The organism is Hymenobacter saemangeumensis (genome assembly GCF_039541835.1).
GTDB lineage: Bacteria > Bacteroidota > Bacteroidia > Cytophagales > Hymenobacteraceae > Hymenobacter > Hymenobacter saemangeumensis.
The window spans coordinates 1-57,671 of record NZ_BAABGZ010000014.1; the positions used below are offsets into that span (position 1 = coordinate 1).

The 57,671-nt window shown below is 62.5% G+C and carries 41 protein-coding genes (1 of these 41 running past the window's edge); 15 read left to right on the forward strand and 26 right to left on the reverse strand.

The genetic code is table 11. The features are described 5' to 3' along the window. Window positions 1-69: 69 nt before the first annotated feature. From ABD919_RS07240 to ABD919_RS07255, 4 genes are read right to left on the reverse strand one after another with little or no spacing between them, the layout of a single operon-like run. Window positions 70-621 (reverse strand): hypothetical protein, encoded by a 552-nt coding sequence (locus ABD919_RS07240; protein ID WP_345235213.1) that lies wholly within the window; start codon window positions 619-621, stop codon window positions 70-72. Next, complete coding sequence (locus ABD919_RS07245; RefSeq protein ID WP_345235215.1) at window positions 618-980, reverse strand: DUF5615 family PIN-like protein; 363 nt, start codon at window positions 978-980, stop codon at window positions 618-620. Before ABD919_RS07245 ends, ABD919_RS07240 begins: the two co-directional genes overlap by 4 nt. Beyond that, a complete protein-coding gene (locus tag ABD919_RS07250; RefSeq protein ID WP_345235216.1) occupies window positions 980-1,213 on the reverse strand; it encodes a DUF433 domain-containing protein in 234 nt (77 codons plus the stop codon). Before ABD919_RS07250 ends, ABD919_RS07245 begins: the two co-directional genes overlap by 1 nt. A gap of 42 nt (window positions 1,214-1,255) precedes the next feature. After that, on the reverse strand, window positions 1,256-2,992 hold the full coding sequence (locus ABD919_RS07255) for a phospho-sugar mutase (RefSeq protein ID WP_345235218.1): 1,737 nt from the start codon (window positions 2,990-2,992) through the stop codon (window positions 1,256-1,258). Window positions 2,993-3,192: 200 nt separating this feature from the next. Between ABD919_RS07255 and ABD919_RS07260 the strand changes: the two genes are divergently transcribed. Beyond that, window positions 3,193-4,866: a Hint domain-containing protein gene (locus ABD919_RS07260; RefSeq protein WP_345235220.1), complete on the forward strand. Its 1,674-nt coding sequence runs from the start codon at window positions 3,193-3,195 to the stop codon at window positions 4,864-4,866. Between the two features lie 251 nt (window positions 4,867-5,117). Here ABD919_RS07260 and ABD919_RS07265 read toward each other — a convergent pair whose 3' ends face one another. Both ABD919_RS07265 and hppD read right to left on the reverse strand, forming a co-directional pair. Then, window positions 5,118-5,540, reverse strand: coding sequence for a DUF7832 domain-containing protein (locus ABD919_RS07265; RefSeq protein ID WP_345235222.1), 423 nt, complete (start codon window positions 5,538-5,540; stop codon window positions 5,118-5,120). Window positions 5,541-5,543: 3 nt separating this feature from the next. Next, on the reverse strand, window positions 5,544-6,677 hold the full coding sequence (hppD, locus tag ABD919_RS07270) for a 4-hydroxyphenylpyruvate dioxygenase (RefSeq protein WP_345235224.1): 1,134 nt from the start codon (window positions 6,675-6,677) through the stop codon (window positions 5,544-5,546). A gap of 211 nt (window positions 6,678-6,888) precedes the next feature. Here hppD and ABD919_RS07275 point away from each other — a divergent pair, with 211 nt between their 5' ends. The 4 genes from ABD919_RS07275 (at window position 6,889) to ABD919_RS07290 (ending at window position 9,514) form a co-directional block, all read left to right on the forward strand. Beyond that, a complete protein-coding gene (locus ABD919_RS07275) occupies window positions 6,889-7,275 on the forward strand; it encodes a hypothetical protein (RefSeq protein WP_345235226.1) in 387 nt (128 codons plus the stop codon). Window positions 7,276-7,370: 95 nt separating this feature from the next. After that, window positions 7,371-7,730 carry a DUF952 domain-containing protein gene (locus ABD919_RS07280; RefSeq protein WP_345235228.1) on the forward strand — a complete coding sequence of 120 codons (360 nt, stop codon included), beginning with the start codon at window positions 7,371-7,373 and terminating at the stop codon, window positions 7,728-7,730. A gap of 72 nt (window positions 7,731-7,802) precedes the next feature. Then, window positions 7,803-8,582 (forward strand): class I SAM-dependent methyltransferase, encoded by a 780-nt coding sequence (locus tag ABD919_RS07285; RefSeq protein ID WP_345235229.1) that lies wholly within the window; start codon window positions 7,803-7,805, stop codon window positions 8,580-8,582. Window positions 8,583-8,680: 98 nt separating this feature from the next. Next, window positions 8,681-9,514 carry a hypothetical protein gene (locus ABD919_RS07290; RefSeq protein ID WP_345235231.1) on the forward strand — a complete coding sequence of 278 codons (834 nt, stop codon included), beginning with the start codon at window positions 8,681-8,683 and terminating at the stop codon, window positions 9,512-9,514. A gap of 257 nt (window positions 9,515-9,771) precedes the next feature. On the opposite strand, the gene ABD919_RS07295 is transcribed toward ABD919_RS07290, so the two are convergent. The 3 genes from ABD919_RS07295 to ABD919_RS07305 all read right to left on the reverse strand — a co-directional run bounded on the left by ABD919_RS07295 (window position 9,772) and on the right by ABD919_RS07305 (window position 15,371). Then, window positions 9,772-11,691 (reverse strand): ABC-F family ATP-binding cassette domain-containing protein, encoded by a 1,920-nt coding sequence (locus ABD919_RS07295; protein ID WP_345235233.1) that lies wholly within the window; start codon window positions 11,689-11,691, stop codon window positions 9,772-9,774. Window positions 11,692-11,934: 243 nt separating this feature from the next. Continuing rightward, the gene (locus ABD919_RS07300) at window positions 11,935-14,463 is read right to left on the reverse strand and encodes an ABC transporter permease (protein ID WP_345235235.1); all 2,529 of its coding nucleotides are present in this window, start codon (window positions 14,461-14,463) and stop codon (window positions 11,935-11,937) included. A gap of 227 nt (window positions 14,464-14,690) precedes the next feature. Next, complete coding sequence (locus ABD919_RS07305) at window positions 14,691-15,371, reverse strand: ABC transporter ATP-binding protein (protein ID WP_345235237.1); 681 nt, start codon at window positions 15,369-15,371, stop codon at window positions 14,691-14,693. Window positions 15,372-15,565: 194 nt separating this feature from the next. Between ABD919_RS07305 and ABD919_RS07310 the strand changes: the two genes are divergently transcribed. Further along, entirely contained in the window at window positions 15,566-16,252 is a 687-nt protein-coding gene (locus tag ABD919_RS07310) for an arylesterase (protein WP_345235239.1), read from the forward strand. A 76-nt stretch (window positions 16,253-16,328) separates the two neighbouring features. Here ABD919_RS07310 and ABD919_RS07315 read toward each other — a convergent pair whose 3' ends face one another. Next, window positions 16,329-16,556 (reverse strand): hypothetical protein, encoded by a 228-nt coding sequence (locus ABD919_RS07315; RefSeq protein ID WP_345235241.1) that lies wholly within the window; start codon window positions 16,554-16,556, stop codon window positions 16,329-16,331. A 126-nt stretch (window positions 16,557-16,682) separates the two neighbouring features. Here ABD919_RS07315 and murI point away from each other — a divergent pair, with 126 nt between their 5' ends. Continuing rightward, on the forward strand, window positions 16,683-17,531 hold the full coding sequence (gene murI / locus ABD919_RS07320) for a glutamate racemase (RefSeq protein WP_345235243.1): 849 nt from the start codon (window positions 16,683-16,685) through the stop codon (window positions 17,529-17,531). Window positions 17,532-17,541: 10 nt separating this feature from the next. Here murI and ABD919_RS07325 read toward each other — a convergent pair whose 3' ends face one another. From ABD919_RS07325 to ABD919_RS07345, 5 genes are all read right to left on the reverse strand, one after another. Next, on the reverse strand, window positions 17,542-19,347 hold the full coding sequence (locus ABD919_RS07325) for a hypothetical protein (RefSeq protein ID WP_345235245.1): 1,806 nt from the start codon (window positions 19,345-19,347) through the stop codon (window positions 17,542-17,544). 1 nt (window position 19,348) lies between these two features. Further along, a complete protein-coding gene (locus tag ABD919_RS07330; protein WP_345235246.1) occupies window positions 19,349-21,595 on the reverse strand; it encodes a hypothetical protein in 2,247 nt (748 codons plus the stop codon). Then, window positions 21,592-23,232 carry a BatA domain-containing protein gene (locus tag ABD919_RS07335; RefSeq protein WP_345235248.1) on the reverse strand — a complete coding sequence of 547 codons (1,641 nt, stop codon included), beginning with the start codon at window positions 23,230-23,232 and terminating at the stop codon, window positions 21,592-21,594. The genes ABD919_RS07330 and ABD919_RS07335 overlap by 4 nt, the downstream gene beginning before the upstream one ends. 4 nt (window positions 23,233-23,236) lie before the next feature. Then, window positions 23,237-24,112, reverse strand: a complete 876-nt coding sequence (locus ABD919_RS07340) for a DUF58 domain-containing protein (RefSeq protein WP_345235250.1) — start codon at window positions 24,110-24,112, stop codon at window positions 23,237-23,239. Between the two features lie 234 nt (window positions 24,113-24,346). After that, a complete protein-coding gene (locus ABD919_RS07345; protein ID WP_345235252.1) occupies window positions 24,347-25,324 on the reverse strand; it encodes an AAA family ATPase in 978 nt (325 codons plus the stop codon). Between the two features lie 206 nt (window positions 25,325-25,530). On the opposite strand from ABD919_RS07345, the gene ABD919_RS07350 reads away from it, so the two are divergent. Then, complete coding sequence (locus ABD919_RS07350) at window positions 25,531-26,259, forward strand: hypothetical protein (RefSeq protein ID WP_345235254.1); 729 nt, start codon at window positions 25,531-25,533, stop codon at window positions 26,257-26,259. A gap of 16 nt (window positions 26,260-26,275) precedes the next feature. Here the strand turns inward: ABD919_RS07350 and ABD919_RS07355 are convergent, their stop codons facing one another. The 5 genes from ABD919_RS07355 to ABD919_RS07375 all read right to left on the reverse strand — a co-directional run bounded on the left by ABD919_RS07355 (window position 26,276) and on the right by ABD919_RS07375 (window position 33,348). Continuing rightward, entirely contained in the window at window positions 26,276-26,893 is a 618-nt protein-coding gene (locus ABD919_RS07355; protein WP_345235256.1) for a DUF4159 domain-containing protein, read from the reverse strand. A 140-nt stretch (window positions 26,894-27,033) separates the two neighbouring features. Continuing rightward, a complete protein-coding gene (locus tag ABD919_RS07360) occupies window positions 27,034-28,368 on the reverse strand; it encodes a TldD/PmbA family protein (protein WP_345235258.1) in 1,335 nt (444 codons plus the stop codon). Between the two features lie 114 nt (window positions 28,369-28,482). After that, complete coding sequence (locus tag ABD919_RS07365) at window positions 28,483-30,135, reverse strand: TldD/PmbA family protein (protein WP_345235260.1); 1,653 nt, start codon at window positions 30,133-30,135, stop codon at window positions 28,483-28,485. Window positions 30,136-30,262: 127 nt separating this feature from the next. Then, the gene (locus tag ABD919_RS07370; protein WP_345235262.1) at window positions 30,263-31,582 is read right to left on the reverse strand and encodes a TldD/PmbA family protein; all 1,320 of its coding nucleotides are present in this window, start codon (window positions 31,580-31,582) and stop codon (window positions 30,263-30,265) included. A 113-nt stretch (window positions 31,583-31,695) separates the two neighbouring features. Continuing rightward, window positions 31,696-33,348 (reverse strand): TldD/PmbA family protein, encoded by a 1,653-nt coding sequence (locus ABD919_RS07375; RefSeq protein WP_345235264.1) that lies wholly within the window; start codon window positions 33,346-33,348, stop codon window positions 31,696-31,698. Between the two features lie 327 nt (window positions 33,349-33,675). On the opposite strand from ABD919_RS07375, the gene ABD919_RS07380 reads away from it, so the two are divergent. Both ABD919_RS07380 and ABD919_RS07385 read left to right on the forward strand, forming a co-directional pair. Then, window positions 33,676-36,996, forward strand: a complete 3,321-nt coding sequence (locus ABD919_RS07380) for a beta strand repeat-containing protein (RefSeq protein WP_345235266.1) — start codon at window positions 33,676-33,678, stop codon at window positions 36,994-36,996. Window positions 36,997-37,942: 946 nt separating this feature from the next. After that, window positions 37,943-42,058, forward strand: a complete 4,116-nt coding sequence (locus ABD919_RS07385) for an IPT/TIG domain-containing protein (RefSeq protein ID WP_345235268.1) — start codon at window positions 37,943-37,945, stop codon at window positions 42,056-42,058. A gap of 355 nt (window positions 42,059-42,413) precedes the next feature. Here ABD919_RS07385 and ABD919_RS07390 read toward each other — a convergent pair whose 3' ends face one another. From ABD919_RS07390 to ABD919_RS07405, 4 genes are all read right to left on the reverse strand, one after another. Beyond that, complete coding sequence (locus ABD919_RS07390; protein ID WP_345235270.1) at window positions 42,414-42,740, reverse strand: HesB/IscA family protein; 327 nt, start codon at window positions 42,738-42,740, stop codon at window positions 42,414-42,416. A gap of 88 nt (window positions 42,741-42,828) precedes the next feature. Then, entirely contained in the window at window positions 42,829-43,230 is a 402-nt protein-coding gene (locus ABD919_RS07395; RefSeq protein WP_345235272.1) for a hypothetical protein, read from the reverse strand. 87 nt (window positions 43,231-43,317) lie between these two features. Further along, a complete protein-coding gene (gene iscU, locus ABD919_RS07400; protein WP_345235274.1) occupies window positions 43,318-43,728 on the reverse strand; it encodes a Fe-S cluster assembly scaffold IscU in 411 nt (136 codons plus the stop codon). Between the two features lie 104 nt (window positions 43,729-43,832). After that, window positions 43,833-45,047, reverse strand: a complete 1,215-nt coding sequence (locus ABD919_RS07405) for an IscS subfamily cysteine desulfurase (RefSeq protein ID WP_345235276.1) — start codon at window positions 45,045-45,047, stop codon at window positions 43,833-43,835. A gap of 301 nt (window positions 45,048-45,348) precedes the next feature. On the opposite strand from ABD919_RS07405, the gene mce reads away from it, so the two are divergent. The 3 genes from mce (at window position 45,349) to ABD919_RS07420 (ending at window position 48,072) form a co-directional block, all read left to right on the forward strand. Continuing rightward, window positions 45,349-45,756, forward strand: a complete 408-nt coding sequence (gene mce / locus ABD919_RS07410) for a methylmalonyl-CoA epimerase (RefSeq protein WP_345235278.1) — start codon at window positions 45,349-45,351, stop codon at window positions 45,754-45,756. A 182-nt stretch (window positions 45,757-45,938) separates the two neighbouring features. Next, a complete protein-coding gene (locus tag ABD919_RS07415) occupies window positions 45,939-46,511 on the forward strand; it encodes an L-threonylcarbamoyladenylate synthase (RefSeq protein WP_345235280.1) in 573 nt (190 codons plus the stop codon). Window positions 46,512-46,602: 91 nt separating this feature from the next. After that, window positions 46,603-48,072, forward strand: a complete 1,470-nt coding sequence (locus ABD919_RS07420) for a CCA tRNA nucleotidyltransferase (RefSeq protein WP_345235282.1) — start codon at window positions 46,603-46,605, stop codon at window positions 48,070-48,072. Between the two features lie 124 nt (window positions 48,073-48,196). On the opposite strand, the gene ABD919_RS07425 is transcribed toward ABD919_RS07420, so the two are convergent. Together ABD919_RS07425 and ABD919_RS07430 are read right to left on the reverse strand one after the other, a co-directional pair. After that, entirely contained in the window at window positions 48,197-50,845 is a 2,649-nt protein-coding gene (locus ABD919_RS07425) for a PspC domain-containing protein (protein ID WP_345235284.1), read from the reverse strand. 62 nt (window positions 50,846-50,907) lie between these two features. Beyond that, on the reverse strand, window positions 50,908-51,279 hold the full coding sequence (locus ABD919_RS07430; protein WP_345235286.1) for a PadR family transcriptional regulator: 372 nt from the start codon (window positions 51,277-51,279) through the stop codon (window positions 50,908-50,910). Window positions 51,280-51,742: 463 nt separating this feature from the next. Here ABD919_RS07430 and ABD919_RS07435 point away from each other — a divergent pair, with 463 nt between their 5' ends. Next, entirely contained in the window at window positions 51,743-52,864 is a 1,122-nt protein-coding gene (locus ABD919_RS07435) for a putative type IX sorting system protein PorV2 (protein ID WP_345235288.1), read from the forward strand. 63 nt (window positions 52,865-52,927) lie between these two features. Further along, window positions 52,928-57,671: the 5' portion of a putative type IX secretion system sortase PorU2 gene (gene porU2 / locus ABD919_RS07440; protein WP_345235290.1), read on the forward strand. 542 nt of this gene lie beyond the right edge of the window; 4,744 of the gene's 5,286 nt are visible here — the first part of the coding sequence; its start codon is at window positions 52,928-52,930; its stop codon lies beyond the right edge, outside the window.

A 57,671-nucleotide genomic window follows, 5' to 3' on the forward strand; every position in this document is an offset into this window, starting at 1 on the left:
CTGGCTGGCTTGGCACTGGCTCGCCTTTACCGTCCTGTTGCTGCGCAAAATCGCCCCAACCCCGACTTCCTAAACAGCTTCTACATGTAAATCGGTGCTGTCGCTCTCCGTAATTTTTTCGCAGTGTAGCAATGAGAAAAGTAACTCATTAATTACGGCGCCCGCAGTGCCTACCGTGTCGTTAAGCTGCAACGTATTAAAAGCTGTAGTAAGCTCCTTTTCGAAAGTCGTATTGGTTGGCTTTGTCGTTTGCTCTCTGTTATCGAACGGGAAATTCCAATAGTCGCGATGCCTATTGGATAGGAAAGGAATAGCGTACTGCTGTCCCTGAGAATTGATAAGCACAATGATTTGCTCTTTAACCTCGATGCTGTCAGGAGTTGCGCGCAACTGGATTTCAAATTCCTGACTAGAGAATCCACGACTACTAGTATTTCGACCACGCCGAACACTGCGAATAAGCTGGTAGTAATCCGACTGATTTCCTTTGCCTTTTGGCAGTTGAGGAAATTTATCAGTCAATTTGGTAATGGTTTCCTCCATTGCAGCCTCAGTAGTTGGAGGTGCACAACTGGTAATTACCAAGACAGAAAGTAGCCCAAGTGTGATGAACGGGTTCATACTGAATCCGGGATTTTAGTCAGCCGGAAAAGCCGGCCGGTCAGCACTCCAAATCCGGTATGTAACTCGGGCCCGTGCTGGGCCAGCATCTGCAGAATCAGCGTGGCCCGCTCTGCTATAGGTAGGTCGGCTATCCGGCACAGGAATACGCCGGCGTGCGGCAGGCGGTGCCGAAAAATCAGGTCGCCAAAATCCTTGTCGATAGTGAGCAGCAAGCGGTTTTCCTGATTGGCCAGTGCCAGCACGTCTTCGTCCATGATACCGGGTGAGATTTCGGCAACTGCGGCCACGTCGTGGCCACCCAGCCGCAGCTGCCGAATGATGGGCGCTTCCAGGTTCTCATCAGCTAAGAGACGCATTAGCCTACGGCATAAATAAGCTCATTGCGTACCGAGTTGGCCGCAAACGCTAGGCAGGCCAGCACGGCCTCCCGCGACAGATGCGGGTAGGATTCCAGCACCTGCTCCACGGTCTCACCGGCAGCCATTTTCTCCAGCACGATGTCGACCCCGATGCGGGTGCCTTTGATGGCGGCCTTGCCACCCAGCACGCCGGGGGTGAAGGCGATATACGTTTGCCAGTTGGGTATCATGAGGAAATAAGGTTAGGAGTGACACCAGTGAAAAAGCAAAGGCTATTTTAAGTTCATATCCGCGATAATGGCCTGAATCTTCTCCCCGGCCAGGCGCTGGGCCAAATCAAAATCCACCACCGATTTCAGGGGCTGCTTCACGCTGAAGTAGAACTTGATTTTGGGCTCGGTGCCGCTGGGGCGGGCCGAAATCTTGCTGCCGTCTTCGAGGATGAACTGCAGCACGTTGGAGCTTTCCAGGCCGGTTTCGGTTTCCAGGCCACTGCGCAGGTCGCGGATGCGGCCGGTTTTGTAGTCGCGGATTTCCACCACGCGCAGGCCGGCGATGGTGGCGGGCGGGTTGGCACGCAGGCTGGCCATCATCTCCTGGATTTCCTCGGCGCCGCGCATGCCTTTCTTGGTTAGCGAAATCAGGTCTTCGAGGTAGAAGCCGTAGCTGGCGTACATCTTGGTCATCTCCTCGTACAGGGTGCGGCCCTGGTCCTTGGCCACGGCGGCCATCTCGGCAATCAGGGCGCAGGCCGACACGGCGTCTTTGTCGCGCACGAAGTCGCCGAGCAGGAAGCCGTAGCTTTCTTCGCCGCCGCCCAGGTAAGTCTCGCGGCCTTCCAGCTCCCGAATCAGGCCGGCGATGTACTTGAAGCCGGTCAGGGTCTGGTAGCTTTTCACGCCGTGGTGGCGGGCAATATCGCCCAGGATTTCACTGGTCACGATGGTGTACACGATGTAGTCCTGGGGCGTGAGCTGGCCGGCGCGGTGCCGGGCGCTGAGCAGGTAGTTGGTGAGCACGGCCGCCGTCTGGTTGCCGTTGAGCAGCACCCACTCGCCCTGGCTGTTTTTCACGCCTACGCCCACGCGGTCGGCGTCGGGGTCGGTGGCCAGCACGATGTCGGCATCCAGGGCCTTGGCCTGGTCGAGGGCAATCTGCATGGCGCTTTTCTCCTCGGGGTTGGGCGAGTGCACGGTGGGGAAGTTGCCGTCGGGCGTGGCCTGCTCCTGCACAATGTGCACGTTGGTGAAGCCAAACTCGCGCAGCAGGCCCGGCACCAGCGTGATGCCCGAGCCGTGAATGGGCGTGTACACAATCTTGAGGTCGTGCTGGCGCTGAATGGCCGCCGGGTCGATGCTCAGGGTTTTGGCGGCCTGGAAGTACTGCTGGTCGAGGTCGGCCCCGATTCGGATGATGCGCGAGGCGTCGGCCTCGAACTTCACCTCGCCCACGCTGGTGATTTTATTTACTTCCGTGATGATGTTCTTGTCGTGCGGGGCCACCACCTGGGCGCCGTCGTTCCAGTACACTTTGTAGCCGTTGTACTCCTTGGGGTTGTGGGAGGCCGTGATAACGCAGCCGCTCTGGCAGCCCAGCTGGCGGATGGCAAACGACAGCTCCGGGGTGGGGCGCAGGCTCTCAAACAGGTAGGTGGTGATGCCGTTGGCCGAGAAGATGCCGGCGGCAATCTGGGCAAACTCCGCGCTGTTGTTGCGGCTGTCGTGGGCCAGCGCCACCTTGATTTCCTGGCCGGGGAAGCTTTGCAGCAGGTAGTTGCACAAGCCCTGGGTGGCCATGCCCAGGGTGTAGCGGTTCATGCGGTTGGAGCCCGGGCCCATGATGCCGCGCAGGCCGCCGGTACCAAACTCCAGGCTGCGGTAGAAGGCGTCGGTCAGGGCTTCCTCCTGCCCGCTGTCCAGCATCTGGCGGATGGCCTGCTGGGTGTGGGCGTCGTAGTCGGGCGTCAGCCAGGTGTTGATGGTCTGTTGGATTTCGGGAGCAAGGGCCATAAGGCAGGGTGGCGAAAAGGTGAAAGTCAAATTTAAGGGCCGCAAAGAAACGTCAGACAACGCAAGCAGAATAACAGGAGTCTACAAAATCACCTTTAACTGCAATCCGGGCTGAGCGTGGCCGGCGGCAAAAATGGGCCTAAAAATCAGGTTTCCATCGTGCCGCGGCAATTCCTGGTCCAACACTCACCACTTCCCTCATGTTTACCCTCTCCCGCGTAGTGGCCCTGCTGGGCCTGAGCATGCTTTCGGGCACCGCTGCCCTGGCCCAGAAGCCCGTGAAACAAGACCTGATGCTCTTGTTCGACAAAGTGCCCGCCCCGCTGGCTGCGCCGGACTGCGCCGTAAAGCAGGCCCCGGCCAGCTACAACGCCCTGCGGGCCCAGCTGGCCACCGCCAGCCAGGCCATTGCCCAGGGCCGCACCGCCACCCAAACCAAAGACGAAGCCACCATGCGCGCCGTGGGCAACAGGATGCAGGCCGACGGCGTGGGCAACATGAGCCAGGCCCAGCAGCAGGCCTACGCCATGCAGCAGCTGGGCAACATGCCCGGCGTAAGCCCCGAAACCGCCCAGCTGGCCCAGCTCATGCAGGACCCCGCCTTTCAGGCCCGGCTGGCCAGCATGAGCGACGAGCAGAAAGCCCTGTTCCTGCAGCAGCAGCTGGCGCCCAAGGGCAGCTCCACCCAGCGCATGGTCGGCGACCCCGCCTTCCAGGCCGCCCAGGCCGACTTCATGCAGCAGATGAAAAACCCGAGCTTCGCGGCAGCGTGGAATAAGAAGTCGACCGACGAGCAGGACGCCTACATGAAGCAGCTCATGCAGAAGCACGGGCTGAACGAGGCCAAGATGAAAGCCATTGCGGGCAGCAATGCCGGGCAGCAGCCCCTGGCCCCGCTGGTAACCACCCGGGCCCAGGAGGAGCTGAGCAGGCTCACCGACCCTGCCAACAAGCTCAGCGCCGAAGCTGAGTGGAGTCAGGCCAAGGCCCAGTACCTGAAAGAAGTGGAGACGATTCAGAAGCAGTTGAACACCAAGGTATATAAGGCCTTTACCACCTGCGCCGACCAGAAAGACAACTACGAGCGCCACCACAAGGCCCTGGAGCAGCGCCTGGCCGCCGCCGGCCGCTACCTGGCTACTACCAGCTCCATCTGGGCCAAGTACCGCGCCCAGCAGAAAGCCCGCCTCACCCCCTTCAACGCCGAGCTGAACCGCATTCAGTACGGCGACGCCATCAAGCGGCCGCAGGAGCAGCAAGCCATGCCCACGCTGGCCGCTGGCCAGCAGATTACCATCTTGGCCCTGCAGGCCCTGGTGGAGTACTCGGAGGCTTCCTACGAAGTGAATAAAGAGTACTGCAGCATCAAAACCGAGCTGGCCAAGCCTTTCGTGTGCGAGGAAAACTCCTGCTTCCCGGCCCAGGCCCTGGTAACGCTGGCCGATGGCAGCAAGCAAGCCATAGCCAGCATCAAAGCCGGCTCCCTGGTGCAGAGCTACGATGCCCGCACCGGCCGCATCAGCACCACCCGCGTAAGCGCCGTGCAGGTTCACGCCGACCACGACTACCCACTGCTGCGCCTGCGCTTTGCTACCCCCGCCGTGCTGGCTTCCACCGAAGACACCGTGGCTCCCTTACTGCCCGCCACCGAAGTACTGGCCACGCCCAACCATCCTTTTCTGACCGCCGACAACGACGCCGTGCGCGCCGACGCGCTAAGCAGCACCCAGGCCGTGCCTTTCACGGCAGCCGCTGGCCTGGAGCCGGCTTACCTGGCCGAGCGCAGCAGCGCTGGTACAGCTACGGTAGTATACAACCTCAAGACTGAAGCCGGCAACTACTTCGTGGAAGGCTTGCTGGTAGGGGACAAGTAGGGATAAATTGGGGATGGCGCGGGGTCGTACCCGGAGGGCTGTGCCCCGTGCCGGCTATTCGCAGGCCTCTGGCCTGCTCCGGCAGAACGACTGGCATATGAACCGTTCTGGCGTCGCGGGCCAGAGTCCCGCAAGTAGTCGACACGGGGCATAGCCCTTCGGGTACAAACTCACGTCATCGGTGACCAGCCTAACCGATGTAAAAAGCCCCGCCGTCTGGACTGACAGCGGGGCTTTTTACATTTATAGGACTAGCTTCTAGACCATATGGCGAAGCGGCTTTCCAGGATTGGTCGCAGTAGCTCGAAATTCTCCCAAGTATCAGGAACATGGTAAAAACTAGGAAGAGCAGTGGCTAATGCCTTCTCGTAATCTTTGAAATAAGCCCCCTGCTCCAGGTCTAGGTAAGCAGCAGCAAAGAAGTTACCGGTTTCGCTTAGCTCATCATGACTCAGCTGCCCGTCACAAGTAGCCAGGAAATATGCTCCGGGAGTAACTTCCTGTTTCTGCAGCAGCTTTAGCTCTTCAGCAAAATCATTCAGGTGGCCTTCACTGCCTAAGCCCTTTAATAAGGCCCAGGCAAGAAACATTCCGCTATGAGTTGCTGCGGCCTCGTCAGGCAGGTCGGACGGATAGTCTCCTCCCGAATGCCAGGTTGCATCGTCGTATTTCACTGTTTACAGATTCCCTCGCAGCGCCTGCTCGCGCTCAATGGCTTCGAACAGGGCTTTGAAGTTGCCTTTGCCGAAGCTGGTGGCGCCTTTGCGCTGAATGATTTCATAGAACACCGTGGGCCGGTCCTCGACGGGCTTGGTGAAAATCTGCAGCAGGTAGCCTTCGTTGTCGCGGTCGACGAGCAGGTTGAGCTGCTTGATGGACTCCATGTCCTCGTCAATCTGGCCGATGCGGTCGGTGAGGTCTTCGTAGTAGGTGGCCGGCACGCTCAGGAACTCCACGCCCCGGCGGCGCAGCTCGGTTACGGTGGCGCGGATGTCGTTGGTGGCGATGGCGATGTGCTGCACGCCGGGCGAGTGGTAGAAGTCGAGGTACTCCTCAATCTGCGACTTTTTCTTGCCCTCGGCGGGCTCGTTGATGGGGAACTTCACGTAGCCGTTGCCGTTGCTCACCACCTTGCTCATCAGGGCCGAGTACTCGGTGCTGATGTCCTCATCATCAAAGGTGAGCAGCAGCTTGAAGCCCATCACGTCTTCGTAGAACTTCACCCACTGGTTCATCTCGCCCCAGCCTACGTTGCCCACGCAGTGGTCGACGTGCAGCAAACCCACGGGCGGGCCCTGAGGCACGGCGCTTTTCCGGGCCACGAAGCCCGGCATGAAGGGGCCGGTGTAGCCGTTGCGCTCCACGAAGGTGTGAATGGTTTCGCCGTAGGTGTAGATGCCGGCCATGGTCACCGAGCCGAACTCATCCTCGATGGTGTAGGGCTCGAAGGCCGACTTGGCGCCGCGGCTGGTGGTTTCTTCCCAGGACTTGCGGGCGTCGTCTACCCACAGGGCCATCACCTTCACGCCGTCGCCGTGCTGGGCTACGTGGCGCGTGATGTCGGAGTCGGGCAGCAGCGAAGTGGTGAGCACAAGGCGGATTTTGCCCTGCTGCAGCACGTAGCTGGCGCGGTCGCGCAGGCCGGTTTCGGGGCCGGCGTAGGCCACCAGCTCGTAGCCGAAGGCAGCCTGGTAGTAGTAGGCCGACTGCTTGGCGTTGCCGACGTAGAATTCCACGTAATCGGTGCCCTTGAGGGGAAGGAAGTCGACGGCGGCCTGGGCCTGGGCGTCCGGGGAGGTCATGGTTTGCATGGTGCGGGTGGGTGAGATGAAGGATAAAAAGCAGTGGGAGAGGCCGTTACTGCCCGGGCGGGGTACGCACGAAGGGGGGTGGCGGCTTGGTTGGGTAAAATTACTGGTTCCGGAAGAATTCGGCCCCGGCCGGCGAGCCAAATGTTCGGCGGCCGCGTATTTGCCAAATCATTCCCACTTTTGTAGCCTCACCCACTGGCCTGCGCCTTTTATGAATACCGAAGAACTGAACCGTGCCCTGGTGGCCCTCATCGAAAAGAAAGCCGAGCTCCACACGCTTACCTACGACGACGCCCGCTACGACGACGTAGAGGAAGCCCTGCACGACCTGGAAGACGACTTCAACGAGAAGTACGGCGACTTCCTGGAAGATGCCCTCGACAAGGTGCACGGCGACCTGAAGTCGGACACCGACGTGCTGCTGCCCACGGCTTACCTGCCCAGCAGCGCCAAAACCGCTCCCTCGCCCAAGGAGGGCGTGTGGGTCGACTCCGAGAAGTACCCCGGCAAAGAAGCCCGCATCACCCTGGTGCCCAACCCCGTCCGCCTGCTACTCACCGTTGGCAAAACGGTGCAGCAGGAGCTGTGGAAAGCGTAGAGTTAACTTAATTATGAATTATAAATTATGGATTATAAATGGTCCGCGAAGGATGATGCAGTCATTCATAATTCATAATTTATAATTTAAAAAGGATGCTTTACCGCATTGCCGAGCGTGCCGATTGGTTGGCGGCCCAGGAAACGGGCCTGTTTGCCAGCGCCGACCTGGCAGCGGAAGGCTTTATTCATTCTTCGGAGCGTCATCAGCTCCTGGAAACGGCCCGCCGGTACTATGCCGGGCGGGCCGATTTGGTTTTGCTGGAGATTGACGAAGCCCGGCTGCAGGCCGCCGGGGTGCGGGTGGAGCGGGAGTTTGTGGCCACCCGCGGTGAGGCCTTTGCCCACCTGTTTGGGGCCGTGCCGCTGGCCGCCGTCCGCCGGCTCTGGCCCTTTGCTACCGATGCCGAAGGCCAGGCCCAGCTGCCGCAGGAGCTGCAGGTAACTGGCCCGTGAGTACAAGGTAAAAGCCCGCAGCTTGGGTTCTTGAGCGGGTTTCTGGGCGCTATACTGTTTCTTTGGCTTTACATGGAAGCAGCAACTTCGTACCCGGCCGGGGCCCCGCCGACCCCAGATTATGAAAACGTGCCCCGGGGCAACACCCAGAAGCACGTCAACCGGGAGGTGCTGCGCTACCTGCTGGAGCGCTCCGGCCTGAGCAGCCAGAGCCGGGTGCTGGACCTTTCCTGCGGCGACGGCGAGCTGCTGACCCTGCTGCGCCGCTACTGGCCCCAGGCCACGCTGGTCGGCAGCGACATCCGGTCCACCGCGCCGGCCGTGCCCGGGCTGTACTACCAGCAGGCCGACCTCAGCCAGCCCTTTGAGATTGCGCCGGGGGCGGGGGCGTTCGACCTGGTGACGTCGGTGAGCGGGGTGATGATGTTTGGCAACACCCGCACGTTTATTGCCAGCAGCGCCCGGCACGTGCGCCCGGGCGGGCAGCTGCTCGTCACCAACGACAACATCCTGACCATGCGCGACCGGGTGTCGTACCTGTTTACCGGGCGGGTGCGCCGGTTTAAGCTCCTGTTTGAGGCCGACGAGAAAATCACGCAGCTGGTGCAGCACCAGGAACTGAAGCGCCTGCTGGAAATCCACGGCCTGGAGGTGAAGGAGGTGTTCTACACCTCGTTTTATACCGAAGACCTGCTCTACCTGCCCCTGGCGCTGCTCATCTACCCTTTTCAGTGGCTGAGCACGCGCCGCCTTAAAAACTCTACGCCCCAGGCCCTGCGCCAGCAGCTGTTCGGCTTTAAATCGTTGCTGTGCCGGCATTACGTGATGATAGCGCACAAGCCGGCGGCGTAACTTTGGGTAGCTGACGCCGGGCCGGCTTTCTCGAGCAGGGCCATGCAACCTTTTTCCGGCAAACTGCATCGACGTCAATAGCCATTTGCCCTACCGCTATGCTACGACTCTCTACTTACGGACTGCTGCTTTTGCTTTGGAGCACGGTTTCCTGCGCCCCCACCTACTACCTGGGCATGAAGCCGGCCCACCCTACAAACCTGTTTATTGAAGGGCGCGAGCAGGCTCAGAATTTTGCCGACAGCGTGGAGGTGCGCCTGAGCTTTGTGCGCTACGAGCCCACCCGCCTGGTGTTCGAGGCCGAGTACCGCAACCCCAGCAAGCGCCCACTGGTAGTAGCGCCCACCGATTTCGGCTGCCAGCCCAGCCGCCGCGCCCTGGAAGCGCGCCCCGCCAACGCACCCAGGGTGAAGCCGGCGCGCGGCACGGCCGTATCGGCCAGCGTGGCTGCGGCCAGCCGCTCGGAGTATCTGCAGCCCCTGCCGGCCAAGGTGCCGGCCATCGACCCGGAGGCGGAGATTTCGGCCCTGCAGCGGCAAGCAGATAAGGAGGCGGCGCGGGCCTCGCGCATCGACTGGCTGGGGGTGGCCCTCACGGCCACTAGCCTGGTGGCCGACATCAGCAGCATTGGCAAGCGCGAAACCGTGTCGCAGTTCCAGAGCCGGGCCCTGCTGCACGAAACGGCCATGGCCTACAACATCGCCTCGGGCGCCAACAAAGTCCGCCAGGCCATCACCGCCGAGGAGCTGCGCCGGCAGTCGGGCCGCCTGCAGGAGCACGCCCTGCGCAAAGTGACGCTGCAGCCCGGCGAGCAGGTGTACGGCCTAGTATACTTCCCCCGCATTGATACCGCCGACACCCTGCGCCTGCAGGCCCCCGGCCCCAACGGCCCGGTGCCGCTGGAGTTTATTCAGACGCACACCCGGGAGTAGATGTGGTTTGAGCTAGCATGTCATTGCGAGGAGGCACGACGAAGCAATCCGTCCTGTTCTCAGCGACTAACTTACTAATGTAAAAAGCCCCAACGCCAGAACCGGCGTTGGGGCTTTTGATTTATCACAGCTCGGAGTGACTGCTGCTAGAGGACGGATTGGCTACGCCGAACTGCGTTTGCTTCGCTGCACTTCGTTGCGCTCGCAATGACAGGGCTTTTTACCTCATCACTCCATCACCTCATCACCAAAATCTCCTACATAAACTCCGCCAGCTCCAGCCAGCGCTCTTCCTTCTCGCCCAATTCATTCTCGATGGCCTGCAGGCGGGCGCCCCAGGCGGCGAAGTCCTGGGGGCTGCCGGCCCCGCCGTTCAGCTTGGCGGTGATGTCCTGCTTTTCGGTTTCCAAGGTTGCCATTGCTTTCTCAAGCTGCTCGTATTCCTTTTTCTCGGCAAAGGTGGCGCGGCGTTTAGCGGCTGAAGGTGCCACAGCGGTGCTTACAGCCGGCTGCACGGCGGCCGTTTTTGCGGCAGCGCGGGCGGCCTTGGCGGCCTTTTCTTCCGCTTCGAGCGCGGCTTCGGTTTCGCGCTCGGCCAGGTACTCGCGGTAGTCGGTGTAGTTGCCGGGGAAGTTGAGCACGGCCCCGCCGGGCTCGAGCACGAAGAGGTGCTCGGCGAGGTGGTCGAGGAAGTAGCGGTCGTGGCTCACGATGAGCAGGCAGCCGGTGAAGTGCAGCAGGAAGTCTTCCAGGATGTTGAGCGTGGCCAGGTCCAGGTCGTTGGTCGGCTCGTCAAGAATCAGGAAGTTGGGGTTTTTAATCAGCACGCGCAGCAGCTGCAGGCGGCGCTTCTCGCCCCCGCTCAGCTTGCTCACCAGGGTGTACTGCTGGGCCGGCGGAAACAGGAACAGGTTCAGAAACTGGCTGGCGGTGAGTACGTCGCCGTTGGCCAGCTCCACTACTTCCGCCACTTCCTTCACAATGTCGATGACGCGCTGCGAGGGGTCGAACTCCAGCTCGGTCTGGGTGTAGTAGCCGAACACCGTGGTCTGGCCCACGTCCACGATGCCGGAGTCGGGCTGCAGCTTGCCGGTGAGCATGTTGAGCAGCGTGGACTTGCCCGCGCCGTTGGGCCCCACCAGGCCAATCCGGTCCTTTTTCTTGAACACGTAGCTGAAGTCGTCCAGCACCACGTTGTCGCCAAACTTCTTGTTGAGGTGGCTGGCTTCGATGATTTTACCGCCCTGGCGGGTGGTTTTCACGCTCAGCTCCACCTGCTGCTTGCTGAGGTTGGTGCTGGCTTTCTCCTTGGTCACGTAAAAGGCGTCGATGCGGGCTTTTTGCTTGGTGCCGCGGGCCTGGGGCATGCGGCGCATCCACTCCAGCTCCTTTTTGAACAGCTGACGGGCCTTCTCCACTTCAGTGGCCTCGCGCATCTCGCGGTCGGCTTTCTTCTCCACGAAGTAGGCGTAGTTGCCCTGGTAGCGGTACATCTGGCCTTTGTCGAGCTCTACAATCTCATTGGCTACCTTGTCGAGGAAGTACCGGTCGTGGGTCACCATCAGCAGGGTGAGGGTGGGGGAGGAGAGGCGGTTTTCCAGCCACTCGATGGTGGCCAGGTCGAGGTGGTTGGTGGGCTCGTCGAGCAGCAGTACGTCGGGCTCCTCAATCAGCACGCGGGCCAGGGCCACGCGCTTGCGCTGCCCGCCCGAAAGCTGGGCCACGTTGCGCGTGAGCAACTCGCCCAGAATGCCGAGGCGGCCCAGAATCTGCTGCACCTGGGCTTCGTAGTCCCAGGCGTTGAGGGCGTCCATGCGCTCCATCACGCGCTGCAGGTCGTCGGGCTTGTGGTTGGGGTCGTTCACCACGTGCTCGTAGTCCTGAATGGCGTGCAGGGTGTCGTTCTGGCTGGCGAAGATGGTTTGCTCCACGGTCAGGCTCTCATCAAACACCGGGTTCTGGCCCAGGTAGGTCACGCGGATGCCCTTGCGCACGCTCACCTCGCCCGTGTCGGGCGCTTCGATGCCGGCCAGCACCTTCATCAGCGTGGTTTTGCCGGTGCCGTTAATGCCCACAAAGGCCACGCGCTGGCCCTGGTTCAGGCCAAAATTCAGTTCTTTAAACAGCCAGCGGTCGGCGTAATTCTTCGAGATGTTCTCGGCGGATAACAGATTCATAGGCCGCAAAGGTACGGCCGGGGCGGGTGGGGTCGGCTGAAATGTTGAGGTTACGGCCCGAGCGCGGGTTTAGCGCAGCGCAACTCGTGTCAGCTCATTCGGGCGAGGCTGTGCCTCGCAGCAGAACAAGCCGGCTGCGCAGCCCCGCCTTGCCGCTGGCGCGGCAGGGCGGGGCACAGCCTCCCCGACATGGCTTGGCACGAGTTACGCTGCGCTAAGCTCGCGCCAGTACCACTTTTCTACTCAGCCCTCGCCGCGCAGCACTTCCAGCGGGGGGCGGGTAAGCACCTCGCGGCTGTTGAACAGCCCGATAAGCACCGTGATAAGCGTGACCAGCGCCATCAAGCCCAGCAGGGGCAGGATGGTGGGCGTGAAGTCGGCCTCGAACACCACCGCGGCCTGGGCCCAGCTGGCTACCACGGCCAGCCCGATGCCCACAATGGCCGAAAGCAGGCCCAGGAAGGCGTATTCGGTGAGGGTGATGAGCAGAATCTGGCGGCGGCTGGCGCCGATGGTGCGCAGCAGCACGCTTTCCTGTATGCGCTGGTAGCGGCTGATAATGACCGAGCTGCCCAGCACCAGCAGGCCCGTCACGATGCTGAAGAAGGCCATGAAGCGGATGACGAACGAGATTTTCTGCAGGATGTCGTCCACGGTTTTCAGAATCAGGCCGATGTCGATGGCCGACACGTTGGGGAAGCGGGCCACCAGCTGGCGCTGCACCTGCCCCAGCTGCTGGGTGTTGGGCACCCGCGTCACGAGCACATAAAACTGCGGGGCCTGCTCCAGCACGCCCTTGGGAAATACCACCAGGAAGTTGGTTTGCATCTTGGCCCAGTCTACCTCCCGCGTGCCGCCGATAATGGCCTTCATGGGCGAGCCCTGCACGTTGAAGCTGAGCGTGTCGCCCAGGTGCAGGCCCACGGTTTTGGCATAGCCGCCGTCGATGGAAATGCGGGGCAGGCCGTCCTTGCCCACGTAGGGCGGGCGCCCTTCCAGCTGCTTTTCGGAGGCAGTGAGCGAGTCGCGGTACGTCACGCGGTACTCGTTGGTAAGCGCCCAGGGTGGAATGTTGTCGGTGGTGTCGCGCTTGATTTCGGCCACCGTGCGCTTGTTGATGGCCATCAGGCGCATGGTTACCACCGGCAGGCCGTTGATGATGGGCAGCTTCTGCTGCTGCAGCAGCTGCTCCACGCCGGCCCGCTGCTCGCGCTGAATATCGAACAGCACCAGGTTGGGCTGCTCACTATCGGAAGAAGTAAGCTGCAGGCGGCCCAGCAGCAGGGCCTGCACCAGGTAGAGCGTGGCCACCAGGAAAGTGCCCAGGCCGATGGAGGTGATGAGCGTCAGCGTCTGGTTGTGGGGGCGGAAGAGGTTGGCCAGGCCCTGCCGCCACACGTAGCTCCAGGAGCTGGGAAAGAAGCGGCGCACCAGCTTCATCAGCAGCAGGCCCAGGCCCATGAGGGTGGCAAAAGCCAGCAGCAGCCCGCCCGCGAAAGCCAGCGCCACCAGCCACTGCCGCGTCTGGGCGTAGGCGAAGGCCGTGATAAAGAGCATCACCAGGGCGTAGATAAACCAGCGGATGGGGTCGGGGCCGGCCGTGTCTTCCTCGTAGGCCGAGCGCAGCACCCGCAGCGGCGACACCCGCCGGATGCTCAGCAGGGGCAGCAGGGCAAACAGCACGGCCATGAGCAGGCCCGTGACGATGCCCAGGCCAATAGACGACCACGACACGCCCATGGCCACATCCACCGGCAGCAGGCTGCCCAGCACCCGCGGCAGCATCAGCTGCACGGCCGCGCCCAGGGCCGCGCCAATGATGGCGCCCAGCAAGCCCAGGCCGGCGGTTTGAATCAGGTAGATGAGCACGGCCTGCCGGCCGCTGGCGCCCAGGCAGCGCAGCACGGCCACGGCCGCCAGCTTTTCGCGCACGTAAAGGTTGATGGCGCTGGCTACGCCCACGCAGCCCAGCAGCAGGGCCACGAAGCCCACCAGACCCAGGTAGCGGGTAAGGTCGCCGAAGGCCCGGCCCGTGCGCTCCTGCCGGCTGCTCACGGTGTCGGACTCAATGTTGGCTTTGTCCAAACGGTTCTGCAGGCCTTTTACCAGGCCGGCTACATCGGTGCCGGGCGCAAACTGCACGAAGGTGCGGTAGGTGACGCGGCTGCCGCGCTGCACCAGGCCGGTTTGCTCCAGGAAGCTGCCGGGCAGAAACACCGAGGGCGACACGGCGCTGGCCATGCCCGAGCGGCCGGGTGTGCTCAGCACCTTGCCCAGGATGGGCAGCGTCACGTTGCCCACCCGCACGGAGTCGCCCACCCGGCTGCCAAACTGGGCCAGCAGCACGTCGTCGACCAGGGCGCCGCGCCCGGCGCGGAACCCGGCAATGGCCGACACCGGCTGCACGTCCCACTTGCCGTAGTAGGGGAAGTTGCCGCTCAGGTTGCGCACCTGGGCCAGGCGCACGCCCTGGGTGCGCGGAAACAGAATCAGCGAGGCGAAGGTGACTTCGTCGGTCCGCTCCGTGCCCAGCTTGTTGATAAGCGGGGCCACGGCCGGGTCGAAGGGCTGGCTGGAAAAGAACATGGCGTCGGCCCCCAGCAGCTCCTTGGCCTGGTCGGCGATGCTGCGGGCGAGGTTGTCGCCAAAGGAGTTGATGCCCACCAGGGCCGAGATGCCGAGGATGATGCTCGACATGAACAGCAGCAGGCGCGTACGGCTGCGGCGGCTGTCGCGCCAGGCCATGCGCAGGAGCCAGGAGGTATTGGCCATTCTTGTTGATGTGCTGATTAGGTGATGTGCAGATGTGCTGATTATTGATGTGCTGGCTGGCTGACGTGCTGATTGTTGATGTGCTGATGCGATAAGCCAGCTGTGGACTGAGGGTGAGAAGCAGTAAAGAGCTTAGCGTTGTTGATGAAGCTGAATAGGTTTGCCTTCGGCTTCACATCATTGACAAAAGCATCCTCGGCTTATTAACCCATCAGCACATTAGCACATCAACGAATCACCTCATTCTCAACAACCACCTTCCCACCTCTAAGGCGCAGCACGCGCTGGGTTTGAGCGGCCAGCTCCAGGTCGTGGGTGACCAGTACCAGCGTGGTGCCGGCTTCACGGTTGAGCTCAAACAGCAGGTTCACTACCGTGGCGCTGGTGTCGGGGTCGAGGTTGCCGGTGGGCTCGTCGGCAAACAGGATGGCGGGGCGGTTGGCAAAGGCCCGGGCCAGGGACACGCGCTGCTGCTCGCCGCCGGAAAGCTGGGTAGGGTAGTGGTGGCTGCGCTGGCCCAGGCCCACGCGCTCGAGCAGCCCCTGGGCGGTTTGGGCCGAGTTTTTTTCGCCCCGCAGCTCCAGCGGCACCTGCACGTTTTCGAGGGCCGTGAGCGTGGGCAGCAGCTGGAAGTTCTGGAAGATGAAGCCCACGTGCTGGTTGCGCACGGCCGCGCGTTCGTCTTCGCTCAGGTTGTCGAGCTGAATGCCATTGAGGCGCACGCTGCCGGAGCTGGCGCGGTCCAGGCCGGCGCAGAGGCCCAGCAGCGTGGTTTTGCCCGAGCCCGAGGGCCCGACGATGGCAAAGGTGTCGCCGGCCTGCAGGCCGAAGCTTACTTCGTGCAGCACCGTGAGCTGCTGCCCCGCGCTGGGGTAAGACTTGGTGAGGTTCTCGACTTGTAGTATCACAGTCTGATGGAGTTCAAAATAACAAAGGGCCGCCGCGGCGGGTATGCCGGATGGCAAAGTAGTACTTCGCAATGAGCGGGGCCGAGCAAGCAACAGCTGCCGCCGCATTACGTTTGCGTAGCCTGACGCACAAACCTTACGAATACTTTGCGCATTTTGGCTACTGCGTGCTGAAAATGCTTATTCCCCGATTTATGAAGCTTCAATTCCTGGCCCCCGCCGCCCTGCTGGCCCTGCTGCTGGCCGGCTGCAATTCCAAAACCGAGCAGCAAAGCAGCGCCGCGCCTGCCACTGAAACCGCCGCGGCCGGGGCGTCAGCCGCTACCGGCAAGAAGCGCATCCTGTTTTTTGGCAACAGCCTTACGGCGGGCATGGGCCTGGACCCCGAAGAAGCATTCCCGGCCTTGATTGGGCAGAAAATCGACTCGGCCGGGCTGGGCTACGAGGTAATGAACGCCGGCCTGAGCGGCGAAACCACCGCCGGCGGACGCAGCCGCGTGGGCTGGGTGCTGCGCCAGCCCGTCGACATCTTCGTGCTGGAGCTGGGCGCCAACGACGGCTTGCGCGGCCTGCCCCTGGCCGACACCCGCCGCAACCTGCAGGCCATTATCGACACCGTGCGCAAGAAAAGCCCCGACGCTAAAATTGTACTGGCCGGCATGCAGATGCCGCCCAACCTGGGGGCCTCCTACGCGGCCGACTTCAGTAAAATCTACCCCGAGCTGGCTCAGAAAAACAACGCCACCCTCATTCCCTTCCTGCTCGAAGGCGTAGCCGGCCACGTCGAGCTCAACCAGCGCGACGGCATTCACCCCACAGCCGAAGGCGACCGGATTATTGCCCGCACCGTGTGGAAAGTGCTGCTGCCCCTGCTGCAGTAGCGCGGACTCTGGGAGTCCGCGACCCAGAACAACACCAGCCGGCACGAAACGCGGACTCTCAGCGTCCGCGCTACACTCAGATAACCTTTACTTCGTCGAGGTGTACCTCGTCGCGCAGCAGCTCCAGGTTGCGGTAGGCCAGGGGGCGGCCGTGGTCGGTGCTTAGCTCGGGCAGGGGCTCGCGGGCCGCGTCCAGGGTAAGCTGCGTGAATTTGCGCTCGCCCAGGTAAATGGCCACCGGCCGGCCCCGGCGCGGGTCATGCGCGGCCAGGGCATGGTCGATTTCGGCCAGAATACTGCTCATAACTAAAAAATTGAGCGTGAATGGGCCTGAAATATAGGAAGTGTTTTTATGATTCAGTAAAGACCCTGCTTTTTTTGTGAAAAAACGGGAGGCCGGCTACAGCTACGGTCGGGCTACCTTTGCGGCATGACAACTGCTGCATCTGCGCCCCTCACGGCGGCTGCGCTGGCCGCGCGGCCCATTGGCATGTTCGACTCCGGCATCGGCGGGCTCACCGTGGCCCGGGCCGTGGCCCGCCTGCTGCCGCACGAGCGAATTGTGTATTTCGGAGATACCGCCCATTTGCCCTACGGCGATAAAAGCACGGCTGCCATTCAGGCTTATGCGGTTAAAATCTGCGATTTATTGCTGCGGCAGCACTGCAAGGTTATTCTTATTGCCTGCAACTCGGCCTCGGCGGCAGCCTACGAGCTGGTGCGCGAGTACGTGGGCTCCAAAGCCCGGGTGCTGAACGTGATTGACCCCATCGTGGCCCACGTAGGCCAGACTTACCCGGGGCAGCGCGTGGGCCTTATCGGCACCAAGCAGACAGTAAACTCCAACGTCTACAAAAAAAAGATAGACGCCCTCGACGCGGGCGTGGAGCTGCACTCGCTGGCAACCCCGCTGCTGGCGCCCATGGTGGAGGAAGGCTTTCTGGATAACTCCGTCAGCGACGAAATCATCGGGGCCTACCTCAGCAACCCGGCCCTGGCCGACATCAGCGCCCTGGTGCTGGCCTGCACCCACTATCCACTCATTAAGGAGCAGATTGGCCGTTTTTACAATGGGAAAGTAGACGTGCTCGATGCCTCCGACGCCGTGGCGGCCCACACCCAGGCCTACCTGGCCGCGCATGGCCTGCTGGCAGCCGAGGCAGCCACGCCGCCCACGCACCACTTCTACGTGTCGGACTTCACCCGCTCGTTTGAGGAAAGCACGCGCATCTTTTTCGGGCAGGAAGTCAACCTGGAGCACTACCCGCTGTGGGAGTAGGCAGGGCCTGCTACAGCTTTTCCTCCAGCCACAGGTAGCCCGCCGCCAGCAGGAACAACACGAAAAACCAGGTGGCTGGCCAGGGCTGCAGTGCTGTTTCAGCGGCTGCCAGGCCTGGCGCTGCCGCCGTGCGCTGCGCCAGGGCCAGGCGGCGGGCCTGCTGCTCAGGGCCCGGCCACACGGCGTCGGCAAAAACGTAGAAGTGGTGTACGCTACCGCCCGGGCCCTGCACCTGATGCCAGCCGGTGCGGGCGGGCCAGAACCGGGCCGTGCTCCACTCGGGCAGGCGCGTATCCTGGCGCAGGGCCAGGCGCACGGCGGGCCCGCCGGCCAGGGCTTTAACGGTAGGCAAGGCCTCGGGCAGGGGAGCTGCCAGGTGGAGCAGCAGGGGCTGGTGGGGGCGCGGCCAGAGCGTTTCATAGCTCCAGGCAGGCCCGTTTTCCTCAGGGGGCGTGGCGGCCGTTAGCAGGTGGTTCCAGAAAGAGGCATAAACCGCCGGGCGGCCCTGCAGCTGCCACTGGAAGGTTTCGGGCAGCACCGACACTACCGCCGAGCCCAGCCCTACGCGGCGGCTGGCAGCGGCCAGGGCTCCCTGCGGGCCGCGGGCCAGGGCCCGCAGCTGCAGGCCGGGGCGCAGCTGCGCCGGCAGGCTGGCCGGGGCCGGGGCGGGCCCATCGGCCCAGGTAAGCGGCTGAGCAGCTGTTTGGGCAGCCGGGCGTGCTTGTACAGAAAACCCTGCCAGGGCCGGCAGCGTGCGGGGCAGCGGGGCGGCATCGGCCAGCACCACCAGGCCCAGGCGGCCGGCGCGCAGGGCGCTGCTTAAGGCCTGGCTTTCGGCGCCCGACAGCCCGGCCAGGGTAGCGGCATCGGCGATGAGGATGCCGTAGCCAGCCAGCAGGGCCGGGGTAAGGCGCGTGAGTGACCGGGTGGGCTGGTTGACAAACTCCGTTTGCTGCAGCCCGCGGCTCACGGTGCTGCGCAGGGCCACAGCATACCGCGCATCGGCCAGGTGGTTTTTCAGAAACTTAAACTCAAACGAAGGCGTGGCAGCCAGCAGCAGCACAGCCGGGGGCTGACGCTCGGTAACCTGCACCGGCAGCGGGGCCGACTCCAGCACCCGCCCAGCCCGCCGGAGCACCAGCTCATACACGGCCAGTCCCGCCGCTTTGGGCCGGTAGCGCAGGCGGAAGTCGCCACCGCCTTGGAGCAGCTGTGAGTCGCGCACCGCCCCCGCGGCACGCAGGCTCACCCACACCGGGGCATTGCCGGGGAGGGGCAGCACCTGCCCCTCCACCTCCACCGTCTGGCCTAACACCAGCCGGCGGTTCCAGCCGGCCGCACGAAACCCGGCACCTTGAGCCGGCGCGAGGTGCTGCACGGCCATGGTGCCAAGCAGGGCCAACTCGGCCGGGGCCGGCCCCTGGCCCAGCACGTGCAGCCGCTGCAGCGCCGGCCGCTGCTCGGCCAGGTCGAGCAGGCTGGGGAGCACGCGGGCTTTTGAAGGGGCCTCCCCGGTGCCATAAAAGTAGACGGGCGTGCCCGCCCCCAGACGGCGCAGCAAGGTGCTCAGCGTGTCGGGGTGGTAGCCGGTGGTGAGCAGAACGGCCTGCGGGCGGGCAGCCCGCACGGCAACCAGCGGGGGAAAGGCCGTTAGCCACAAGGCCAGCGCTGCTACTACCCCGGCGCCGGCCCGCAGGCCGCGCTGCCGCTGCCGGGGGCGTTGCCAGGCCAGCACGGCCAGCCCCAGGCCCAGCAGCAGGCAGCCGGCCAGCAGGCCGTAGTAGAGAAGCAGGTTGGGAGGGGCTAAAAACGTCATGCTATTGGCTCAGCTCCTGAAAATAGCGACGGGACATACGGTCGCCGGCCGGGGCCGCAACAGGGGTGGGGCGGGGCTCAGCCAGCAGGTCGGTCAGGGCCCGCTCCACGGGGGCGCGGCAATCCTGGCAGGCGCTGCGGCCGGCCCGCGCTTCCGCAATGAGCTGGCGCAGGGCGCGCAGGGCCGGCAGGTATAAGCCCGGCCGCTGCAGGGCCGCGGCGCTCAGCTCGGTGCCGGCTTGTTCCAGCAGGCGGGCGTCGGCCGGGGCGAGGCGGGAGCCGGGCGGATGGGCCTGCAGCCAGCGCAAAGCGGCGCGCGCGGCCGGCGGCGGGGTGGCTGGTGCCGGCTCCCGGTGCCGCTGCGGGGCGGCTGCGCCGGCCAGCTCGCCGGTGAGGCGCAGGGTGGCTTCGGGCATGGGCGGCGGCGTGAAGCCGGCCTTGCGCACGTAGGCACGGGTTTGCTGCTGCACCTGCTTGAGCAGGCGCAGGGCCCGGTACTCGTAGGGCAGGGCGGCAGCCAGCTGGCCGGTGCGCAGGCGCAGCTCGGCGGCCCACATCTGGTCGAGCACGGCGCGCAGCTTGGCTTTCACGGCCGGCTCCAGGAAGTCGGCCGTTTCGGCGTCGTCGTGGCGGTGCATGTAGGGCTCCATCAGCTCGTCGGTGCCCGCCGTGGGCGAGGGCTGGGCCGGGTTCGCGGGCGCATGGCCGTGGTCGTGGTGCTCTTCCTCGGCGGTGGGGGCGTGGCCATGCTCGTCTTCATCCTCCTCTTCGGCAATGGGTGGGCGCGGGGCCGCGCCCAGGCTCTGGCTGGCTTCTTCGCCCATAAACTTGCCGTAGCGCAGGCGCAGGCTCTGCTGGTCGAAGCCCAGGGCATTGGCCCGGCTGCTGACGGTGGCCGCATCGAGTCGCTTCTTTTCAGCCAGCAGCTTTTCGGTGTCGATAATAATCTGGCGCTGGCTGCGGAAGTATGCCGGCGCCACCTTGGCGCCCAGGCTCATGTCGTCGAGGCTGCTGGCCACGGCGGTGTCCTGCCACTGCACCAGGTAGGCATCGGTGCGGGCCTGCCGGCCTTGATTATCGCGGGCGACTATGTAGAAGTACAGCTCGTCGCCATACGTCAGCCCCAGGCGGGGCAGGTTGAGCATGCTGCTGAGCGAGGCCTGGGGCGGCTGCCCGCTCAGGCCGGCGCTCAGCTCGCGCCGCAGCTCCCGGAACTTCACGGCCTCGCCCTGGCCCTGGGCCACGGTAATCACCAGCTCGGCCCGGCTCAGGCCGTAGTCGTCGCGCAGCGTCGCCCGCACCGGCAGCTCGGGGCGCACCCCGAACTCCACCAGCGTGTAGGGCTTGGGGGTTTGAATGCGAACCACCGGCGCCTGGTCGGGGCGCACTTCAATGGCGTAGTCGTCCGACACGGTGCTGCCCAGGCGCAGGCGGTAGAGCGTGGAGCTATTTAGCGTTTGGCTGATGAAGAACGTGCCGGGCTTGCCAGCCACCGCCTGCAGCCGCAGCCGCCGCAGCCCGATTTCCAGTTCCGGCGCCGCAGCACCGGCTCCAGCCACGCTTACCTGCCAGCGCACCCGCGAGCCCTGCGGGCACTGAAAGGACGCCTGCGGGGGAGAGAATGTGGGTTGCCGCGTATAAGCTGGCGGAGTCACTGCAAGCGTGGTGCTGGAGATGCTAGCGGCCGCAGGGCTTGCTTTGCTTGCCTGGCTGGGAAAGTGCACCGCCACTCGCTGTAGCTTCAACTCCCGGGCCTGCTGTGGCAGGCACCACAGTCCCGCCGCCGCCAGCAGGAGCAGGCCCGCCCCCAAAGCCGGTTTTTGCAGGGATACGGGCAGGGCGGAACTTCCGGCAGCGTGCAGCTCCTCCAACCGGGAAGCTACGCGCTGCTGCTGCAGCAGCTCCAGCAGGTTTAGGTCTTCCGGACGACGAAGCAGCAGGCCGGTGCTGTCTTCCAGAGCCGGGTGCTGGCGGTCGAGGCGGGGTGCAACGGTAGCGGCCCGCAGCTGCCGCAGGGGCCAGAGCTGCCAGGCAGTAAGGAGCAGGACCAGACCGGCCATACCCGCCCACACTAGCCCCGAGACTGCCGGCCAGCTGCTGCTCGCGGCCCAAAGCAACCCGGCTGCTGCTACAGCTGGCAGTAAAACCGCAGCGGCACGCCGGGCCTGGTAGCTTCGGGCCACCGCCTGCAGCTGCCGGCGGGCGCGCAGCAGCTCCGTTTCCCGCGAAGTAGAAACCGGCGTACTCATAGGGTGGTGGGGCTAAGCCGGGCCCGGCGCTGGGCCAGCAGGCGTTCGAAAGCAAACAGCAGCCCGGCGGCCAGTACCAGCCAGGGACGTAAATCGATGGTATGGAAGACGCGTTGCGGGTTGGAGCGCGCCGCCGGCCGGGTCGGCCCGGCTAGCTGAGCCGGGTCAATGGCCCGCTGGTCCAGGGAGTCACTGGCGATGTCGGGGGCAGGCTCGGGATGCAGCAGCTCCAGGAGCAGGGCTGGCAGCGCCGGGCTGTCGGCCAGCTCGCTCCAGGCCGGGTGCAGGCGGGTGTGCAGCTGGTATATCGCGCCCTGGTCTACCGCCGTGCGGGAAAGCACGGCCCGGCCCGGCCCATCGGTCCATAGCGGCTGCCCCGTCGGCGCGGCTACCGCCCGGCGGAAGATGGCAGTGGGCTTTTCCTGCACCAGGCGATGCTGCAGGTGGCTGAGGTTTGCCGCACCGGGCGCAGGTGCTTCCTGCCACAGCCGGGTGCCCTGGCCAAGGGCCCGGCGCCACTCAGCCGGCAGCGGGTCGTCGCTCAGCCAGAAAAGCCAGTCGGGAGCCGCAGCCGGCGCGGGCGCCGAAGAAGTAAGGCGGAGCGCAAGCGGCACCCGCAGCCCCAGGGCAGCGGCCCGCAGCCCGGCCTGCAGCACACGCGCATCGGCACTATACTCATCGGTATAGAAAATAGTAGCCCGAAGCGGACGGTCGGTTACGGGTATGGTCTCCCGAGCTGGTCCGGCCGTGGGCAGGGAGGTAAGCAGCCGGCCTTGGGCGCCCTCGGTCAACTGGTGAGCAGGCAGGCCTGGCAGGCGAATGGGGGCACCTGCCGCCGGCTTGCTCACCGCATACCGGCGGAAGCTGGTCTGTGCTTCCGTGCTGCTGCCCAGCCAGAGGGCCAGGCTGTCGGCTCGCAGCGCCGCCGCCTGTACCCAGCGGCTGCGGCCGGTATGGGGCAGCGCCACCCAGGAAATAGTGCCCGGCAGCGGCGGGTGGCTGCCCTGCAGCCCGCGCTGGGCGGTGCTGCCCAGCACGAGCAGTGGCTGGCTACCAAACTTGCCCGCCGCCTGCTGCACGCGGGCCCATTGGTAGCGCGGTACTCCTCTCTCAGCTGCCAGCAGCCCCCGGGCACTGTCGCCCAGCACCCGGGAGCTGGCCTGCCAGGCGGGGCCCGAGATTTTGGGGAAGCCGGCGCTCAGCCAACGCAGGGTGTAGCCCCGCTGGCGCAGGGAGTCGATGCGGGGGCGGTGCAGGGCCAGGGCCGGGTTCGTTGCGATATCAGGGCTTAACAGCACCTGCCCTCGGGGGGCCGGCCGGGCTTGCCGCCACACCGGGCCGGCCAGGGCCAGGGCCAGCACCGCCAGCAGGGCTGCCCGCACCAGCAGCAGCCAAAGCTGCTCGGGCTGCAGGCTGCGCAGGCGGCGGTTGGCGCCCGCGGTTAGCCAGCGCAGGCTGCCCACTGCCACTTCCCGGCCCGGCCGCCGGTTCCAGAGGTGGATGGCCACCGGCACCAGCAAACCCAGCAGGGCAAGTAAGGCAGATGGGGTAAGGAAGGTGAGCAAGGCGAAGGGAGCGGAAAAGGAGCAGGGATTCGTCCAGGTACGGCTGTGGGCAGCGGCTTGGCCCAGAGACAATGCTTTAGCTAATGGTGTTGCGGCGGCGCAGAAACTCCCGCATGGCCCGGTCCAGCGGCTCGCTGCAATTCAGCTGGTGGTAGTCGAAGCCGCGCCGGCGGGCGGCCTTGGCCGTTTCGCCCAACCAGCTTTGCAGGCGGGCCTGGTAGGCCGGGCGCTGCTCGTCGGCATCGAGCTGCAGGCTGCGGCCGGTTTCCAGGTCGCGCAGCGTTACGGCCCCGCGGTAGCTGAAGCGCAGCTCATTGTCGGCCAGCAAGTGCAGCAGCAGCACTTCGCCGCTCACGGCCTGCAGCTTGGTGAGCAGCGTGGTGATTTCGGACTCTTTCTCATATAGGTCGCTTACGCATACCGTCAGGGCCCGCTGCCGCCGGGCGGTGAGCGGGGCGGAGGTCTCCACCCCGGGGAAGCCGCCGGCAGCCTCCGCGGTTTCCAGCGCGTGGTAGAGGCGGGGCAGCTGCCGGGTATCGGCCCGGGGCGGCAGGTGGCGCAGGCCGGCCGGGCCCAGAATGCTCAGTCCCACGGCGTCGCCCTGCTGCTGGGCCAGGTAAGCCAGCGCCGCCAGCAGCAGGCGGGCGTAGTCGAGCTTGGTCAGGCCGTTGTCGTCGCGGTGGTTCATGCTGGCGCTGGCATCGAGCAGCAGGTGTATGCTCAGGCTGGTGTCTACCTCCGATTCGCGCAGGTAGTAGCGGTCGGAGCGGGCCGCCAGGCGCCAGTCGAGCCGGCGCAGGTCGTCGCCGGGCTGGTAAGGCCGGTACTGGCTGAACTCCATGCCCGCCCCGTGCCGCCGGCTGGCGTGCGCCCCGTGCAGAAAGCCCTCGGCCGCCCGGCGGGCGGCCAGGCTCAGGTTTCGTAAGCCGTGCAGGATTTCGGGGGAAAGCATTTTTTGGTTTTTGGTACTCAGTGCTCAGTACTCAGTGTTTGGTAATAGAATGAATAAGAACGTCATGCTGAGCGAAGCCGAAGGCGGAGTCGAAGCATCTCTACCGCAGCAGTAATTTTTTTGAAGGGGTTTACTCTCGTGGTAGAGATGCTTCGACTTCGCTGCGCTCCGCTCAGCATGACGTTCTTATAATTTCGGTTTTCGATTTCCCACTTTCAATTCCTTCACTCTTACCTACACCGTCACCGCGGCCAGCAGGGCAGCCACGGCATCATCAGCGGTCAGGTTTTCGGCTTCGGCGTTGAAGTTCAGCAGTACGCGGTGGCGCAGTACGGGTGCGGCCAGGGCGCGAATGTCTTCCAGGGTGGCGGCAAAGCGGCCGTGCAGCAGGGCCCGGGCCTTGGCGCACAGAATCAGGGCCTGCCCGGCCCGGGGGCCGGCGCCCCAGCGGCCATACTCCTGGATAAACTTCACATCCGACGTAGCCGGCCGCGTGGCCCGCACCAGGCGGTTCACATAGCTCATCAGCTCGGGGCTGAAGCTCACCTGCCGCACCAGCTGCTGCAGGGCCGGAATCTCGGCCCCGCCCAGCACGGGCTGCACTTGCTGCCCGGCCGTGCCGGTGGTGCCACGCAGCACGGCCAGCTCCTCCTGCTCGCTGGGGTAGCCGATGCGCACGTAGAGCAGAAACCGGTCGAGCTGGGCCTCGGGCAGGGGGTAGGTGCCGCTCTGCTCGATGGGGTTCTGGGTGGCCAGCAGGAAAAAGGGGCGGGGCAGGGCGTGCTCGGTGCCCGCGTAGGTGACGTGGCCCTCCTGCATGGCTTCGAGCAGGGCGGCCTGGGTTTTGGGCGGCGTACGGTTTATCTCGTCGGCCAGCACCAGGCTGGCGAAGATGGGGCCCGGGTTAAATTTAAACGAGCGGCGCCCCGTGCCGTGATCTTCCTCCAGCACCTCGGTGCCGAGAATGTCGGTGGGCATCAGGTCGGGCGTAAACTGGATGCGGCGGAAAGGCAGGTCGGTGGCCGCGGCCAGGGTGCGCACCAGCAGGGTCTTAGCCAAGCCAGGTACGCCTTCGAGCAGGGCGTGGCCACCGGCCAGCAGGGCCACCAGCACTTCCTCCAGCACGGCTTCCTGGCCAACAATGACTTTGGCGATTTCGGCTTTCAGGACCGGCAGGCGGGCCAGCAGGGGGTGGAGTTGTTCTTCAGTCAAAGGAAAAGAAGGCGAAAAGCGGGCGAAAAGGAAAAGTTATAAAGTCTAATGGCAGGGCGCAAAAAGCGGGTTTATTGCCCCTGTAGACGTGTTTGGCGAAAGCTGTTAAAGTCGGACAATCCAGCATTTGGGGTTGAGTGCCGGGCCCGTGTGGTTGCTACTTTACTTATCAATTCGGCCTTCTACTTACTGAACACCTTACTACTATGAACTCATCCAAGTTTTCAGTTTGCCCTGCAGTAGCGGCGCTTGTCCTCCCCTTGGCTGCGAGCCTCACAGCCCCGGCATTAGCCCAAGCTCCTGCTCGGGCATCTGCTGCCTCAGCCCAGGCAGCCGAAGCCCCCGCTCCGGTTTCAGCACCTGCCGCAATGCCGGCAGATAAGCTCTACCGCCGCAACATTGTTCGTTTCGACCTTCTCTCACCACTGGCATACAACATTAGCAACAGCCTCTTTGACAACGGCTTGGTTTGCCCTGTGCTGGTTTCCTATGAGCGGCAGCTTAACGGGCAGTGGAGCCTGGGTGCTGAAGCTCTCTTTAATGGTGGTGAGCGCACCAACCGCCGTAGCGGGGCCGCCCTGATGGCACGTTATTACACCCAAAAGACGGGCGCTACTGCAGGAATGATGACGGGCTTCTACGTTTCTCCCGTAGTCAGCTACCGCGCGGTCTCCGCCGCTTATTTGCTGGATGGCAATCTGCTTACGCATGGCAAGCGCGCGGGGACTGGACTGCTGGCAGGCTACCAGCTTCCGCTGGGAAAACCCGGTACTTCCCGCCTCGCCCTGGATGCCAGTATGGGCCTGCTCTACTGGAACCGCCTGGGCACCGACCGTACCGACGTAGACCCGGCCAGGCCTGGCTCGACGGGGCCGGACCTGAAACAGACCGGACTCATACCCGATTTTCGACTGGGCGTAGGCATCAAGCTTTAGCGCCCTGGCAAAGGTGTTAAGCAGTAAGGGCATACAGCAGAATGTTTACCCCAAACTTGGTGTTGTCCTCGGCCAGGAAGCGCTTGTTGCGGAAGTCGTAATCCCACTCACAGCCATAGTCCTTGTTGGAGTACAGCACGCCCAGGCGACCTTTTATTTCTATGCCTTTCAGGTAGTCGTGCACCAGGTCGTCGCCCCAGCCGTTCAGCTCGAAGCCGGTGTTGGGCGGGCCGTCCTTGAAGGTGAAGAACTGCGAGTAGATGGGGTGGGTTTTGGGCAGCTTCTTCAGGGCGCCGGCCCCGAAGCACTGCCGCATCTGCTCCTCAAACGAGCGGGCAAACAGGCCGTCGATGTCGTGGTTGCAGTCGTCGACAAACACGAAGCCGCCGTTGCGGACGTACTGGATAAAGTTCTTTTTCTCAGCCGCCGAAAACTGCACCAGCCTATGCCCCGACAAATAGCAGAACGGGTAGCTGAACAGCTCGGGGCTGTCCAGGGCCACCACTTTCTCCTTGGGATTCACCGGCACCGTGGTGTACTGCACCAGGGAGTGCAGCAGGTTGGCCGGCATCCGCTCGTCCACGGCGTCCCAGTCGCCGGACTGGTACTTGAGGCGCACGAAGGTGAAGGCCATTACAATGGGTGAATGGAGTGAATGGGTGAATGGGTGAATGAAGTAAACAGGAAATGAGTGAAAGGAATGAATGAGGCATAAGCAAAGCAAGCCAGAACACTCATTCACCCATTCACCTCATTCACCCATTCACCCATTGCCTACACCGCGTCTGACAGGCTGGTGAAGGTGAAGTCCCTAATCTTGAGCGGGGGCACCAGGTTGCCGCCCAGGCGCACGGGCTTGCCAATGGCCTCGAGGTTGTTGAGCATGATGATGGGGCTCTCGTTGAAGCGGAAGTTCTTGACGGGGAACTTGATTTGGCCGTTCTCAATGTAGAACGTTCCGTCCCGCGTCAGGCCCGTGTAGAGCAGCGTCTGGGGGTCGACGGGGCGGATGTACCACAGGCGGGTAACCAATATGCCTTTGGCTGTGCCTTTGATGAGGTCGGCCGTGCTCTGGGTGCCACCTTCCATTATCCAGCCATCGGGCGGGGGCAGGTCGGCGATGCCGGCTTTCTGGGCCCAGAAGCGCGAGGAATACAGATTTTTTACCACGCCTTTCTCAATCCAGACCGTTTTGTTGCGCGGGCGGCCGTCGTTGGCGAAAGCCAGGCCAGGCACCTCGGCATTGGTGGGGTCGGAGTAGATAGTGACACGCTCGTCGAACATCTTCTCGCCCTTCTTATTGCCGCCGCCTTTCTTGCTCAGGAAGGAGCGGCCCTCGTCGGCCGAGCGGGCGTCGAGGCTCTGCATCAGCACCGACAGCAGGGAGGCATCCACGTTCGACACCAGGGCGTTGGGCTCCAGGATGACGGTGTACTTGCCCGGCTCCAGGGCCTTGGCACCCACCGACGACGAGGCTTTGTCGGCCGCGATTTTCGTCAGGCGCGCCGCATCGAACTTGCTGGCGTCGGTGTAGTCGGCCGCGGCGTAGCCCGAGCCCTGCCCGTCGGGCGTGCGCACCGTCACGCTGAACTCCACGTTGGTAAACTGCTGGTAGGCTTCCAGGCCCTTGGAGTTGCGCTTGGCCAAAAAGCCGGCGTTGTCTTCCAGAAAGCCGGCCGAGCTCAGCTTCTTCTGGTCGCACAACGCCATGCTGGCGCCAATCTGCCGGGCACGGTAGTCGGGGTTAATAGCGGCGGTGGCCGCTGCGAATGCCTTGCTGCCGTCCTGGTACTGCTGGGCGCCCAGCATGGGCATGTACTCGGGGCTTTCGGGAGCGAGGCGGGCAATTTCCTCAGCCCGCTGCACGCAGCGACGCAGCGTGGCGTCGTCAAACTCGTTGCAGGTGGCGAGGCCGCTGCGCTTGCCGAAGCGGGCCTCCACGGCCAGCGACACGTTGTCGACCGCGCCGGCCGTACTGATGGTGTTGCGCGCCGAGCGCACGTTGCCGCCCGTGCGGCCGTTCAGCGTGGCCTCGCACTCGTCGGCCGTGCTAAAGCTCAGCACCTTCTTCAGAATGGTCTGGGCTTCGTCTTTGGTTAGGATGGACATGGTGTTGATGTGCTGATTTTATGATGTGCTCATGTGTTGATTTGTTGATGTGCCTTTTTAGGTGCTACTGTGAAAAACAGACAAAGCACATCAGCACATCAAGCAATCAGCACATTAACCAATTTTGCGGGCCGTATTTATCACGTTCACGCCATTGAAGCGCGTGGTAGCCGAGCCGTGGCTCACGGCCGAGCTCTGCGAGGGCTGGCCCTTGCCGTCGTTGAAAGCGCCCATGAAGCGGTAGTCCGACTCGTCGCAGATGGCCGAGCAGGAGTTCCAGAACTCTTGGGTGTTGGCCTGGTAGGCCACGTCTTCCAGCATCTCCGTGATTTTGCCTTTCTCGATGGCATAAAACACCTGCCCGCCAAACTGGAAGTTGTAGCGCTGCTGGTCGATGGAGAAGGAGCCGTTGCCGGCAATGTAAATGCCCTTTTCCACGTCTTTCACCAGCTCGTCCACGCTCAGCTTGCCCTTGCCCGGCTGCAGGCTCACGTTGGGCATGCGCTGGAACTGCACGTCCTGCCACGACTGCGAGTAGCTGCAGCCGTCCGACTCGTTCTGACCGACCACGTGGGCCTGGTCGCGGGTTTTCTGGTAGTCGACCAGTATGCCGTCCTTAATCAGGTCCCAGCGCTTGGTTTTCACGCCTTCGTCGTCGTAGCCCACCGCGCCCAACGACCCCAGCTGAGTTTTATCGGCCACCAGGTTCACGATTTTCGAGCCGTAGGGCAGGTTTTTGGCCTTCCACTCCAGGGTGGCGAAGCTGGTGCCGGCGAAGTTGGCCTCGTAGCCCAGCACGCGGTCGAGCTCGGTGGGGTGGCCCACGCTCTCGTGTATGGTCAGGCCCAGGTGGTGAGGGTCGAGCACCAGGTCGTACTTGCCGGGCACCACCGACTTGGCCGTGAGCTTCTGCTTTACCTGCTTGGTGGCTGCGGCCACGTCTTCCAGCATGTCGTAGCTGTACTTGTAGCCCACCACATCCGAGCCCGTGGGGCCGGCCACTTTGTCGGCGGCTTTGGGCGTGAGGTACTCGTAGCCCAGGCCCATGGGCGAGCTCAGGGCCTGCCGGGTGCGGAACTTGCCGCTGGCCCGGTCGATGGCCGTGACGCCAAACGTGGGCCAGATGCGGTGAATGTCCTGGTCGATATAGGAGCCGTCGGTGCTGGCGAAGTATTTCTGCTCATTCACCTGAAACAGCACCGAATTGACGAAAGAGGCGCCGGTATCCATGGCTTTGGCATTCACCGCCAGCAGCAGGTCCACCTTGTCCTTGATGGGCACCTCAAAGGCATTCTGCTGAATAGGGGCCTTCCAGCTTACCTCGCCGTGCCCTTTCTGCGGGGCCAGCTTCACCTGCTCCTTCTGCACCTTGGAGTTGGCCTTGGCAATCTGCACGGCCAGCTGCGCGGCCTTGGCCATGCCGGCTTCGGTTACGGAGTTGGTGGCCGCAAAGCCCCAGGTGCCGTTGGCAATTACGCGCACCCCGGCGCCGTAGCTCTCGGTGCTGGCAATGTTCTGCACCTGCTTTTCGCGGGTGAAGATGCCCTGGTTGAGGTAGCGCCCGATGCGCACATCGGCATAGGTAGCGCCAGCGGCTTTGGCCGCGTTCAGTGCCGCGTCGGCCAGCCGCTTCTTCACGGCCACGTCTACGCCGGGCTCCAGCAGGCGGGCCGGGTCTACCAGCTCCCCGCCGAAGCTGGGCAGGCTGGGCAAAAACAGGGCTCCCGCCGCCAGGCTGGTGAGTCCCACAAAGTCGCGTCTGTTCATAAACAATGAGTGAATGTCGGAATGGGTGAATGAGTGAATGAGCTTGATAGTAGGTGAATGGGTGAATGGCTGAATGAGGAATAGAAAACCATTGGCCCATTCACTGATTCACCCATTCTCGCATTGATTAAACTGCGTCGGAGAGGCTGGTGAAGGTGAAGTCGCGGATTTTAAGCGGGGGCACCAGGTTGCCCGCCAGGCGCACGGGCTTGCCAATGGCCTCGAGGTTGTTGAGCATGATGACCGGGCTCTCGTTGAAGCGGAAGTTCTTGATGGGAAACTTGATTTGGCCGTTCTCAATGTAGAACGTTCCGTCCCGCGTCAGGCCCGTGTAGAGCAGCGTTTGGGGGTCGACGGCCCGAATGTAGTACAGGCGGGTTACGAGAATGCCCTTGGCGGTGCCTTTGATGAGGTCGGCCGTGCTCTGGGTGCCACCTTCCATTATCCAGCCGCTGGGCGGGGGCAGGTCGGCGATGCCGGCTTTCTGGGCCCAGAAGCGCGAGGAGTACAGGTTTTTCACCACGCCTTTCTCAATCCAGGTATTCTTTTGCTGGGGCCGGCCGTCGCCGGCAAAGCTCAGGCTGGGTACTTCGGCATTGGTGGGGTCGGAGTAGATAGTCACCCGCTCATCGAATACCTTGTCGCCCTTCTTATTGCCGCCGCCTTTCTTGCTCAGGAAGGAGCGGCCCTCGTCGGCGTTGCGGGCATCCATGGCCTGCATCATGTTGCTGAGCAGGTCCACGGCCGCCGCGGGCTCCAGAATAACCGTGTACTTGCCCGGCTCCAGGGCCTTGGCGCCTACCGACGACGAGGCTTTGTCGGCGGCCACTTTGGTCAGGCGAGCCGCGTCAAACTTGGCCAGATCGGTGTAATTGGCAATGGCGTAGCCCGAGCCGGTTCCGTCGGGCGTGCGCACCGAAATGGAAAAGTCCAGGTTGCTGGTTTGCTGGTAAGCTTCCAGCCCCTTGGAGTTGCGCTTGGCCGTAAAGCCCGCCGAGTCGCTGAAAAAGGCGGCCGACGACAGCTTGCGGGCCTCGCACAACGCCATGCTGGCCCCAATCTGCTGGGCGCGGTAGTCGGGCGTAATGGCCGCCGTGCGCGCCGAAAAGGCCGCCGGCGAGGCCACGTACTGCTGCGGCCCCAGCAGGGGCACGTATTCGGGGCTTTCGGGGGCAAGCCGGGCTATTTCCTCGGCCCGCTGCACGCAGCGGCGCAGCGTAGCCTCGTCGAACTCATTGCAGGTAGCCAGGCCGGTACGCTTGCCGAAGCGGGCCTCCACGGCCAGCGCCACGTTGTCGGCGGTGCCGGCCGTGCTGATGGTGTTGCGTGCCGAGCGCACGTTGCCGCTGGTGCTGCCCGTCAGGGTGGCTTCGCACTCGTCGGCCGTGCTGAAGCCCAGCACCTTTTTCAGGATGTCCTGGGCTTCAGTTTGGGAGAGGATGGACATGAATTGATGTACTGATTTTATGATGTGCTCATGTGTTGATTTGTTGATGCGTCGTTTAAGGTGCTACTGTGAAAAACAGACAAAGCACATCAGCACATCAAGCAATCAGCACATTAACCAATTTTGCGGGCCGTATTTATCACGTTCACGCCATTGAAGCGCGTGGTGGCCGAGCCGTGGCTCACGGCTGATACCTGCGAGGGCTGGCCCTTGCCATCAAAGAAGGAGCCGAACAGGCGGTAGTCGGACGCGTCGCAGATGGCGGCACAGGAGTTCCAGAACTCCTGGGTGTTGGCCTGGTAAGCCACATCTTCGACCATGTCGGTAATCTGGCCTTTCTCGATGGCGTAAAACACCTGCCCGCCAAACTGGAAGTTGTAGCGCTGCTGGTCGATGGAGTAGGAGCCCCGGCCGGCGATGTAAATGCCCTTGTCCACGCCCTTTATCATCTCATCTACGCTGAGCTTGGCCGTGCCCGGCTGCAGGCTCACGTTGGGCATGCGCTGAAACTGCACGTTGCTCCAGGAGTCGGCGTAGCTGCAGCCATCCGATTCCTTCTGGTTAAGGATATGGGCCTGGTCGCGGGTTTTCTGGTAGTCGACCAGCGTGCCCTCCTTTATCAGGTCCCAGCGCTTGGTTTTCACGCCTTCGTCGTCGTAGCCCACCGCGCCCAGCGAGCCGGGCTGCAGCTTATCCGCCACGATGTTGACCAGCTTGGAGCCGTAGGGCAGGTTTTTGGCCTTCCACTCCAGGGTGGCGAAGCTGGTGCCGGCGTAGTTGGCCTCGTAGCCCAGCACGCGGTCCAGTTCCAGAGGGTGGCCCACGCTCTCGTGTATGGTCAGGCCCAGGTGATTGGGGTCAAGCACCAGGTCGTACTTGCCGGGCACCACTGACTTGGCCGTGAGCTTTTCCTTTACTTGCTTGGCCGCCAGGGCGGCATCTTCCAGCATGTCGTAGCTGTTGCGGTAGCCAATGAGGCCGGTGCCGGCCGGGCCCGCAATCTTGTCGGCCGCCTTGGGGCTGAGGTATTCATAGCCCAGGCCCATGGGGGCGCTCAGCGCGTCGCGGGTGCGGAACTTGCCGCTGGCCCGGTCGATGGCCGTGACGCCAAACGTGGGCCAGATGCGGTGAATGTCCTGGTCGATATAGGAGCCGTCGGTGCTGGCGAAGTACTTCTGCTCGTTGATTTGAAACAGGGTGGAGTTCACAAACGAGGCGCCGTTGTCCAGGGCGCGGGCATTGGCCGCCAGCAGCAAATCCACCTTGTCCTTTACCGGCACCTCGAAGGCATTCTGCTGAATAGGGGTTTTCCAGCTCACCTCGCCGTAGCCCTGCTGCGGGGCCAGCACTACTTTTTCCTTCTGCACCCGGGAGTTGGCCTTGGCAATGGCGACGGCCTGCTGGGCGGCTTTGGCCAGGCTGGCTTCGGTCACGTTGTTGGTTGCGGCAAAGCCCCAGGTGCCATTAGCCAGTACGCGCACGCCGGCGCCATAGCTTTCGCCGCTGGCAATGTTCTGCACCTGCTTTTCACGGGTGAAGATGCTTTGGTTGAGGTAGCGGCCGATGCGAACGTCGGCGTAAGAGGCGCCGGCGGCTTTGGCTGCGTTCAAGGCGGCGTCGGCCAGGCGTTTTTTTGCGGCGGGCTCCAGGCCGGGCTCCAGTAGCCGGGCGGCATCCACGGGTTGTGCGCCAAAGCTCAGAAAGCCCGGCAGCAGCAGGGCTCCGGCGGCCAAACCGGTGAGACCCACAAAGTCACGTCTTTTCAAAATAGAGTAAGGTTCGGGAATATTTCAGAGAGATTTGTAAAGATGCGCCCGCATCCTAAACAAAAAGACAACAGCTTAAACAAAACGTTGCCTCAGCTGCCAAAAGCTTTTTGGGGCCCTTAGGTTCCGGACTGGGGGAGGGGAGGCCCCTGGCCTGGGGTCGCGGCGCTGCTGTCACCCTGGCCCGCGCTTCAACGTAGCTGCGCTGCTCACCATTTCGTAATGCGATGGGCGCGGCATCAGCCGGAAAGGCGTTGTACATTTATGCCCCCTTTTGATGGGGCCTCGATTCGCAGCTTATTCTTTTTTTCACCTTCATTCTCTTTTATGAAACACATGTTTACAACCAGGTTACTGGCTTGCCTGGCATTTCTGGCTCTGCTGTGGCCGCTGGCCACCACCGCCGCACCCTTTACCCCGGGCAACCTCGTGGTGGTGCGCATCGGCGACGGCTCGGCTGCCCTGTCCAGCGCGGCCACGGCCACATTCCTGCTCGAATACACGCCCACGGGCACGCTGGTGCAAACCATCGCCCTGCCCACGGCCGTGTCCGGCAGCAACCGCATTCTGACCAACACCGGCTCGTCGAGCACCGATGCTACGCTCTCGCGCTCCGAAGATGGTCGTTACCTGGTACTGACGGGCTATGATGCGGCCCCGGGCACGGCAACGGTGGCCGGTACCACCTCGGCTACCGTCAACCGGGTTATCGGCCGCATTGCCGCCGATGGCACCATCAACACCAGCACCGTTGTTAACGATGCCTTCAGCGCCGGCAACATCCGCTCGGCCGCTACCGTGGACGGCGCCAACTTCTACGCGGTAGGCTCCAACAGCGGGGTGCGCTACGTGCCGTTTGGCGGTACGGGTGCCAGCACCGCTATCAACTCCGCCCCCACCAACATTCGGGTGGTTGAAATTGCTGATGGCAACCTGTACGTATCGGCCGCCTCGGGTACTTACCAGGGCATCAGCCAGGTAGGAACGGGCCTGCCCACCACCACCGGGCAGACTGTTACCCAGCTGCCGGGCTTCCCCACGGCTTCGGGCCCCCAGCCCTATGAGTTTTTCTTTGCCGACCTGAGCACCAGCGAGCCCGGTGTAGACGTGGTGTATGTGGCCGACGACCGTACCTCTTCCCCCGGCGGCATCCAGAAGTGGAGCCTGGTGGGCGGCACCTGGACGCTGAATGGCTCCATTGCCAGCACCCTGGCCGTGCGCGGCCTCGATGGCATGGTAAGCGGTGGCACTGTTACGCTGGCAGCCAGCGGCAACGGCGGCCTGTTTCTGCTCACGGACAACGCCGGCTACAACGCGGCCCCCAGCGCCGCTATGCTGCCCATGGCCATTGCCACCGCCGGCACCAACGCCGTGTTCCGCGGCGTAGCCTTCGCCCCGGTAGCGGGCATGGTAACGCCTGCGCCTAACATCACCAGCTTCACGCCGGCCACGGGCAACGTAGGTGCTACCGTTACCATCACGGGCACCAACTTCACCGGCGCCACTTCGGTAACGCTGAACGGCGTGGCCATCACCGGCTTTACCGTGGTAAACGGCACGACCATCACCTTCACCGTGCCCATGGGCGCGACCAGTGGTGCCATTGCCGTGACCACCCCCGGCGGCACGGCTACCAGCAGCACTAACTTCACCGTAACGGTAGCCACACCGGCTCCCACCATCACCTCGTTCACGCCGGCTTCCGGTAACGTAGGTGCTACGGTTACCATCACCGGTACCAACCTCACCGGCGCTACTTCGGTAACGCTGGGCGGTGTGGCCGCTATGTTTACGGTGGTAAACGGCACGACCATCACCTTCACCGTGCCCACGGGTGCCACCACTGGCGCCATCTCGGTTACCACCCCCGGCGGTACCGTGAACAGCGGCACCAACTTCACGGTAACGACGCCGGTACCGGCCCCGACCATCACTTCGTTTACCCCCGCTTCGGGCAACGTAGGTGCTACGGTGACCATCACCGGTACCAACTTCACCGGCGCCACGGCCGTGACCCTGAACGGGGCAGCTATTTCGGGCTTCACCGTAGTGAACGGCACGACCATCACCTTCACCGTGCCCACGGGCGCGACCAGCGGCGCCATTGCCGTTACCACCCCGGGTGGTACGGCCACCAGCACAACCAGCTTCACGGTAACCACGCCCACGCCGGCTCCCACCATCGCCAGCTTCACGCCGGCTTCTGGTAACGTAGGTGCTACCGTGACCATCACCGGTACCAACTTCACCGGCGCCACTTCGGTAACGCTGAACGGCGTGGCCATCACCGGCTTTACCGTGGTAAACGGCACGACCATCACCTTCACCGTGCCCATGGGCGCGACCAGCGGCGCCATTGCCGTTACCACCCCGGGTGGTACGGCTACCAGCAGCACCAGCTTCACCGTAACGGTGCCCACCCCGGCGCCCACCATTACCTCGTTCACCCCCACCTCGGGTGCCAGCGGTGCTACGGTAACCATTACGGGCACCAACTTAACCGGTGCCACGGCGGTAACGCTGAACGGTGTAGCCATCACCGGCTTCACGGTAGTAAACGCCACCACTATTACTTTCACCGTTCCGGCTAGCGCTGCCAGCGGCACCATCGCCGTGACTACCCCCGGCGGCACGGCCACCAGCACGGGTACGTTCACCGTAACGCCGGCCGTACCGGCGCCCACCATCACCAGCTTCTCGCCCGCCCGGGCTGTGGCCGGTATGGGCTTCACCCTCACCGTAAACGGCACCAACCTGGTAGCCGGTACGGTTATCAACTTCAACGGCAACAACTACACCGGCATGGTACTGGGCTCGAGCGGCACCGGCTACTCGGTGGTGATTCCCGCCAGCGGCGTGCCGGCTCCGGGTACCTACCCCATCACCGCAACCAACGGCGGCGGCACTTCCATGGCGCTGTCCTTCATCGTGGTGGCTCCCTCTACCGTCTCTGCTTTCGAAGACTTCGAGACGGGCACCAAGGGCGGCTACGCTACCGGCACGGTCATGCTGAGCAGCGGGGCCTGGACCTTCACCGATGCCCTGCTGGGCAACTTGTTTAACGACAAGACGAACGGGGTGCAGAGCGCGCGCATTCGCGGCGGTGGCTCCATCACCATGAACTTCGACAAGCCCAACGGCGCGGGCGTTATCACACTGCAGGCCGCCCTGTACGGTACCGATGCCGCGGCTTCCTTCACGCTGGAAATCTCCTCGGACGGCGGCAACACCTGGACTACCCTGTCGGGCGCCCCGGCGGCCCTTACCACCACGCTGACGACTTACTCGTTCACGGCCAACCGCCCCGGCAACGTGCGCCTGCGCATCAGCAGCACCAACACCACGGCTGGCTCCAACCCGCGCATCAACATCGACGACATCACCATTACCAACTTCATGGGCACGGGTACCCGCGAAGCCAGCCAGGCTCAGCTGAGCCTCTACCCCAACCCCACGGCCGACCTGGTAACGGTAGGCGTGAATGGGAATGCTGCCGGTCTGTCGGTAGAAGTACGCGACCTGCTGGGCCGCGCCGTGCTGAGCACCACGCTGCCCGCCTCGGGCCAGCTGAGCCTGCGCACCCTGCCTGCCGGTACCTACCTGCTCACGGTAGACGGCAAGCTCACCCGCCGCATCACCAAGGAATAGGTTTCCCTGGCTGATGGCCGTTGGCTGCTAGCTAATGGCTGACAAAGACAAAAAAGCCCCTGCTTCGGCAGGGGCTTTTTTTGTGCCCGCCTCCAAACCGCTCGCCGAGGAAAATCGCCTGATAGCAGGGCCTACAACGGCGCATGGCGAGTACCTGGGCCAGGCAGGGGAGGCGGGTAATAAATTCGTAACCGACTAGTAGAAGCTATACCCTGCCGCGGGTGGTACCTTTGTAGTTGCAACCCCTTACTCTGACTAAACTTTAAGCAACAAACGGGTTATGAAGTATTTTCCTACGGAAACAATGAAGAGAGCCTGGTCCCCTGTCGGGCTGCTTCTGCTGCTGCTATTCCCACTACTCGGGGTGGGGCAAACCACCATTTTTACGGAGACCTTTGGGACTCCATCGGCAACTACTGCTATTTCAACTTACGCCGGTCAGAGCGCGCCAGCGACCTTCTCGACTAAAAGCCTGGGTTATACCTATGGCAGCGGAGGTCTAGTCGCTGCAGCAGATATTCGCTCTTCAAATGCTTCTACAGGCTATACCGGAGCTTCCGGTAATGGCAATGCCTTTTTTACACAAGCCACCGATAATATAGGTTTTTCTATCGGTAGCATTGATGCCAGCGCTTACTCAGGTCTTCAGTTGTCCTTTGGCATACGAAGAGAAATAGCGAATGCGGCGTACGGTGTGTTGGTAGAATATTCCACCGATGGCACCACTTATACGGGAACGGGAGTGACTGTAAGCAACTTGCCAGCTAGTACCGCAGTAGTTGGATGGGCCACTACTAAGGCTACTGCCACACTGCCGGCAGCGGCGCAGTCTGCAACTCTTTCCATTCGCTTTGTTAAAACCGGTACAGCTACGGCAGTTCGCTTGGACGACATCGTTTTGACTGGTTCAGCCGTTGGACCTGCCATTTCGGTTTCAGCTGCTGCTTTGACTACGTTTTCGACCGTGCAAGGCACGGCTTCGGCCCATCAGAACTATACAGTGTCGGGCAGCAGCCTCACGGCTGGCATCAGCATTGTGTCGCCTACGGGCTACGAGCTGGCGCTGGAGTCGGCTACTCCCAATACCCCGGGCGCCTTCAGCGCTTACCCGGCGGGCTCGCCCCTGGTGCTGCCGCAAAGCGGCGGCAGCGTGGCATCTACTAAAATCTACGTGCGGCTGGCTGCTTCCGCAACGGTAGCCGGAAACCCTTACAACGGTAACATCGTGCACAGCAGCACGGGAGCTGCTTCCGTAAATAAAGCGGTTGCGGGTACCGTAACGGCGCCCCCCACCATCAGCAGCTTCACGCCGGCCAACGGCCCGACAGGCACGGTGGTAACCATCAACGGCACCAACTTCACCAATGCTGCGACGGTCACCTTTAATGGCACCACGGCCACTACTGTCTCGTTTGTAAGCAGCAGCCAGCTTACGGCGACGGTGCCCACCGGCGCCACTACCGGCCCCATTGCTGTGACCGTAAGCGGCAACACCGCTACCAGCGCCACAAGCTTTACCGTCGACCCTACCCCCAACCCGGTTCCGACCATTACCTCCCTCTCGCCCAATAATGCTTTCGCCGGCGGGGCGGGCTTTACCCTTACCGTAACGGGCACCAACTTCCAGACCGCAGCCACCACCACCTTCACCTTCGGCGGGACGAGCTATACTCCTAATACTACGGGCTTCACCAGCACCAGCTTCACGGTGGCCATTCCGGCGGCAGCAATTGCTACGGCTGGCCCCAAAGCGGTGACGGTAACCAACCCTGCCCCCGGCGGTGGTACGGCCACCGCTACGTTTACCGTTAATCCTGCCGCGCTGGCTACTTACTCTACGGCCTCCTTAACCGGTTCTGCTGCCTCCGTTAGCCCTGCTGCTACGGCAGCCAACGTTACGGCTTCTGCCATTACCCGGGGCAGCGGCCTCTCGGTACAGTCCAGCACCGGCGGCTTCAACAGCGGCGCCTGGAGCACCAGCGGCACTCCCAACCTGGATGACTTCCTGGCCTTTGACCTGACCATGGCCAACGGCTTCTTTGCGACCATTAACACCATCACCCTGAGCGGTACGCGAACTCCTGCCGGCCCCCAGACCCTGGAGCTGCGCTACAGCACCGACGGCACCAACTTCAGCAACCCGGTTTCGTTGGGTACGGCTTCGCTGCCCGCCGATGGGGTAGACTACAGCTTTTCCTTTACGCCCGCCGGCGGCACGCTGCAGGCCGTGCTGGGCTCGATTTACTTCCGCCTCTACGGCTATAATGCCACCAGCACGGGCAACTTTACGCTGAAAAATGTGACTGCGGCCAATGCCCTGAACGTGGAAGGCACCGTGTCGGCGGCGACGCCTGGCACCATTACGGTGTCGACCAACGGCCCCCTGGCCGTGGGTGCCACCCAGCAGCTTGTGCCCTCGGCCCCGCCGGTAAGCTACACCGTGAGCGGCAGCTCGCTGGGTATCATTCCGCTAACCATTCAGGCCCCGGCCGGCTTCCAGGTTTCTACCACGGCGGCCTTTACGGGCATTACAGCCGATGGAAACACCCTGACGCTGACGCCCAGCGGGGGAAGCGTGCCCACTACTACCATTTATGTGCGCCTGAGCGGCAGCGGCACCGTGGGTCCGCTGACTGGCAACATCGTGCACAGCAGCGGCGTCTCGCCCACCCAGAACGTTGCCGTAACCGGTACGCTCAACATTGCCCCGCCGACCATTGGGGTGGCCCAGGGTGGTACTGGTATTGCCGCGGGTGGTTCTTTTGCCTTCCCCGACACCCGGGTGGGCGTGCGCAACACCCAGTCCTTCACGGTAAGCAACACCGGTGGCCAGACCCTTACCATCAGCAGCATCAGCACTATGGGTAGCGACTTCACCGTGGTTGGCGTGCTGCCCACCATTGTGCCGGCCTTCAGCTCGGCTACCTTCTCGCTGCGCTTTGAGCCCTCGGCCATCGGGGCCCGCACGGGCAGCGTTACGCTCAACAGCAACGACCCCACCCAGCCAGCTTATACTTTCAATCTGAGTGGCAATGGTCTGGCCAGCACCTTCGTGCGCTGGACCGGCGCGGGTGGCGACAACAGCTTCTTCACGGCCGCTAACTGGTCGGCGGGTACCGTGCCCGGCTCCACCGACGACGTGCTGCTCGACCACAGCACCGTGACTGGCGCCTACGTGGTAAGCATGAGCGGAGCCGGCGTAGCCCCGGTAGTTCTGCGCTCCCTGACCATCAACCCCGGCGGAACTGCCCAGCCTACTATTGAGCTGGAAGTGCCGGCCAGCAACACCTTGCCGGACGCCCTCACCATTACGGCCGCTTCCGGTCAGCCTTCGCTGTCTATTTACGCGCAAGGCATTGTAACCAACCGTAGCGGCGCTACTTCAGCGGCAGGTATTGTAGTTACGGGCAGTGTGCTGAACGCCTACATCTACAACGGCGGCCTGTACCAGCATGCTACGGTACGCTCGTCGTCGGATTTGACCGACAACCTGTCCGGGGTAGGCGGTACTGAAAACGGCAACTTTGCCTTCGACGTTACTCCAGCCAGTGCCGGGCAGCTAACCTCAATAGCACTGCAAGGGCGAATCTTTGGAAACCTCAGCTTTGTGGCACGCGACGCATCTGGTTACGCGGGTTCAGGCACTACTTCCCCGTTTACCATCAATGGTAACCTGATTATTGCCTCGGGTACGCAGTTTCAGAATAGCATTACCACAACCCACGTGCGGGGCAACATCGTCAACAATGGCAACCTGCGCTTCACCGGTACCAACCAGCAGCTGATTTTTGACGGGCAGGCGCCTCAAAGCATCAGCGGTACGGCCCTTGGCAGCAGCACGGCATCCGGCAACAGCGGTTTGGCGGCTAGCCTGACCCTGCAAATGGCGAACCCCACCGGCCTCACCCTGAACACCGACGTGCTCATTACCGGTACCCTCGACCTGCAAAAGGGCAACATCAACACCAATGCCACTACCGGCAGGCTGACCATCGCGGCTGCCGCCAACATCACCGGCGGCTCGGCCAGCAGCTACATCAATGGGCCGCTGCTGCGTGCTACGGCTACGGGGGCGCGCACCCTGCTTTTCCCCATCGGCAAGGCAGGCAACTTCCGTCCGCTGACGCTGGGCATCACGGCTCAGACCAACACCCCCACTTATTCAGCCGAGGAGTTTGAAGGTGCACCCAGCACCACCCCCCTGACGGGAGGGCTGACCCGCGTATCGTCGCGCCGCTACTTCAGCCTCACGCCCAGCGTGGCACCCACGGGCTTCAGCGCCACCCTCACCATAGCGTTCGAGGTGAATGACTTCGTGAACTACCCCGCCGACGCTTCCTTCGTGGTTGCTAAGCGCGACGATGCCAGCAGCCCCTGGGTCAACATTGGCCGCTCGGCCAGCACAGGTAGCACCAACGGTGGCTTCCCCGTAGCGGGCACCCTTACCTCGGCCGCGTTCACGGCCTTCGCGCCCGGCTCGGAGTTCTCCCTGGCCAGCACCAGCGCCAGCAGCATCAACGGCTTCCCCGGCCTGAACCCCCTGCCGGTGGAGCTGACCAGCTTCACGGCTAGCCGCCAGCCGGCGGGTGTAGCTCTGCGCTGGACCACCGCCAGCGAGAAAAACAACGCCTACTTTATGGTAGAGCGCAGCCTCGACGGCAAATTCTTCACGGCCATCGGCCGGGTAGAGGGCCATGGCAACAGCGCCCGTACGTATGCTTACGGTTTGCTCGACGGCCAGGCTCCCCAGCAGCAGCTCTACTACCGCCTGCGTCAGGTAGACACCGATGGCAAGTCTTCGCTTTCGCCAGTAGTGGTAGTGGGTGGCAGCGAGTCGAAAGACCTGACTGTGTTCCCCAACCCGGCTCAGCAAAGCATCAGCTTCCTGGCCGCTGGCGCTTCTCCCTACCGCATCCTGAACCAGCTCGGTCAAACCCTGCTACACGGCACCGCCGAAACTGGCCTCAATATGCTGCCCCTCGATAAGCTGACGGCCGGCAGCTACCTGCTGGAGCTGCAAACCAGCCAGGGCCGCGTAGTGCGGAAGTTCGTGAAAGAGTAGTCTGGACCACGGATTGCCACGGATTTTTCGGATTCCACGGATTTTGTAGACGATTTCCTACAGCCCTAAAGTAAAATGGCCACCCGCAGGGGTGGCCATTTTGCTTTCCTTGTCAGCTCCCGTAGTGGTGAATATCCATCGACAGGCCTCGTAGCCAAGCCATTCTTCTCACCCTCAAGAAAAAGGCGAAGCGTTTGCGGGAGAGCCAGTCAAGCAAGATTGTACAGCAACTTTAAATATGCTCTCAGTGCCTATCAAAAAAGGCCACCCGCAAGGGTGGCCTTTCTTATTGAAGCGGAATAGGGAATCGACTACAAAATCCGTGTAATCCGAAAAATTCGTGTCAATTCGTAGTTCAGACGGAGAAGCTTTCGCCACAGCCGCACTCACGGGAGGCGTTGGGGTTGTTGAACTGAAAGCCCTTGCCATTTAGACCGTCGGAGAAGTCCAGCTCGGTGCCGGCCAGGTAGAGGAAGCTTTTCATATCCACCACTACGCGCACGCCCTTGTCCTCGAACTCCTGGTCCATGGGGCGCACTTCGTTGTCGAAGTCGAGCTTGTAGCTCAGCCCCGAGCAGCCGCCACCAGCTACCGAGGCCCGCAGGCGGTAGGTGTCGTCCAGGTTGGCATCGGCCATCAGCCGCTGCACCTTTTCTTTGGCTTTATCAGATACGGTAATCATTGTTATGAAGCTTTTAGCTGATAGCTAATAGCTATTAGCTTGTTAACAGTCGAGAGCTAACAGCCAATAGCTATTAGCTAACAGCTAATCAGGAACTGGGGTTCAGCACCACGCTGAACACAGTAATGGTGTTGAGGTCGCGGCCGTAGTAAAGCTTGTCCAGGGCCTCGTACACGTTGTGGGCCCGGAAGTAGGAGGTTTGCAGCTCTTTGTCGCCGCGGGCCCGCCACTGCAGGGTGTAAGAGCTTTCCGTGTCGCGGAAGCTGCGCACGTAGCTCAGCATCTTGCGCAGGCAGTCTACCCGGTCGTAGCCCAGCTCGTAGCGAAACAGAAAGCTCTGCTGGTGCCGGGGATTGACGGTAATCAAGTCCAGCCGGGTCTGCCCGTCCAGCTGCCGGTACTCGAACAGCAATTGCCCGGGCTCCATGCCCAGGTGCTGCTCAATCTCGCGCTGCAGGCGGGCACTCTCAACGTGCGTGTCGTTGCTCATAAAGGGAATTATGAGTTATGAGTTAGGAATTATGAGTTGATGGAACAACAACTCATAATTCCTAACTCATAACTCATAATTAAAAAATTAGTGGTGCGCGATTTCCAGCGCAGGCAAACCATTCTTTACGCGGTAGTCGGAGATGGCCGACTTAATGGCGTCCTCGGCCAGCACCGAGCAGTGAATCTTTACCGGAGGCAGGGCCAGCTCTTCCACAATCTCCATGTTGTCGATAGCCAGGGCCTCGTCGACGGTTTTGCCTTTCAGCCACTCCGTGGCCAGCGACGACGAGGCGATGGCCGAGCCGCAGCCGAAGGTCTTGAACTTGGCATCCACGATGGTTTGCGTCTCGTCGTCCACCTCAATCTGCAGGCGCATTACGTCGCCACACTCAGGAGCGCCCACGAGGCCGGTGCCTACGTTCTTCTTGCTTTTATCCAGCGTGCCCACGTTGCGGGGGTTGCTGTAATGGTCGATTACTTTATCGGAGTAAGCCATGGCTTTTTTCAGTTAACAATTAACAATTATCAGTTAGCAGTGAGAGGTTATCAAGTGAGGCAGTAGAACAAGCTGTACACTGCTCACTGATAACTATTCACTGATTAATGTTCGGCCCACTCAATGGAGTTGAGGTCGATGCCTTCCTTAAACATTTCCCACAGCGGCGACATTTCGCGCAGCTTGGTAACGGCTTCCTTTACGTGGCCGATGGCGTAGTCAATCTGCTCGTCGGTGGTGAAGCGGCTCAGGCCGAAGCGCAGGGAGGAGTGCGCCAGGTCGTCGCTCAGGCCCAGGGCCTTGAGCACGTAGCTGGGCTCCAGCGAAGCCGAAGTACAGGCCGAGCCCGACGACACGGCCAGGTCTTTCACGCCCATCATCAGGCCTTCGCCTTCCACGTACTTAAAGCTGATGTTGCTGACGTGGGGCAGGCGGTGCTCGCGGGAGCCGTTCACGTAGCTTTCTTCCAGCTCCAGCAGGCTGCTTTCGAGACGGTCGCGCATCTTGCTCAGGCGCTCGGCGTCCTGGGCCATTTCCAGGCGGGCCAGCTCGCAGGCTTTGCCCAGGCCCACAATGCCCGGCACGTTGAGCGTACCCGAGCGCATGCCGCGCTCGTGCCCGCCGCCATCCATCTGGGCGGTTACCTTCACCCGGGGGTTCTTGCGGCGCACGTACAGCGCACCTACGCCCTTGGGGCCGTAGAACTTGTGGCCGGTGAAGGCCATCAGGTCGATGCCGTCGGCAATTACGTCCACTGGAATCTTGCCTACGGCCTGGGTGCCGTCGGTCATGAACAGGGCGCCGTGCTTATGGGCGATGGCGGCAATCTCGCGGATGGGCTGAATGGTGCCCGTCTCGTTGTTGCCGTACATGATGGTCACCAGAATGGTCTGGGGCGTCATGGCGGCTTCCAGGTCAGCCAGGCTGATGAGGCCTTCCGAGTTCACGGGCAGGTAGGTCACGCGGCCGCCCAGCTTCTCGATGTGCTTACAGGTGTCGAGCACGGCTTTGTGCTCGGTGGTAGCGGTGATAATGTGGTTGCCTTTCTGGGCGTACATCTCGTACACGCCCTTAATGCCCAGGTTGTCGCTCTCGGTAGCGCCGCTGGTGAAGATAATCTCCTTGGGGTCGCAGTTGATGAGGGCCGCAATCTGCTCGCGGGCGTAATCCACGGCCTCTTCTGCTGCCCAGCCGAAGGGGTGGTTGCGCGAAGCGGCGTTGCCAAACACTTCGGTAAAATAGGGCATCATGGCCTCCAGCACCCGCGGGTCGAGGGGGGTGGTGGCGTTGTTGTCGAGGTAAATCGGGAGCTTTAGCATTGCGCGCAGCGGAAAAATCTAGCGAAGAATAATTCCCCAGTAGAACACCGTTTCAATCAAATCGGTTTTCTTTGGGCCCACAAAAATAGACAGAATCTAAATAGGGATTGCTGCCTGATTTTCTGCCTGCCCCCGATATTCGGCCTATGGCGCCCAGAAGGCGCTTATCGGCCGCTGCGACCCCCTAAATGGTCTGAAATCTCCTTGCCGGTAACGGGCCCGGCGTGAGCGCCGCCTCCACCCGCTGTGCTCGTACAGACCATCGGCGTCCACCTTTCCTCCCTCTCCTTACTACGAAACGATGCTCACCAACCTCGAACACCTCGGCCTGGCCGTTAACGACCTGGAGGCCGCTACTGCGCTTTATACTTCCTTGCTGGGCATTGCTCCCTATAAGAAGGAGCACGTAGCCAGTGAGGCCGTCGATACCGTCTTTTTTCAGGTGGGCGGCTCCAAGATTGAGCTGCTGGCCGGCACCTCGCCGGATAGCGCCATCACCAAGTTTCTGGCCAAGAAGCCCGAAGGCATTCACCACGTAGCGTTCGAGGTAGACGACATCCGGGCCGAAATGCAGCGCCTGCAAGAGCAGGGCTTCGTGCTGCTGAATGAGGAGCCCAAGCGTGGCGCCGACAACAAGCTCGTATGCTTCGTACATCCCAAAAGCGCCGCCGGAGTTCTGGTGGAGCTTTGCCAATCAATCGCTGATTAGCGCTGATTGTATTGATTCCATTGATTCTTCCGGCTACTAGCTTCTACAGCAGTGAGTGCGGAAGTCGGCACAGCTAACTTCCCAGTGGACTGTGGGAGAGCCTGAAATCAGCGGAATTAATAAAAGCCGCGTTAACAGCATATAATCAGCGGAATCAAAACAATCAGCGTTAATCAGCGACAATGAACCGTTTCCAGCAAGAAGTTGATGCCGCCGTAGATGCCTTGCTACTGCAGCAGGTTATTCTTTACCCCACCGACACCGTCTGGGGCCTGGGCTGTGACGCCGAGGTTCCCCGCGCCGTGGGACAGCTCTATAAGCTCAAGGAGCGGCCGGTCGGTAAACCCAGTATCGTGCTGGTGGCCGACCTGGCCATGCTTAGCCGTTATGCCAGCAAGGTGCCGCCCGAGCTGGAGGCGGCCCTGGCGGCCCAGTCGGGCCCCACAACCTATATACTGCCGGCCAGCCGGGCCCTGGCACCGGGCTTGCTGGCACCCGATGGCACCGTGGGCCTGCGCCTGGCGCAGGATGAGTTCTGCCACCGCGTAGTGCGCCGCCTGGGCCACGGGCTGGTGTCGACATCGGCCAACAAAAGCGGGGCTCCTACGCCGGCCCGCTACGCCGAGATTGACCCAGCCATTGTCCGGGGTGCCGACTATGTGGTAGGCTGGCGGCAGGAGGAAAGCAGCCCAGCCCTGCCTTCCCGCATCGTGCGCCTGGGCGAGGATGGGCAGCTGGAAGTGGTGCGGGAGTAAGCTGCCGCCGCAGCGCGGCCTGAAAGCCCGCGCTACAATAGATGCCCCCCCGAGGTTTCAACTACAGGGGCGGCTGCCGACCTTTGCCGGCATGAACATCCCCCAGCTACCCGACCTGCCCATTTTCCGGACCATTGCCGAAGCGGCGGCCGAGCTGAACCAGCCGGCTTACGTAATTGGCGGCTACGTGCGCGACCTGGCCCTGGGGCGCGACAGCAAGGACATTGACGTGGTAACCGTGGGCGACGGCATTCAGCTGGCCCAGGCCGTGGGGCGGCGGCTTAAAGGCCGGGGCCGCGTGACGGTGTTTAAGAACTTCGGCACGGCCATGCTGCCCACCCAGGAGGCCGGCGAAATTGAGTTTGTGGGTGCCCGCAAGGAAAGCTACCGGGCCGAGAGCCGCAAGCCTGAGGTGGAAGCCGGCACCCTGGAGGAAGACCTGGCCCGCCGCGACTTCACCATCAACGCCCTGGGCTTAAGCCTCAACCCGGACAGCTTCGGCGAGCTGGTCGACCGCTACGAGGGCCTGAAGGACTTGGCCAGCAAAACCATTCGCACGCCGCTGGGGCCGGACATTACCTTTTCCGACGACCCCCTGCGCATGATGCGCGCCATCCGCTTTGCCAGCCAGCTGGGCTTCGACATCGAGCCCGACACCTACGACGCCATTGTGCGCAACCGGGAGCGGATTAAGATTGTGTCGCAGGAGCGCATCACGGTGGAGCTCAACAAGATTGTGGAGTCGCCGGTGCCCAGCTACGGCTTCAAGCTGCTGTTTCACACCGGCCTGCTGCAGCTCATCTTCCCCAGGATGGCCCAGCTGCAGGGCGTGGAAAAGGTGGGGCAGCACGCCCACAAAGACAACTTCTACCACACCCTGCAGGTGCTCGACAACGTGGCGGCCGCCGGCGGCGACCTCTGGCTGCGCTGGGCGGCCATTCTGCACGACATTGCCAAGCCGGCCACCAAGCGCTACTTCCCCAAAGTGGGCTGGACGTTTCACGGGCACGAGGACAAGGGCGCCCGCTGGGTGCCCGGCATCTTTGCCGACCTGAAGCTGCCCCAGGGCGAGGAGATGCGCATGGTGCAGAAGCTGGTGCGCCTGCACCTGCGGCCCATTGCGCTGGTAAAAGAAACCGTGACCGACTCGGCCGTGCGCCGCCTGCTGTTTGAGGCCGGCGACGACATCGACCGGCTGATGCTGCTGTGCCGGGCCGACATCACCAGCAAGGACCACGAGCGCAAAGCCCGCTACCTGCGCAACTTCGGCCTGGTGGAGGAAAAGTTGAAGGAGGTGGAGGAAAAAGACCACCTGCGCAACTTCAAGCCCGTTATCACCGGCGAGGTCATCATGGAAACCTTTGGCCTTAAGCCCTCGCGGCAGGTAGGCGAGCTGAAGGAAGCCGTGCTGGAGGCCATTCTGGAAGGCCACATTAAAAACGAAATGGACGAAGCCCTGGCTTTCCTGTTGCAGCAGGGGGCAGCCAAAGGACTTCGTCCGGAAGTTGGGCCAACATTCACTCACCAAATGAAGCCCGGTTCCTTATCGTCAGAAGCATAGATGCAGCACGGCCCGCGAGGGTTGCCCGGCATCTTTGCTTTGTTTCCGGTTTCCGGTTTCTGGTTGCTGGTTTTTGTTCTGAACAACAACAAGAAACCAGCAACCGGAAACCAGGAACTATAATTTAGTCTTTTAGGCGTTTTACACGGGAAGCGCCGGCGGCGTCGGTGTCAACGTTCTTGGGGTTGCCGCTGTACTCAATCAGGCAGGCGCCCACTACATCGGCTTTCAGGGTTTCGCTAACGTTCACGCGGGCTTTGCTCATGCCGGCCAGGTCGATGTCGGCGGTGCGCACCTTAAAGTTGGGCGCCGCCAGCTCGCAGGCCCCGGCACCGTCCAGCTTCAGCTCGCGGGCCGAGCCTTTGATGGCGCTGCGGCAGGCCCCGGCCAGGTCCATATCCAGCTTGTCGAACTCGCCGCTGAGGCGCAGGTGGCTGGCACCGGCCTGCTCTACTTTCAGCCGGTCGCCCCGAAAGCCGCTCACGTCGCCGCGCACAGCTCCGGCTAATTCCAGCTCATTCAGGGTGGGCATCTCAATGCTCAGCAGCACCTTCTCGCCATCCTTGCTCCAGTCGCTCCCAAAAAAACCGCTGCGCTTGGGGCGAATGCTGAGGGTATTGCCTTTGCGCACCACGCGCATGCCCTCCAGCGCCGATTTGCTGCCGGCCGCTTCCACTTTAAAGGCAGCGCCCTGGCGCACCATTACCCGGTAGTTGCCACCCACGTGTACCTGCTCAAAGTCCGATTCGCTGAAGGTGCGGCGGTCGTCGCCGTAGTAGCTCAGGTCAGTGTTGAAGCCGGGCACCTTGCCAAAGTTCAGCTTTACGGTGGTATCGTCGCCGTCTTCGTCGAGGTCAATGTCCAGGTTCAGGTCGCCGTCCTGCTCATCGTCGTCGCTGTCGTTGTTGTCCTGGCTGCGGAGTTGGTCCGGGGTGCAGCCGATGCACTCCAGCTTGTTGCCCACCAGGCGGTAGCGGTGCAGCTCGGGCTCGTTGGGCTCGCGGTTGCCTACAAAGTCGCCGTCGCCCAGCAGGTACGTAAAGTTGCGGCCCAGGCGGAAGGTGCGGTCGCGGGGCAGGCGGATGGTAAGGTCTACTTCCTGGTCGCGGTAGCTGGCGTTGCTCTGGAAGGAGAAATGGTCGTCGATGAGCAGGGTGGAGTCGCCCTTGGCCTGCACGTTGTGGCTGATGGAGGTGCTGGCCGTGCGGCGGGCTTCGGCTTCGCTGGGGCCCTTGGCCGAGTAGGTGCGCAGCACTTCCACGGTGCGGCCGCTATCCACGCTCACCAGGCGTACGTTCACGCGCTGCTCGTGCTGGCGGTCGATGTCGCGGGCGTCGAGGCGCAGCACGGGGGTAGTCAGGGCCGGAAACTGGCTTACCTGCTCCACTTCGGCATCGTATTGAAAGTCGCGGCTCTGGCGGACGGTGGCCATTACCACGCCCACTACGCTCAGCAACCACAGGCCCAGCAGCGACAAGCTTACGGTGCGGCTCAGGAAGGAGCGGCGCAGCAGCAGGTTCAGGCCGGCCAGGAACAGCGACACGGCGGGGATGGCAAAGGACAGGAAGCCCGCTATCAGGGCCCAGCCCGGTACGCCGTTCACGAACACATGTACCGGAATATCCCCCATGATGATGTTTTCGGAGCTGGGAATCAGGCCCAGGGCCACGCCGAGGAAGATGGCGCTGGCGACGAGCATGCCAAAGCCGATGAGGGTAAGCATGAACCCGGCGAAAACGCGGATGGCCGAGCCGATAAAGTCAACCAGAGGGCGCAGGTTGCGGGCCAGGTCTTCGAGAAAGGAGCCCAGCGGGCGGTTGCCGCCGGGCGTGCTGCCATCAAAGGCATTGTTGCGTACGCTGCTGTCGAAGCCTTCCAGGGTCATGTCCTCGCCGCGCATCCGCATGCGGTCGGCCACGGTTTTGGCCTGGGGGGCGGCAATCCACAGAATCAGGTACAGCAGGAAGGTGAAGCCCCCGGCAAAGAGGCCGGCCAGCAGCAGCACCCGAATCAGGGTCACATCCAGGTTCAGGTAAGGCGCCAGGCCGGCGGCTACGCCCCCGATTTTGCCGTTGTCGGTGTCGCGAAAGTACTTGCGGCCGTTGTTGAGCGACTTAAAGTCGAAGTTGTCGTCGAGGGGCGGGGCGTTGTAGTGCTTGGGCAGGGCAATCCACAGAATGATGTAAGAAAACAAGGCCAAAGCGGCCGAGCCCCCGCTGATGTCGAGGTGCAGCATGCCCAGCGACATAATCTTCACGAAGGGCTTGAGGAAGAACAGGCCCAGGAAGCCCAGGCGAATCCACAGCGAGTTGACGCGGAAATACTGGGCGATGCCGGCCGCTACACCCGCAATTTTGCGGTTAGACATGTCGCGGTAGAGGCGGCGGGGGCCGTCTTCCGTAGCCGTGGGCGGGGGCGCCGTGGCCGTGGCACTGCCGTAGCTGTAGGCCGAGCCGGCCGAGGCATAGCCGGCGGCGCCTACGGGCTCGGCTTCGTCGTCCTCGTCGGTATCGGTGGCGAAGTCCCGCACGCGGCCCATCTTGGCCATCATGGCTTCTACGTCGGCCAGGGTGATAACCTGCTGGGTGGGGGAGAGGCGGGCGCCGAAGATTTCGGCAATGCGGCCTTCAATATCGGCTACGATGTCCTCGTGGCCCCGGTAGCCGGCAAAGTGCGCCTTTACTTCGGCCAGGTAGCGGCCGAGCACGTCGTACCCATCTTCCTCAATGTGAAAGATGATGCCTTGCAGATTGATGCTGATGTTCTTTTTCATGACTAAAGGCCGAACAAGGCCGTGTTTTGATGCTTGGTGAGTGGGAAGGAAAAAGAAAGCGGCTACAGAAGGTGCTCGGTGGGCGGCTCGGCCGGCAGGGAGCTGGGGCGGCCGGCCCGGATAATGCCGACTGAGGTGGCCATTTCCTGCCAGGTGTCGCGGAGCTCTTCCAGAAACTGCCGCCCCGTATCGGTCAGGGTGTAGTATTTCCGGGGCGGGCCGCTGGTGCTTTCCTTCCAGACATAGTCCAGCAGTGCGGCATTTTTCAGGCGGGTAAGGAGCGGGTAGAGGGTCCCCTCTACTACTATCATGCGGGCCGAAGTCAGCTCCTCCAGCATGTCGGAGGCGTATGCTTCGCCGCGGGCGATTATTTCCAGGATGCAGAATTCAAGGATTCCCTTGCGCATCTGAACCTGGGTGTTCTCAAGTTTCATGGGCGGTTATGACAAGCTAGTGGGTGAAGAACGGTACAAAGATAAAGCAGGTACTTTGTAACGCAAGGTACTGTTGCAATAAAATCCCTGATTAGAGATGAGCTTTTCTCAAAAAGTCTATTTCTAGCAAGTTGAGCCACTTTTTATCGAAAAATATTTTCGATAAATTTTTTCGGCAGCAATTTTTCGGTACCGGTTGGGGCCCTTGCCTTGCCTAAAAGTGTTGACCAACCTCCACGCATGTGAATTGCGGAAGGGGGGTAGGTAGGGGAGCGTAACACTTATAGCGGCCTGCACGTGTCAGGCCTTTTAGCCGGCCACTTTAAATCCCTGGCGGGCTACACATCGGGCCAAACGTTTTGCCCGTATCGGCAGTTAGCAGCTTGGCCCGAAATTCGCGGCTTTCGCGCACTATAATCCGCTATCTTTCGTTCGGCTGCGAAATTCCTTTACCGTTCTTTTTATGTCCAAGCTTTCCTCTGCCGCCCGTCGGCTGTTGCTCGGTGCTGCCACGGCGGCGCTGGCTTTGCCCGCCGCGGCCCAAAGCACCACCAAGACGCCTAAATACAGCAACGAATTCCTGACCATTGGGGTAGGAGCCCGGGCGCTGGGCATGGGCAAGGTGCAAGCCAGCCTGGCCGACAATGCCACCGCCGGCTACTGGAACCCGGCCGGCCTCACCAATCAGAAGAACAAGTACGACGGCGTGCTGATGCACTCGGAGCTGTTTTCGGGCATCGTAAAAAATGACTACGCCGCTTTCTCCATGCCCCTGGATGAAAAAAGTGCGATTGGCATCAGCCTGGTTCGCCTAGGCATCGACAACATCGCCGACACCCGGGCCCTGGTGAACGAGTACGGCTACGTGCAGTACGACAAAATCACCTACTTCTCAGTAGCCGATTATGCCTTGCTGCTATCGTACGCCCGTAAAATTGGCAACATTGAGGGGCTAAGCGTGGGCGCCAACGGCAAGGTTATCTACCGCAACGTGGGCAACTTCGCCGACGCCTACGGCTTTGGCCTCGACGCCGGTGTGCAGTACAACCACAAGGGCTGGAACCTGGGCCTGATGGCCCGCGACCTGACCACTACCTACAACGCCTGGTCCATCAACGCTGAGGAGTACCAGAAGGGCCTGAACCTGTCGGCCAACGAAAACGACCCCATTCCGCAGAGCAGCACCGAAATTACCCTGCCCACCTTCGTGCTGGGCGTAGGCCGCCGCTTCGAGCTGCCCAAGCAGTTCTCGGCCCTGGTAGCGGCCGACCTGGAAGCCACCACCGACGGACGGCGCAACACCCTGCTGGCCAGCAGCGCCGTGAGCGTCGACCCCCGCCTGGGCCTGGAGCTGGGCTATAAAGACCTGGTGTTTCTGCGCGGCGGCACCGGCGGCTACCAGAAAGTTAGAAATGGCTTCTCCCGGTCCGACAAATGGCAGGGGCAGTACAACCTCGGCGCGGGCGTCGCCATCAGCGGCCTGCGCGTCGACTTGGCTCTGTCGCGGCTGGCCGTGGAAAACCTAGCCGGCAACACGTCGCAAACCAACTCCTTGATTGTATCGCTGGGTTATGGCTTTAAATAAGCCGACGCCACCGGCGCCGGCTTTGCCGTATACCTTCTTAATTCAGTATTAGCACGAAACGTTATGAATAAAAGCTACCAGTGGATGCGCCTGAGCTGGAGCCTTCTGCTTGTTGTGGCCGGGCTATTCGCGCTTGCCCAACCGGCGGCGGCGCAGTCGGGCCCCTACGGCAACGAGTGGATAGAGCCCGGGCAGCAGTACTACAAACTCAAGGTCTGGCGCGATGGCATCTACAAAATCGACTACCAGTACCTGGTGGCCGCCGGCATCACCGGCGTCGACCCTACCCGCATTCAGCTCTGGCGGCGGGGCCGGGAAGTGGCCATCTACCAGGGTGGTAGCACTACTGTGCTGGACCCGACCACGTACTTCGAGTTCTTCGGCCAGCGCAATGATGGCAAGCTCGACGCCGAATTTTACAAGAACCCGGCCGAGCAGGCCCACCAGTACTACAGCTTCTACACCGATACGGCGGCTTACTTCCTAACGTATTCGGTGGGGCCGACGGGCCGGGCCGGGCGGCGCATGGCCACGCCCGTAGCGGCTGGTGGTACCCCGCACGGCTGGCGCCTGCAAACATCGCTGAAGCTGGAAAATTATGCGTATATGGAGGCGCCCAGTCCTTCGGGTATTACTTTTTTGCCCTGGCTGCAGGCCGGCGAAGGCTTTATTTCGGTGGACTGGGGCAACGGCACGTCCAGCAGCCCGGTAAGTATTGGCGACGTGATTGACTCGCTGCTGCGGGCCGTGCCGCCCGCTGGCGTGGGGCCTGCTCCCGTGCTGGAAGTAGGGGTGGTGGGCTCCTCGGCTACTAACCACACTACCGACATTCGGGTTGTGGCGCCGGGCAATATGGTACGCACCGTGGGCACCATTACGTATAATAACTACGCGGTGGTGCGCCCCCGGTACCCAATTCAGCGCTCCGACATCGCGGCCAATGGGCGGTTTGAGTTTCAGATTGGCGTAAATAACCCCAACCTGAACCGCATTCCCAAGGACCTGTTCCGGGTGTCGTACTTCAGCATTACGGCGCCGCAGTACAACCGCTGGTTTAGCAACCGCTCGCATGTTTACTTCCGCAACGACTCGCTGCTAGGCGGGCCGGCCACCTTTGAGGTTGACACCATTCCCGCCACCGTGCGCGGCTTCGACATCCACGACCCCTGGAACGTGCAGCGCATCGAGCCCACGGCGGCCCAGACTCTGGGGCAGTTCGGCCGGCGCTTCGTGTTTCCCAGCGCTACCGGCCAGCAGAGCCGGCGCCTGCTGCTCTACGACCTGGCCCGCACCATGCGTCCGGCTCCGGCCCGGCGCGTGCAGTTCCGCAATATCAACCCGGCCGTGCCCAACTACCTGATTGTAACGCACAAGCAGCTGATGGGCCCGGCCACGCGCAGCGGGGGCGGCACCGTACCCAACGCAGCCAAGGCTTATGCCGAGTACCGGGCTTCGGCGGCCGGTGGTCGCTACGATACGCTGATGATGACCAGCCACCAGCTTTATGACCAATTCCACTACGGCGAGCGGTCGGTGATGGCCATTCGCCATTTTGGCCTGTGGATGGCCGCCAACGCCCCGACTGGCCAAACCAAGTACCTTATGCTGCTGGGGAAAGGCATTGGACCGAATGAGTTTTTCGGTTCTGGCAATTCCCCGCTGGCTACCCGCACCCTGCGCATCCAGGGGGAGCGGGGGCTGGATTTGGTGCCTACTTCTACCCGGGGCATTTCCGACAACTTTCTGACTTCGGACTTCCGCAACAACGACTTCCACTCCAAGCTGCCCACGGGCCGAATTGTGGCCAAAACCCCGCAGGAGGTGATAGATTACCTGGATAAGGTTATTGTCCACGAAAGTCCAAACCCGCTAAATCCGGCACCCGCGGCCTGGCGCAAAAACGTGCTTCACATGTCGGGCGGCGCCAACCCGTTTGAGTTCGGAGAGTTCGACGGCTTCCTGAATCAGTACAAGCGCCGGGCCGAAAGCCCCTGCTGGGTGGGCCGCGTAGTACGCACCTACAGCCGCACCACGGTTGGCGGCTACACCTCGCTGCCGGTGAGCATCAACATTGCCAACGAGCTCAACCCGGGCCTGTCGCTCATTACCTACTTCGGGCACGGCTCCAACACTGATTTTGCCCTCAACATCGGCAACGTTACCGACCCCAGCAACAACTACAACAACCAGGGTAAATATCCAGTGATGTTCTACAACGGCTGCGCCGCCGGTCAGCTGTATGTGAACTATCCAACCTTTGGTGAAAACTGGCTGTTTGCTGCCAACAAAGGCAGCGTGGGAATGATGGGAGAAACTGGATTAAGCTATGCCTACTTGCTGCATCCGGCCCAGGACTCCATGTACCAGCGCCTGTTCAACAACCCTTCCTGGTATGGCAAGCCCATTGCCCAGGTACACGGCGAAGTGGTAAAAAGCCTGCAGCTGCAGGTCGACTACCAGACTCCCGAAGGCATTGAGCAGCTGCTGTGCACCACCTGGCACGGCGACCCGGTGCTGCGCATGTACTCCCCGCAACTGCCCGACTTCCAGACCAGCAACCCGCAGCTGTCCATTGCCCCCGGCCCGGCCAGCCCCGTGCTCAGCGCCGCCTCGCCCAACCTGACGCTCAACGTGGGGGTCATTAATCCCGGCAACTTCTGCCTGCGCAATGGCGACTCCCTGCGCATTCGCGTGACGCGCACCTACGGCACACCTAGCCGGGTGGAGTCGACCCTGCACCGGGTGCGGCAAATTCACCAGACCAATGCCACCTATAGCCTGGTGCTGCCCAACACCGGCGCGGGCATCTTCGGCAACAACCGCTTTGTGGTGGAGCTCGACTACGGCAACCACGAGCCCGAGCTGGACGAGAACAACAACACGGCCGAAATCTATTACAACTTCCTGCAGGGCGGCGTCACACTGCTCAACCCCGTGGAATTTGCCATGGTGCCCACCAACACGCCGCGGCTGGTGGCCCAGACCAACACGCCCAACGGCAGTGAGCGCGCCTTTGAGTTCGAGCTCGATACCGTGCCCACCTTCACCAGTCCCGGCCGCCCGATGTCCCTGCGGCGTGGGGCAGTAACGGCGGAGTGGACGCCCACCTTGCCGGCGGCCCAGAATGGCGACAGCCTGGTGTGGTACTGGCGCGTGCGCTTGCAGACGCCCTTGCCCGACGAGGACGCCAACTGGGTGAACAGCTCCTTCCGCGTGGTGCCGGGCCTGCTGGGCTGGTCGCAGAGCCACTACGGACAGTTCCGCCGCGACCTGCGCCAGGGCATCGAAGTAGATGCGCCCTCGGGCCGCTGGCACTTCACCGACGAGCTCAAGCCCCTGCAGCTGCGCACCCGCGGCGGCGGGCTCCCCGGCTCGGCCGCGACCTTCACGCAGGGCACGGGCTACGGCATCATTGCCGACCCCATGGCTCCGCCCTTTGTGAACAACTGCGCCGTGCGCGCCCCCAACATCATGGTGGCCGTCTACGACCGGGTGACGCTGCGGCCCAAGACCGTGGCCGGGGCCTCGCTGCGCTGCGGGCAGGGCACGCAGGAGTTCTACATCTTCGCGGCCAACCCGACCAGCGCGGCCGACACGCTCAACAACATCAACAACAGCGCAGCCCGGCAGGGCGAGCTCAGCACCTTGCTCAACAACGTGCCCAACGGCGACTACGTGGCCCTGATTGGCATGAACCGCGTGCGCTGGGCTAGTTTGCCGGCGAGTCTGAAAAGCCAGCTGGCCACGCTGCTGGGCTCGCAGCTCATCAACCAGCTGCAGAACGGCGACCCGCTGGCCCTGCTGGCGCAGAAAAACAGCGCCGGTGGCCGACTCGTCCGGGAGGTAGGCCCCAGCACGGCGGGCACAACGCCGCGCTACGACCAGATTATCAGCCTGGCCGACACCTTGCGCACGCCCAGCACGCGCGGGCGGATTGTCTCCACCCGAATTGGCCCGGCCCAGCAATGGGAGAGTTTGTCGCACTGGGTTGAGAAAGACCCCAACACCAGCACCAGCAGCTACACCCTGAGCCTGATTGGCATCAATGCCCAGGGCCAGAGCACGGTGCTCAACAACAACGTGCCCACGGCGGGCTCCCTGACCAGCTACTCCCTGGCCAGCGTATCGGCCCAGCAGTATCCCTACCTGCAGCTGGAGCTGGTGCTCCAAGACACGGTCAGCCGCCTGGCACCGCAGCTGCAGGAGTGGTTTGTGGCCTACCAGGGCCTGCCCGAAGGGGTGGTGCGCCGCGACCTGATTTCGGCGGCCAGCTACGACCCGGCCCGCATCGCGGCCCAGGCGGCCGGCGTCGGCACCATCAGCTTCCCGGTGAAGTTTGCCAACGTTTCGGCCATCAACTTCGGCACACCCCTTAAGGCCATTGTGGCTATCCACGAGAACAGCGGCGGCCTGCCCGGCCGCGAAGTAGCCCGCCGGGAAATTACCGCGCCCCGCCAGCTGATGGCCAACGACACGATTACCTTCCAGGCCAGCCTGAACGTCATCGGCCGCTTTGGCTCCTTCATCCCGGTGGTGACGGTGAACCCGCCCGGCCCCAATGCCCTGCCTGAGCTCAACTACTTCAACAACCAGCTGGTGCTGGCGTCCTTCTCCGTGGCCGATGCCAACCTGCCGCCGGTGCTGGACGTGGCCTTCGACGGCCGGCGCATCCTCAACGGCGAGCTGGTGTCGCCCCGCCCCAGCATCCTCATTCAGGTCAACGACGAGGACCGCCTGCGCCACATCCGCAACGTGTCGTACTTCACTGTCACGCTGCAGCGCCAGGGCCAGAACCCCGTGCCCGTGG

What these genes read in the sequence shown, in the direction of transcription:
- ABD919_RS07240 (WP_345235213.1), bottom strand. Translation starts at nt 621, where the DNA reads ATGAACCCGTTCATCACACTTGGGCTACTTTCTGTCTTGGTAATTACC.
- ABD919_RS07245 (WP_345235215.1), bottom strand. Translation starts at nt 980, where the DNA reads ATGCGTCTCTTAGCTGATGAGAACCTGGAAGCGCCCATCATTCGGCAG.
- ABD919_RS07250 (WP_345235216.1), bottom strand. Translation starts at nt 1,213, where the DNA reads ATGATACCCAACTGGCAAACGTATATCGCCTTCACCCCCGGCGTGCTG.
- ABD919_RS07255 (WP_345235218.1), bottom strand. Translation starts at nt 2,992, where the DNA reads ATGGCCCTTGCTCCCGAAATCCAACAGACCATCAACACCTGGCTGACG.
- ABD919_RS07260 (WP_345235220.1), top strand. Translation starts at nt 3,193, where the DNA reads ATGTTTACCCTCTCCCGCGTAGTGGCCCTGCTGGGCCTGAGCATGCTT.
- hppD (WP_345235224.1), bottom strand. Translation starts at nt 6,677, where the DNA reads ATGCAAACCATGACCTCCCCGGACGCCCAGGCCCAGGCCGCCGTCGAC.
- ABD919_RS07275 (WP_345235226.1), top strand. Translation starts at nt 6,889, where the DNA reads ATGAATACCGAAGAACTGAACCGTGCCCTGGTGGCCCTCATCGAAAAG.
- ABD919_RS07280 (WP_345235228.1), top strand. Translation starts at nt 7,371, where the DNA reads ATGCTTTACCGCATTGCCGAGCGTGCCGATTGGTTGGCGGCCCAGGAA.
- ABD919_RS07285 (WP_345235229.1), top strand. Translation starts at nt 7,803, where the DNA reads ATGGAAGCAGCAACTTCGTACCCGGCCGGGGCCCCGCCGACCCCAGAT.
- ABD919_RS07290 (WP_345235231.1), top strand. Translation starts at nt 8,681, where the DNA reads ATGCTACGACTCTCTACTTACGGACTGCTGCTTTTGCTTTGGAGCACG.
- ABD919_RS07295 (WP_345235233.1), bottom strand. Translation starts at nt 11,691, where the DNA reads ATGAATCTGTTATCCGCCGAGAACATCTCGAAGAATTACGCCGACCGC.
- ABD919_RS07300 (WP_345235235.1), bottom strand. Translation starts at nt 14,463, where the DNA reads ATGGCCAATACCTCCTGGCTCCTGCGCATGGCCTGGCGCGACAGCCGC.
- ABD919_RS07310 (WP_345235239.1), top strand. Translation starts at nt 15,566, where the DNA reads ATGAAGCTTCAATTCCTGGCCCCCGCCGCCCTGCTGGCCCTGCTGCTG.
- ABD919_RS07315 (WP_345235241.1), bottom strand. Translation starts at nt 16,556, where the DNA reads ATGAGCAGTATTCTGGCCGAAATCGACCATGCCCTGGCCGCGCATGAC.
- murI (WP_345235243.1), top strand. Translation starts at nt 16,683, where the DNA reads ATGACAACTGCTGCATCTGCGCCCCTCACGGCGGCTGCGCTGGCCGCG.
- ABD919_RS07325 (WP_345235245.1), bottom strand. Translation starts at nt 19,347, where the DNA reads ATGACGTTTTTAGCCCCTCCCAACCTGCTTCTCTACTACGGCCTGCTG.
- ABD919_RS07330 (WP_345235246.1), bottom strand. Translation starts at nt 21,595, where the DNA reads ATGAGTACGCCGGTTTCTACTTCGCGGGAAACGGAGCTGCTGCGCGCC.
- ABD919_RS07340 (WP_345235250.1), bottom strand. Translation starts at nt 24,112, where the DNA reads ATGCTTTCCCCCGAAATCCTGCACGGCTTACGAAACCTGAGCCTGGCC.
- ABD919_RS07350 (WP_345235254.1), top strand. Translation starts at nt 25,531, where the DNA reads ATGAACTCATCCAAGTTTTCAGTTTGCCCTGCAGTAGCGGCGCTTGTC.
- ABD919_RS07355 (WP_345235256.1), bottom strand. Translation starts at nt 26,893, where the DNA reads ATGGCCTTCACCTTCGTGCGCCTCAAGTACCAGTCCGGCGACTGGGAC.
- ABD919_RS07360 (WP_345235258.1), bottom strand. Translation starts at nt 28,368, where the DNA reads ATGTCCATCCTAACCAAAGACGAAGCCCAGACCATTCTGAAGAAGGTG.
- ABD919_RS07365 (WP_345235260.1), bottom strand. Translation starts at nt 30,135, where the DNA reads ATGAACAGACGCGACTTTGTGGGACTCACCAGCCTGGCGGCGGGAGCC.
- ABD919_RS07370 (WP_345235262.1), bottom strand. Translation starts at nt 31,582, where the DNA reads ATGTCCATCCTCTCCCAAACTGAAGCCCAGGACATCCTGAAAAAGGTG.
- ABD919_RS07380 (WP_345235266.1), top strand. Translation starts at nt 33,676, where the DNA reads ATGAAACACATGTTTACAACCAGGTTACTGGCTTGCCTGGCATTTCTG.
- ABD919_RS07390 (WP_345235270.1), bottom strand. Translation starts at nt 42,740, where the DNA reads ATGATTACCGTATCTGATAAAGCCAAAGAAAAGGTGCAGCGGCTGATG.
- ABD919_RS07395 (WP_345235272.1), bottom strand. Translation starts at nt 43,230, where the DNA reads ATGAGCAACGACACGCACGTTGAGAGTGCCCGCCTGCAGCGCGAGATT.
- iscU (WP_345235274.1), bottom strand. Translation starts at nt 43,728, where the DNA reads ATGGCTTACTCCGATAAAGTAATCGACCATTACAGCAACCCCCGCAAC.
- ABD919_RS07405 (WP_345235276.1), bottom strand. Translation starts at nt 45,047, where the DNA reads ATGCTAAAGCTCCCGATTTACCTCGACAACAACGCCACCACCCCCCTC.
- mce (WP_345235278.1), top strand. Translation starts at nt 45,349, where the DNA reads ATGCTCACCAACCTCGAACACCTCGGCCTGGCCGTTAACGACCTGGAG.
- ABD919_RS07415 (WP_345235280.1), top strand. Translation starts at nt 45,939, where the DNA reads ATGAACCGTTTCCAGCAAGAAGTTGATGCCGCCGTAGATGCCTTGCTA.
- ABD919_RS07420 (WP_345235282.1), top strand. Translation starts at nt 46,603, where the DNA reads ATGAACATCCCCCAGCTACCCGACCTGCCCATTTTCCGGACCATTGCC.
- ABD919_RS07425 (WP_345235284.1), bottom strand. Translation starts at nt 50,845, where the DNA reads ATGAAAAAGAACATCAGCATCAATCTGCAAGGCATCATCTTTCACATT.
- ABD919_RS07430 (WP_345235286.1), bottom strand. Translation starts at nt 51,279, where the DNA reads ATGAAACTTGAGAACACCCAGGTTCAGATGCGCAAGGGAATCCTTGAA.
- ABD919_RS07435 (WP_345235288.1), top strand. Translation starts at nt 51,743, where the DNA reads ATGTCCAAGCTTTCCTCTGCCGCCCGTCGGCTGTTGCTCGGTGCTGCC.